The organism is Burkholderia latens, from assembly GCF_902499045.1.
Taxonomy (GTDB): Bacteria; Pseudomonadota; Gammaproteobacteria; order Burkholderiales; family Burkholderiaceae; genus Burkholderia; species Burkholderia latens.
On sequence record NZ_CABVPL010000006.1, the window covers coordinates 115,344 to 173,014 of the forward strand.

Below are 57,671 nucleotides of genomic sequence, written 5' to 3' on the forward strand. Positions count from 1 at the left end.
GGCTCGCGATGGCCCTCGACACCTGCGCGGTGGCGACGTCCGTCTGTTTCGCCACGGCGGTGAAGCTGCCGGCCTGCACGACGCGCACAAACGTCCGCATGTTCTCGAGCATGTCCATTTCGACCCATCGTCCATTGCGGCGGCGCCCGCGCAGCGCGGCGCCGGCGGCGACGCATTCAGTGGTCCCGATTGTCCGGCAATCCACGCCGCGGCTTCAGCCCCCCGAGCGGGGGGCTGAAGTGTCCGCACGTCATGTGGAATGCTTGGCGTTTGCGGCGATGGCGGCCCGCAGCGCCGGCTCCGCCGCCGGCGTCACCAGTACGATCTTGCCGATATGGCGACCGGAATCCATCAGCTCGTGCGCGGCCCGCGCATCGTGCAGCGCGAACAGCCGGTACACCTGCGGCTTGACGGTGCCTTGCCGGATCAGCGGCCACACGGCGTGCTCGAGCTCGCGAATGATCTGCGCCTTCTCCTCGTAGGTGCGCGAGCGCAGCGTCGAGCCGATGTGCGTGAGCCGCTTCGTCAGCATCGGGAACAGATCCAGTTCCTTCGCCGGGCCGTTGATCACGCCGATCTGCACGATGCGGCCGTTCAGCGCGGCTGCCTTGAAATTGCGCGCGACGTAGTCGCCTGCGATGATGTCGACGATCACGTCGACGCCCTTGCCGTCGGTAAAGCGCGCAACCGCCTCGACGAAATCCTCGTTGCGGTAGTCGATCGCGTGATCGGCGCCGAGGCGCACGCTCGCGTCACGCTGCGCGTCCGAACCGACGGTCGTGATGATCTTCGACGCGCCGAACGCCTTCGCCAGCATCGTCGCCGTCGTGCCGATGCCGGACGCGCCGCCGTGGATCAGCACGCTTTCGCCGGCCTTGAACCCGCCGCGCTGAAACAGGTTCAGCCAGACCGTCATGAAGGTTTCCGGCATCGCCGCCGCTTCCGCCATCCCGAGGCCCTCGGGAATCGCAAGCGTATTGCTTTCGTTCGCGACCGCGTATTCCGCGTAGCCGCCGCCCGGGATCAGCGCGCACACCCGATCGCCGATCGCGAAGCGCGTAACGTCGCGGCCGATCGCGACGACTTCACCCGCGACCTCGAGGCCGGGAATGTCCGACGCGCCGGGCGGCGGATCGTACAGCCCCTTGCGCTGGAACACGTCGGGGCCGTTGACGCCGGCCGCATGAATGCGGATCAGCACTTCGCCGGCAGCGGGCGACGGTACCGCACGGGTCGCCGGCACGAGCACTTCGGGGCCGCCGGGGCGCACGATCTCGATCGCGGTCATGTCGGCGGGGAGCGGTTTCACGTCATCAATCACGATATGATCCTCAACGTTCGTCGATGCCTGACCGATTCACGGGCCGTCCCGGAATCGCGGCATCGCAATGTGTGTGAACGGAGTCTAGGGGCGACGCTGCGCGCACACACGCAGCGAATTGCCGGTCGAGGAATGCAAAAATGCATCAGTCGGGACACGCGATGAACTGGGACGACGCGCGCGTCTTTCTCGCGATTCATCGCGAGCGCACGCTGCGCGGCGCGGCACGAACGCTCGGTATCGACCAGGCAACCGTCGGGCGGCGGCTCGCGACGCTCGAGCACATGCTCGGCGCGACGCTGTTCCTGCGCTCGTCGAACGGCTATCTGCCCACGCCGGTCGGCGAACTCGCGTTACGCGCCGCCGAGGCGATGGAGCAGCACGCGCACGAGCTGGTGCGGTTGACGCAAGGCGTCGACCGGCGGCTCGCCGGTGAGGTGAAGATCACGACGACCGACGCGCTCGCGCTCGAATTCGTGATGCCGGCGATCGCGCGGCTGCACGCGAAGCATCCGGACGTGTCGGTCGCGTTGAACACGTCGACGCAGATCCTGAATCTCGCGAAGCGCGAAGCCGATATCGCGATCCGCACGGTGCGGCCCGAGAATCCCGATCTCGTCGCGCGCCGCCTGGCACGCTGGGACATGGGCCTGTTCGCGTCGCACGACTACCTGCACCGGCACGGCGAGCCCGAGCGCGGCCATGCGTTCGCGGGGCACGACCTCGTCGTCTACCAGCCGTACATCGACGCGAGCCGCGCCCCGACGATCGCACGCGAGCCGATCGGCGGCGGCCGCATCGTCGCGCGCACGACTTCCAATCTGATGATGCGCGCGGCGCTGCGCTCGGGTCTCGGGATCGGCGAGATTCCGGTTCACATGGGGGAGCGCGACGGGCTTGCACGCGTGTGGCCGGAACGCGTTCGCGCGGCGCCGTACGAAGTGTGGCTCGTCACGCATCGCGACCTGCGCCACACCGCGCGGATTCGCGCGACGATCGACGAAATCTCGGCGTCGTTCGCCGTGCATCGTTGACGCCGGCCGCGTGCGGACGGCAAGCGCTCATTCGTCGCCGGGCCGCACGCGCGACGCATCGAGCGCGAGACCGCTGCTCACGGCCTGGATGCGCGACGTGACGTTGAGCTTTTCGAAGATGTTCTTCAGATGCCACTTGATCGTCTCGGGCGCGACGCGCAGTGCGCGGGCGATCTCCTTGTTCGACAGCCCGCGCGCGACGTAATCGAGGATTTCGGCTTCACGCGCACTCAGGCTGCCAGCCGCGCCGGGGCGGCCGGCCGGTGTCGCGCTCGCGGCACGCTGCGCGTCGAACGCGCGCAACAGTTCGCGCGGGTACCACGCGGCGAGCGCCGGAAAGCGGTCGATCTGCTTCTGCACGCGCGCAAGCAGGCGCTCCACCGCCGGACCTTCGTCGACGAAGGTGCGCACGAGCCCGTTGCCCTGGCCGTATTCGAGCGCCCGCGCGAGCATCGCGAGCGCCGTATCCTCGTCGCCCGCCTGATCGCAGGCGACCGCGCGCAGCACCGCGGCCTGCGCCGCGAGCCAGTCGAATCCGCGTGCGGCGAGCACGTCGTGTACCGTCGCCATGACCTGCACGGCTTCGTCCGCGCGCGCGTCGGCGAGCAGCAGCCGCGCATGCGCGGATCGCGCCATCTGCCACGTCTCGACGTGGCTCGACGTCTCGTCCGGCGGCGCCGCCGGCACCATCGACGCGAGCGCGCGCGCCACGCGATGCGCGTGCGTCGGCTTCCCCGAGATCAGGTGCAGCCGCACGCCGGTCGCCATGCAGCCGACGCGCAGCCGCAGCCATTGCCGCGTGCATGCGACGTGATCGGCGTCGTCGAGGAGTTCATGCGCGCGCGCGTCGTTCCCCGACTGGAACTGCAGCAGCGCGGCGGTCTGCACGAACCGCAGCAACGGCCCGAGCGAGCACGCCTGCATCGCGATATCGAAGCGGTCGGCCTGCGCGTCGCGCACTCTCTGCCAGTCGTTCCACTCGTAGTAGATCGCCGACAGGTAGCCGGCCGACAGCGCCGTGGCCGCCGACAGGCGCCCCGCCGCCCGCTCCGCGGCACGCAGCGCGGCTTCGAACGTCTTCGACGCGTCGTGCAGGCGGCCCGCGACGAATTCCGCGAGACCGGACATGTTCTGGCGGTACACGTTCGCGAACAGCGGCTCGTGGCCGGACGCCGCGCGCTCGGCGCGGGCGCGGAGATGCAGCGCATCGTCGAGGCGCCCCGCGTAGCCGAGCCCGAAACTGAGCGTCGTCTGCCCGATCTGCTCGATCCACGAGCCGGCCGGCGGCCCGGCCGCCAGCACGCGTTCGCCGAGGTGCAACGCGTCGGTGCTGTGGTCCGACAGCGCGGTAACGAGCGAGCGGACGGCCAGCAGTTCGGTCGACGTGACGGCATCCGTGTCGAGCCGCCCCGCGGCGACGTCGCTTTCCAGCGCCTCGAGCGCACGGCGCGCGTCGATCATCTGCATCGACAACGCGAGGGCCCATGCGTGCGCGATCCGCAGCCGCAGGCGGCCGGCCAGCGCCTGCGCGGGCAGGCGCGACACCCAGTCGAGCACGGTGCGCACGTCGCTCGCTGCGATGAGCTTCATCGCACATGCTTCGACCCAGCCGGCAGCCGCGTCGAAATCACCGGCCGCGAGCGCGTGCCGGACGGCATCCGGCCACTGCCGCTCGGCCGCATGCCATTCGCTCGCGCGGCGATGCAGCCCGGCGACCGCGCCGGGTTCCCGCAGCGCGAGTTCCTCGCGCAAATACTGCAAAAACAGCGCGTGATAGCGATAACGCCGGCGATCGCCGTCGATCGACCGGATGAAGAGATTGCGCGCGCTCAGCCATTCGAGGCAGTCGAGCGCATCGTCGCGGCCGGTGAGCGCATCGCACAGCGCCGGGGTCATCCGGTCCAGCACGGCCGTATGCAGCAGAAAATGCCGGATCGCGTCCGGCACCTGCGTCATCACGTTCTCGTTGAGGTAAGTCGCGATGCCCGCGCGTGCGTGGCTGACCTGTTCGGCCACGCGCGCCGCGTCGCTGTCGTCGTGCAGCGCCAGCGCCGCCAGCTGCAGCCCCGACACCCAGCCCTCGGTGGCCGCGCGCAGGCGTTCGACGTTTTCCGCGTTGAGCGGCTTGCCGGCGATCCGCTCGAAGAACGCGCGCGTCTCCGCATCGTCGAAGCGCAGGTCGTTTTCGTCGATGCGCACGAGCTGATCGCGCGATTCGAAGTAGCTGAGCGGCAGCGCCGGAATCGATCTGCACGCGAGCACGACGTGCAGGTTCGACGGGGCATAGCGCAGCAGCTCGAACATCGCGTCGTGGATGACCGGCGACGACAGCCGATCGAAATCGTCGAGCATCAGGAACAGTTCGACGCCCGAATTCTCCAGCTCGTTGAGCAGTTCGTCGAACACGGTCTTCAGCGGAATCAGCGCGCGGTCGCGCAGCAGCCGCTGCGCGCGCACGCCGACGCCGCCGGTCGCATCGACGATCGCCGCGACCACGTACGACGAGAAGATCGACGCGTTGTCGTCGTCCCGATCGAGGCTCACCCATGCGACCTTCGCGTCCGATGCGACGAGCGCGCTGCGCCATTCCGCGAGCAGCGTCGTCTTGCCGTAGCCGGCCGGCGCGCAGACGAGCGTCAGCCGCCGGTCGAGCGCGCGCTGGAGCCGCCCGAGCCGCGCGATGCGCGACACGATCCCGCGGGCCGACGCCGGCGCGAGCTTGGTGCGCACGAGCACTTCGATCGTGTCGGCATCCGCGTGCGCGGCCGGTTGACTGCTGTTCCTCGGCGTCATGCTGTTCCCGTTCTCCTCGCGCTGTGCGCATGTCCGTCGTCCCGGAAAGCGGCGCCCGCGGCGCGGCCGAATGCCCGGCCAACGTGTGCCGCGCCCCGAAACAGCATAGCGATTCGCCCCCGCCCGTCAAAAGTAGGTGATGTCCGGACCGCTGCGCGCTTGCGGCGCCGCGTCACGATCCACGGTAAAGGACCCGCATTGTTCTCGAACGAATGCCGGTGTTCAGCCCCCCATTCGGGGGGCTACCTCGCGCGGAGAAGTCGCTTCATCCTGACTGCACCGCCCCGCGGGCGGCCCGCGCCGCGCGCCGCCGCTGTCGCAGTCCTTTCTCTTCGGGAGTTGCCATGAACCGTCGCGACGTCGCCGCCGCGTTTTTCGACCGGTATCGCCGGCATGACATCGACGGCATGCTCGCGCTGTTCGCGCCGGATGCCACGCTCGACTACGTGCCGATCGCCGTGACCGGCCCGGCGGCCGTGCACGGCAAGGCCGTCTGGAGGGCGCTGCTGGACGCGTTTCCGGACCTGCGCAACGAGGTCGACGCGATCCATGCGGACGACGCCGGCCGTCATGCCACGGCCGAGGTCACGATCGGCGGCACGCAGGTGCGGGAATTCGCCGGCATCCAGAACCGCGGGCGCGCGTTCTCGCTCCGGCATGCGTTCGTGTTCGAGTTCGACGCCGACGGCCGCATCACGCGGCTCGCCGCCTACTGGGACAACGTGCGGCTGTTCGAGGATCTCGGCAAGACGACGCTCGGATGAGGTCCTTCGGATGGCGCCCGTCGGCATGGTGCGCGGCGGATGGCCCGACGGGGCCACCGGCACGGCCGCGCGCCCGGGTGCGGCCGGCCCGCGGCCGGCGCGCCGCCGCTCACTGCGGTTGGTAGCGCTCGCGCAGTGCGCGCTTGTTGATCTTGCCGACGCTGGTCTTCTCGATCGAGTCGACGATCAGCAGGCGTTCCGGCACCGCATAGCGCGAGATCAACCCGCGATCGGCCACCTGTTTCACATGCGCCTGCAGCTCCGCCGGTTCCACGCGGCCGACATGCTCGTCGGCCAGCACGACGAGCGCGAGCGGCCGCTCGCCCCAGCGCGCGTCCTTCACGCCGATCACCGCCGATTCCCGCACGGCCGGATGGCGCGACAGGATGTCCTCGAGCTCGAGCGACGACACCCATTCGCCGCCCGTCTTGATCACGTCCTTGATCCGGTCGGTGATCTGCAGCCGGCCGTCGGGATCGATGACGCCGATGTCGTTCGTATGCAGGTAGCCGCCCGCCCACAACGCTTCCGACGCCTGCGCGTCGCCGAGATAGCCTTGCGTCGCCCACGGCATCCGCACGACGACCTCGCCGGCCGATCGCCCGTCGTGCGGCACGTCGCGAAACTGCGCGTCGACGATGCGCAGGTCGACGAGCGGCAGCGGCAACCCGGCCTTCGTCCGGCGCGCGATATCGTCGCCCGGTGCGTCGGCGGCCGCGCGCGGCGGATCGATCTGCGCGATCGTCATCAGCGGGCACGTTTCCGACATGCCGTATCCGGTGTAGACCTCGATGCCGCGCGCGAGCGCCGCCCGTGCCAGTCCTTCCGGCAACGGCGAGCCGCCGACGATCACTTTCCACGAAGACAGGTCCGCGTCGGCGGACGCCGGGCTGTCGAGAATCATCGCGAGCAGCGTCGGCACGCAGTGCGAATACGTCACCGCTTCGCGCGCGATCAGCGCGAGCAAACCGTCCGGCGAGTAGCGCCCCGGATAGACCTGCTTGAGGCCGAGTGCGGTCGCGATATACGGCATGCCCCACGCATGCACGTGGAACATCGGCGTGATCGGCATGTAGACGTCGTCGCGATGCACGCGCCCGCGATCGCGCGCGCTCGACAACGCGGCCATGCCTGCCAGCGTGTGCAGCACGAGCTGGCGATGCGTGAACGCGACGGCCTTGGGCAGCCCGGTGGTGCCCGTCGTATAGAACGTCGTCGCACGGGTCTGCTCGTCGAAATCGGGAAACGCGAAATCGGGCGAGCCGGCCGCGACGAGCCGCTCGTATTCGTCGGCGAAGCCGTCGGGCAGGTCGACGTCGTCGCCGTCGGCGATCAGCACGAAGTGCGTCGCCGCGGTCAACCGGTCACGCATGCCGGCCAGCAGCGGCAGGAAATCGCGGTGCACCAGCACGACGCGCGCGCCCGAATGGTTCAGCGTGTACAGCAACTGATCGGGAGACAGCCGCACGTTGGCCGTCATCAGCACCGCGCCCATCATCGGAATCGCGTGGTAGCACTCGAGGTAGCGGTGGCTGTCCCAGTCCATCACGGCCACGACGTCGCCGGCGCCGACACCGAGCGCCGCGAGCCCGCTCGCGAGCTGGCCGATGCGGTGCCGGAACGTCCAGTAGTCGTGCCGTGCCCGGTCGGCGTACACGATCTCCTGCTCGGGCCGGGTCGCGAGCGGCGCATGCAGCAGTTGCTTGATCAGCAGCGGATACGCATGCGCGGCCGGGGCCGCCGCATCGTCCGCGCTCAGGTATGACGAATTCATGAATGCCTCCATAAGCGACCTGGCCGGTCGTCGCGATTGCGGCCACGATACCGGACGGGTCGCGTTTCGCGCCCCCCCTGTTCAGGGGGAGGGGCGCCGGCGGAACGGCCCGTCATTCGATCCTCCATACGAACATCGCAGCGGCCGCGACGCGCGCCCCACCTGTTCGGGGGGGCGATCGCCGCCACGCCGTGTTGTAGGATTCATCGCAGCGCGCATCCTCGTCGTCGGGCCCGCCTCCGCCCGACGACACATGAACAGAACGCCGGCGCGGCCGGTTCCATCATGCGCATCGAAACCGCCCACCGGCGAATCCATGCCGCCACCCCGAACCCGTCCCCGAACAAGGAGCAGCCATGACTTCCGACACGACGCAGATGGACCGAACGCCCACCCCCGATCCCGCCGAGAACAACGCGTTCTTTCCGTCGCCGTATTCGCTGTCGCAATACACGTCGTCGAAGACCGATTTCGACGGCGCGGACTACCCGAATCCCTACACCGGCGGCAAGTGGAAGGTCCTGATGATCGCGACCGACGAGCGCTACGTGCTGATGACGAACGGCAAGATGTTCTCGACCGGCAATCATCCGGTCGAGATGCTGCTGCCGATGCATCACATGGACAAGGCCGGTTTCGAAATCGATGTCGCGACGCTCTCCGGCAATCCGGCGAAGCTCGAGCTGTGGGCGATGCCGAAGGACGACGAAGCCGTACAAAGCACGTACCGGAAATACCTGCAGAAGCTCAAGACGCCGCTGAAGCTGTCCGACGTGCTCGACAACAACCTCGGCGCCGATTCGCCGTACATCGCCGTGTTCATTCCCGGCGGCCACGGCGTGCTCGCCGGCATTCCGCACAGCAAGGACGTCAAACGAACGCTCAAGTGGGCGCTCGACAACGATCGGCACATCGTCACGCTGTGCCACGGCCCCGCGTGTCTGTTGGCCGCGGCGATCGACGAAGCGCCGCAGGACTACCCGTTCAAGGACTACGAGATCTGCGTGTTTCCCGACGCGCTCGACACCGGTCCGAACCTCGACATCGGCTACATGCCGGGCCCGCTGCCGTGGCTCGTCGCCGATCGTCTGGAGAAGCTTGGCGCGAACGTGCTGAACAAGGACATGACCGGGCGCTGCCATCAGGACCGCAAGTTGATCACCGGGGACAGCCCGCTCGCGTCCAACGGTGTCGGCAAGCTCGCCGCCGCCGCGTTGCTGAAGGAAGTGGGGAACTGACGTCGCGCGCGCCGCGCGCCGGGGCGGCGTTCCGCCCGGGCGCGCGGGTTGCCGCATGACGGCACGCGCCGCTTACTCGCGCGTCCACCCGTTCTGGTAAAGCTCGCCGGCCAGCACGCCGAGTCGCGACGCGAGAATGTAGTTCTCGCCATCCTCGATCAGTGCCGAACGCACGTCGCGGAACAGCTTCTCGATCGGAAACTCGCGCGTGGTGCCGTTGCCGCCGAACAGCTGAAACGCCTCGTGCGTGACCTTCATCGCTTCCTCGGTCACGCTGACCTTGGCCTGCGCGGTCGCGTACGGATGGCTCTGCGGCGACATCCGCGAGAACGCGAGGCTGCGCCGCGCGATCGCGCGCGCCATCTCCAGCCGTCGCAGCATCTCGCCGATGCGCAGGTGCGTCATCTGGTGATCCATCAGCAGCGCGCCGCCCTGCTTGCGTTCGTGGCAATACGCGAGCGCGAGTTCGAACGCCGCGCGCGCGACACCGACGAATACCTGGCACATGTGCGTGCCCGCGTACGACCACGTCGACGCGAGATTGCCGAGATAGTCGTCCTTCAGCGCGATCGCGAAGCGCTTCGGCACCTTCACGTTGTCGAAATAGATCTCGCCCTGCGGCAGCGAGCGCTGGCCGATCTTGTCGAGCGGCTTGCCGCGCGACACGCCCGGCAGATCGAGCGGCAGGATCATCGCGATGCCGTTGGTGAACCGGCTGCGCTCGCCTTCGCCGTAGAACCCGTCGCCGTAGTCGGCCGCCATGTAGGCGAGCGCGACCTGCGCGACCGAACCGTTCGAGATCCACGCAGAGCTCTGGCCGTTGATCACGATCTCGTCGGCGCCCACCTTCGCGGTCACGTTGCCGACCGGCTGCCGGCCGTTCGCGCCGAGCTCCTGCCGATACAGGATCGCCGCATCGGAGCCGCGATCGGGCTGCGTGTTCATCCAGCAGCCGACCTTGCCCGCGCACATCTCGACCAGCTCCGGATTGCCGACCGAATGCGCCATCATCAGCGGCATCGTCGCGGCGCCGATCGACACGGCCAGCCCCGAGTCTCCCCAGCCGAGCTCCTCGCCGATCAGCGACTCGATGCGCACCGCGGTCTCCGGCGGAAACTGCGCGATGAGCTGCGGATCGAGCCCGAGTTTCGCGCTCTCGACGATCGCGGCCCAGTACGGCGAGCCGGGTGCGATCACGTCCTCCGCCGTCATCCGGTCGAGCTCGCGCCCGATCGGCCGCAGCACGTCGCGCGCAAAACGGTGAACCGTGTGCTGGATTGCGCGTTCTTCTTCGCTCAGCGGCGTCTCGAAGCCGGTCAGGCCGACGAGCGGCAGCGCCGCGGACTTGCTCAGACGAATCATTTCCGTTCTCCTCCTGGACTCCAGTCATGTCGACCGGGCTGCAGACGCGCCCGGCCATCCCATATCTAGTAATACATACCTAACATAGGTCATCATGACAAACACGGAAAGTAAAAAAAAGACAGGGTATTCCCCTGTCTCTGTCTGCATGGCCGCCGCGGGCGCGCGTGGTTACTTGCCGGCCGTTGCCGCGAGCGTGCCGTATGCGATCGCGCGCGACGTCGCGGCGAAATACGCATCGAGCGCCTGTGTGTGCCGCCCGATGGTGCCGTACTGCATCGCGAGGCCATCGGCCAGCGCGATCAGCATCGTGGCCGCATGCCGACTGTCGGCCGCGCTGAAGGCGGGCGTGATCGCGCGCACCAGCTGCGCGAGATCGCGCGTGAGCGCCGTATACCATTCTTCGCACAGCTTCATGCATTCGGCGTCGGTGGCCGCGAACGACAGGAAATGCCGGAACAATGCGTTGTACTTCGCATCCTTCGCATCGGCGATCGAGCGCACGATGATTTCTTCGAACACGTCGCGCGGCGATGCGTCGCTGCTCAGCGCGCGCTTCATGTCTTCCAGATACGTATCGATGACCGGCTCGATGACGGCCCGCAGCACGGCGATGCGCGTCGGGAAGTAGTACTGCAGATTGCTGACGCTGATTCCGGCGGCCGCGGCGACCGCACGCTGCGAGAATTCCAGCGGACCGCCTTCGAGCAGCAGCTTGCGCGCGACGCGAATGATCGTGTTGCGCGTGCGCAGGCCTTGCGCCCGCAAACCGTCGGGATTGCTCGCTGCTGCGGTGGCAGTCGAAGTGCGCCGCTTTCTCGTGCGGCGCTGCTCGTTGGACACTGTCATCGTGTTCGTCGTGAAGATGGCGTTTCGGCTTCGTCGAATTGATGCTCCGTACCTTACGGAGCGCAAACGACTATACCCGATGCGCGCGTCATTTTCCATCGAGCCGCCCGTTCGCCGGGCGGTCCGGCCGAATGCGCGTTACCGCGTCGCGACGAGCGTGCGCGGCTACATCGCGCGCACCTTGCGATTCACGCGTTCGTCGAGCACGTTCGCGATGCCGAGCATCGCGGTCATCGCGCACCATCGCAGCGGCTCGGGCGGCACCGAAGGCGTGTTGTGCGTCAACGCGTCGAGCAGCGGCGATTGTCCGTCGTGAATGCGCTCGGCCAGCACGCGCCCGATCAGCGACTGCGTGCCGACGCCGTGCCCCGAGCAGCCGGCCGTGTAGAACACGTTGCGGTGCGCGCCGGCCGCGCCGACCACCGGCAGCGCGTCGCCGGCGAACGAGATGTAGCCGCTCCAGCATGCGCGCACCGGCACGTTGCCCAGTTGCGGAAAGCGTGCATGCAGCGTTTTCGCGAGTGCGCGATACGCGTCGTCGTCCCGCACGTTCGGCGTTTGCGAGCCGTACACGTAGTGCAGCCGCTTGGTCGTCAGCAGCAGCGTGTTGCGCGCGGTGAGCCGATGGCTCTCCATCGTCAGGTGCGACGTCACGATGCCTTCGCGGTTCGGCCAGCCCAGCGCATCGAGCTGCGCATCGGACAGCGGCTCGGTTTCGAGCGCGGACACGCGCAACGGCATCACCTTGTCGCCGAGCAGGCCGAGTTGCGGCGTGTATGCATTGGTCGCGAGCACGGCCATCGGTGCGCTCGCGCTGCCGCGCGCGGTACGCACGCGTACGGTCGGGCCATCGTCGAAGCCGAGTACCGCGGTGTTCTCGTACAGCTTCACGCCGGCGGCCAGCGCCGCGCGCCGCAGCCCCGCGACGTACTTGCCGGGATCGAGTGTGCCTCCGCCCGGCACGTATGCGCCGAACAGGAACGCGGGCGGAATGCCGCGTGCGCGCATCGCCGCACCGTCGAGAAACTGCGCAGGCGAGCCGAGTTCGATGCCGGTTTCCATGCTTTCGCGCAGCCGCTTCTCCTGCGACGGATGCACGCCCGCGCGGATGATGCCGGACGCGCGGTAGTCGCAATCGATCGCGTGTTCGGCGAGCTTGCGCTCGACATAGGCGACGCCTTCGTCGTAAAAGCCGACGATCCGCTTCGCCTGCTCATGGCCGACGCGCTTGACGAACAGTTCGTATTCGAGCCCCTGGCCGCCGGCGAGATAGCCGGCGTTGCGTCCGCTCGCGCCGAACCCGGCGAACTCGCGTTCGAGCACGGCGACGCTCGCGCCGCGCGCGGCCAGCTCCAGCGCGGTCGACAGCCCGGCGAAGCCGGCGCCGACGACGATCACGTCCGCGTGCACGTCGCCTTCGAGCGACGGCTGCGCGTGCTCCGGCGCGTCGAGCCAGCCGCCGATCGCGCGATACTTCTGCAGCGCGGCGTCCGCGCGGACTTCGTCTCCCCATCGCGCGAACGGGCCCGCCGAATCCGTCCCGGGCGTGTGCATCGCCGCCGCCGCGCCGACACCGCCCGCCGCGCGCGCTGCCGCCTGTCGCTCCACCGGCGCAGTCTGCCCGGCCGTGATCGCGCCGTATGCGTCGCTCATGTCCGCCTCCGTCAGTCCTTGCTGAGAATGTGAATCGCCAGCGCCGCCTCCTCGATGCCCTGCAGGCCGCCGCCGTTTTCCTGAATCGCATGGCGCGCGCCGTGTACCTGGCGCGCCCCGGCCTCGCCGCGCAACTGCGTGACGAGTTCATAAAGCTGGCCGATGCCGGTCGCGCCGAGCGGATGGCCCTTCGATTCAAGCCCGCCCGACGTGTTGACCGGAATCCGCCCGCCGAGCGTGAACTCGCCGCGCTCGGCCGCCGGGCCGCCTTCACCGAACGGCACGAAGCCGAGGTTCTCGGCCTGGATGATCTCGCCCATCGCCGACGCGTCGTGCACTTCGGCAACGTCCATGTCCTCCGGACCGACGCCCGCCTGCTCGTATGCCTGCATCGCCGCGAGCCGGCCGATGTTCTTGTGCGGCTCGTCGATGCGCCGGCGCGTGAAGCTGCGGATCACGCTCGCGGCGATCCGGATGCAGCGGCTGCGATCGGCGCCGATGCGCGCGAGCCCTTCGTCGGTGCACAGAATCGCCGCGGCCGCGCCGTCCGACAGCGGCGCGCACATCGGCAGCGTGATCGGATACGTGATCGGCGGCGCCGCGAGCACGTCGTCGATGGTGAACGATTGGCGGAACTGCGAGTACGGGTTGTGCACCGAGTGCGCGTGGTTCTTCGCGGACACGGCCGCGATCTGCCGCTGCGTCGTGCCGTACGTGTGCATGTGATGCCGGCACAGCGCCGCGTAGATCTTCATGAAGCGGCTATACGGCCGCTCGGACTCCGATCCGGGCGGCGGCTCGATCCCTTCGCCGAGCCGCGCGAGCGTCGCGAAGTTCTCGGCGACGCGCGCGACGTCCCAGCCGGCCTCGAACAGCGCGAACGATTTCGCCTTGTCCGCGACGTTCATCTTCTCCGCGCCGAGCGCGAGCGCCACGTCGCACGCGCCGGCCTGCAGCTCGCGCACCGCGAGATGCACGGCCGTGCTGCCGGACGCACACGCGTTCTCGACGTTGAACATCGGAATGCCGTCGAGGCCGATCTTGCTGAACACGACCTGGCCGGGAATCGACAGCTGGCCCTGCAACGCGCCGTTGGTGATGCCGGAGTAGAACGCGGCGCGGATCGCGTCCGCATGGCAGCCGGCGTCGCGCAACGCGCGCTGCAGCGCCTCGCGTGCGAGGTCGTCGACGCTGCGGTCGAGGTGCTTGCCGAACACGGTCATCGCAATGCCGGCGATGTAGATGTTGCTCATCGTCTGGAATCCCTGTCGATGCGGATCAAATCCTGCGTTGCTGGCCCTGCCAGTACTGTTCGCGCAGGTCCTTCTTCAGCACCTTGCCGGCCGTGCTGCGCGGCAGGGCGGCGATGAAGTCCACGCTCTTCGGCGCCTTCACCGAACCGAGCTGCGCCTTGCACAGCGCGATGAGCTCGTCGGCACTCACGCGCTGACCCGCATTGAGCTCGACGACGGCCTTCACGGCCTCGCCCCATTTTTCGTCGGGCACGCCGATCACCGCGCAGTCCTGCACCGCCGGATGCGACCAGATCACCTGCTCGACTTCGCTCGGATAGACGTTGAAGCCGCCGCTGATGATCATGTCTTTCTTGCGGTCGGTGATGTGCAGATAGCCTTCCCGATCGAGATGGCCGATGTCGCCGGTGTGCAGCCAGCCGTCGACGATCGTCTCGGCCGTCTTGTCCGGCGCACGGTAGTAGCCCTTCATCACCAGATCGCCGCGCACGCAGATCTCGCCGGTCTCGCCCTGCTTCAGCACGTCGCCGCGCTCGCCGACGATTTCGACGCGCACGAGCGGATTCGGGCGGCCGACCGACGCGAGCCGTTCGTCCGGCGCCAGCTTTCCGTCGACGAAATGCTCGGCCGGCGTCAGATACGAGATCGACGCGGGCGCTTCGGTCTGGCCGTAGCCGCCCGTCATCACCGGACCGAATACGTCGATCGCACGCTTGAGCTTCTCGACCGACATCGGCGCGGCGCCGTACAGGAAGTAGCGCAGCGACGAGAAGTCGACCTTCTCGATGCCGGGGATGTCGAGGAGCCGGTAGATCACCGTCGGCGGCAGGAAGAACTCGGTCACGCGGTGCTTGACGATCGCGCCGAGCAGCAGCGCGGGATCGGGCTTCGGCAGCACGACCACCGTGCCGCCGCGCGCGGTGCACGGCAGCGACATCATGCCGGCGGTGTGCGTCATCGGCGCCGCGGCGAGGTTGACCGGGCGCTCGGCGCCGTACGACATCGCGATCATGAAGTTCGCGAAATACGTCTGGAACGAGCGGTGCGTGTTCATCACGCCCTTCGGCAGGCCGGTCGTGCCGCCGGTGGCCGACAGCGTGACGACGTCGTCCATCGCGTAGTCGACGGCCGGCCGCGTGGCCGGCTGCCCGGCGCTCCATGTCGCGAGCGAAGGCGCCCACGGCAGGTCGGCATCGATGCACACCCACAGCCGCACCTTCGGCAGGCTCGGGCGCAGCGCGTCGATAGCATCCGCGAACGCGTGATGAAAGAACAGCACCTCGCAGTCGAACGCATCGAGTACGTACCGGTTCTCGGCCACTGCGTTGCGGCCGTTCACCGGGATATACGCGAGCCCCGCACGCCACATGCCGAGCGCGCAGCTCCAGCCGGTCACGTCGTTGTCCGCCCACACCGCCGCCTTCGCCTCCTTCGAGAAGCCGGCGGCGAGCAGCCCGTTCGCGATGCGGCACGACAACTCGCCGATTTCCTGGAACGTGTAGCTGCGGTCGTCCTGGATGTACGCGATGCCGTCGGGATTGATGCGCCACCCGCGGTCGTAGAAATCGATAATGGCCATGTCACGTGTTCCGTTGAATAGGGTCCGGCACCGCGGCCGCCGTCACAGTTGCGTGACCGTCGCGCGCGCGAGCCCGCGCTGCTCGAGGAAGCCGAGCAGGTAACGATGGCCGAACGCCTTGGAGCCCGACGCGAAGCCCGTGCGCGCGACGTCGCCGTCGAGCAGCTTGAGCACGCCGGCCGTATGGATCGCCCCCGTCGAGATGTACGGCGTGATGCCGTGCACGGTCGCGCGCACCGACGCGAGCTGGCCGCGGCCGATCGCAAAGTCGACGCTGCGCTGGATCGTCGTGCGCTCGCGCGGCGGCATCGTCGGCGTGGTCGACGCGACCACCTGCTTCAGCACCTCGTCCTGCTGCTCGCGCGGCAGGTGCTTGTATTCGGCCTCCCACTTCTGGCCGAACTGATGCACCAGCTTCATCACGTTGTTGTCGTAGAAGCCCACGCACGAGATGCAGCTGCGCACGCGCGCGTCGCGCTCGAAGTAGACGGGCAGCGACGTGCCGCCCCACGGCAGGCAGAACACCGGCTGCATGAGCTCGGGCGTGGCGACGGTAAACGACGCGTCCGGCGCGTGCGGCACGAGCGCCTTCTCCCACAGGTAGCAGGACTCGTGGCGCGCGCCGTCGAAGATCGTCGCGGTCGAGCCGATGCTCACACCGGCCGCGCCGCGCGGGCCGCGCGTCAGCGTGGCCGTCTCCAGCGCGTCGACGCCCGGCGTCTCGAGCGCCAGTTCGGCGGCGATCTCGGCGAACGTGTACATGTACGCGTTCGACGACGACACGAGCAGGCCGGCCTGGCGATACAGCTCGCCGAACTCGTCGCGCACCTGGCGGATGTACGACTGTTCGCCCGTCGTATCGAGGTGATGGCAGCCGGCCTTCAGCGCGGCCTCCACACCGACGAGCCCGAAGCTCGAGAACGGCCCGACGGTGTTGCAGACCACCTTCGCGCCGCGGAACGCGTTCGCGAGCGCGTCGACGTCGTGCTCGGCCTCGATGATTTCGTATTGCGCGGATTCGAGGCGCACGACGCGCTGCGCCATCATCTCCTTCGCGCGGCCCGCGTTGCGGGCGACCGCGGTGAACGGGATGTTCTCGTCGATCAGCCAGTCCATGATCAACATGCCGGTGTAACCGCTTGCGCCATAAACGACGACGGGGTGCTTAGCCATGGTTGTCTCCTGAAACATGAGTTGTTGAAAACCGGTTCGGCCCGACGGCCGCTGCTGCCACTATTGCCGCTTCACATTCCGATCCGCATTCATAGAACACATTACCAATGTTAGGTCACTATGACAAAGTAAGGGACGAAGAAAAAGGCAGGGTATTCCCGGTCCCGACGTGCCGTCCGCATCATCGGGCCGCATGACTCGCAGTGCCCGCGGCACTCGCACCGCCGGCGCCGTCCGGCGACAGGCTCGCCAGGTAATGCGCGATGGCCCGCGTGTCGTCGCCGGACAGCGTCGCGGCCACGCCGTTCATCGCGCCGGTCGGATCGCGGCGCTGGCCCGACCGGAATGCGGCCAACTGCGCGTCGAGGTATTGCTGCCCCTGGCCCGCGACGCGCGGCATGCGATCCTTGCCCGTCAATGCCGCACCGTGGCACGCCTGGCAGCCTCGCGCGGCGACCAGCGCCATCCCGCGCTGCGCGAGCGCCTCGTCCGCCGGTACCGCCTCGTTGCGCTCGGGCGCCTGCCGCGCGAAATAGGCCGCCAGCGCGTCGATCTTCGCGTCGTCGAGTTCGCGCGCAAGCGGCCCCATGTATGCATTGCGGCGCGTGTCGCTCCCGAACGCACGCAACTGCGCGGCGATGTAGCCCGCGGGTTGTCCTGACAGCGACGGATACCACGCGTTGCGCGACTGCCCGTGCGCGCCGTGGCAGAACGCGCAGGTTTCCTGCGGCTGCGGCCACGCGCCGCCGTTGGCGTTGTCCGCGCCGCCGATCGCGGCCATCGCCTTCTGGTAGCGCATGCCGTCGATCAGGTCCGGGCCATACAGCGTGCCGGCCGTCGCGACGCCCGCGATCACGAGCGCGGTGCCGATCATCCAGGCTCGTTTCATTCACGCCTCCTTGCCGCGGGCGGCCAGCTTGCCGAGCGCCTGCAGGGCCGCGCGGTGCCCGGAGCGCACCGCACCATCCATCGCGCCCGGCCACAGGTCGGCCGTCTCGGTGCCCGACCAGATCAGCCGGCCGGCCTCCGGGCGCAGGAACTTGCCCCATTTCGTCCAGAAACCGGGCGGCAGCGGGTGGATGCACTGCAGCGTCCATGGATCGACGCGGCCCCAGTCGTAGTCGTGGAACTGGGTCGGATGCAGCGCCTTGTCGCCGAGTGCGCGCGCGAATACGGCCGACAGCGTCCGCTCGGCGGCCTTCGGCTCGGACGGCAGCGCACCCGGCGCGACGAATGCGGCGAGCACGCCGACCGAGCCGTCGGGCGGCGAGTTGTCGTACGCCATGAAGACCGGGCCACCGACCTCGAAGATCTGGCCGTTGTAGCCGTCGTCGCGCCAGAACGGCCGGTCGTACACGTGCACCGTCTTGCGCATCGGCGCGTTCGCGGGCCAGTTGCGCTGCAGCTGCGCGCGACCGGCCGGCAGCGGCGGATCGAACGCGATCTGCTCGCACAGCGCCGGATTCAGCGCAACGATCACGCGCCGCGCGCGGAACACGCCGCGATCGGTCTGCACGTCGACGACGTCGCGGTCCCAGCCGGAGATCCTGCGCACCGGGCACGACAGTCGAACCTTCGTGCCAAGCTCGTTCGCCATCCGCAGGCTCAATACCTGCGAACCGCCGACGAAGCGCGTTTCCTGCGCGCCGCCCTTGATCGACTCGAGCTTCGCGTAGTCGCAATCCGCGCTGTTGATAACCGACAGGTAGTGCAGCAGCCCGAGCTGCGCCGGTGCGCCGCCGAGCGACAGCTTCGCCGCCAAGCCGAGGAAGTAGCCGTCTTCGTACGTCACGCCCTGCCGCAGCAGCCAGTCGCCGTAGGTCAGCTTGTCGAGTTCGGCCGCGTGCTGCGCCGTCCACGGTTCGCGCGACGGCACGCCGAGCGCGAGCGCGCCGAGCTTCGCGCCGATCGCGCCGTCGCCGCCCGAGCCGCCGTGGAAATCCTGCGCGACGCGCGTATCGCCGGCGAGCACGACCGTCTTGCCTGCGTAGAACGTCGGGAACGTGTCGACGCCGAGTTCGCGCGCGAGATCGGCGATCGCCGTCTGGCCGGGGCCGATCCACTGTCCGCCTGCTTCGGACACGACACCATGCCCGAGATCGTGGTTGTACGTGCGCCCGCCGACGCGGTCGCGCGCCTCGACGACGACGAACGCGTCGCATCCGGCCCGCTTCAGGTCACGCGCGGCGGTGAGCCCCGCGAGCCCCGCGCCGATGATCACGACGTCGAGCACGCCGCTCGCGGCCGCGGCAGGTGTCGCACTTTCCGCGAACGTGACCTCGCCAGCCGCGAGCGATACGGCGCCTGCCGCGGCGGCACGCAGCATTCGGCGCCTGACTCGCGGATCGGGCCTGTGATTGCGATTCATGTCCAACACTCCATTCCTCGTTGCTGTTCCATTGGAAGATTCATGTCATCGCGCGGTCAGCACGCCGTCCTGCGAAAACAGGATCGGTGTGCCGCGTGCGTCGATCAGCGCGGCGGTGAGCGTCGCGCGATCCGCGCGCTGCGCGACGTCGATCGGGCCGCCGGCAACGCGCTGCGCGAAAGTCAGCCCGTCGAGCCCGACGCCGACCAGGCTGCCGCCGGTCGCGACGAGATCGGTGATCGAGCTGCGCGTGCCCGTGTTCAATGCGGCCCACGTCGCACCGCCGTCGCGGCTCTCGAACAGGCTGCCGAGCAGCCCGCCGACGACGAGCCGGCCATCGGGCATCGCGACACCCGACCACAACGTGCCCTTGCCGCCGGTCGGCAGATAGGACCAGTTCGCGCCGGCGTCGGTCGACTTGAGCACCATCCCCTGCTCCGACACGATGTAGAGCGCATGCGCGGCATCGGCGAACACGTGATACAGGTTGCGGTCGGCCTTGCCGCCACCGGGCGGCTTCGGCAGCGTCGTGCGTGTCCACGTGCGGCCGCCGTCATGGGTCTGCAGCATCAGCGACCACAGCCCGACGGCGATGCCGTCCCGCGCGCTCGTGAACAGCACGGAGAACAGCGCCTGGTCGACCGACGTATCGAGCCGTTGCGTGACCCACGTGTCGCCGCCGTCGTCGGTCGCGAGAATCGCGCCCCACTGGCCGACGGCCCAGCCATGCTTCGCGTCGGCGAACGACACGGCCGACAGCGTCGCCGACACCGGCACGCGCCGCGCCTGCCGCCACGTGTTGCCGTCGTCGTCGGACAGCAGCACGATGCCGTGTTCGCCGACCGCGACGATCCGCGAACCGGCGCGCGTCGCGTCGGTGAGCATCATGTGCGCCGGCGCGGCCCATGCATGGGCGGGCTTCGCGGCCCAGGCCGCGACCGTGCCGTCGTGCTGTTGCGTCGCGAAGGCCGCCGCGGCAGCGCAGAGGGCGGTGCAGGCAATGAGCGTCTTGATCATGGTGAGTCTCTGTCGTGGTGTGCGCGAGCGTCAGTGGTTGAACAGTTCCGACCAGCCCGCATTCGCCACGCCGAGCGCAACAATGGGGGGTTTGCCGGCGCCCTGGGCGGCCGCTGTCTGCGGCCCGGCGTTGGCGTCGTTCGACGATGGAGCGGCTCGCGGTTCGGCGACCGGTTCGGTGCCCGCGGCGTCACGCGCAGCGACGCGTTCGGCATCGGCCGCGAGCGCATGAGCCGGCACGGGCCGGCGCGCGGCCGGATCATGCAATCGCGCGAGCGCGACCGCCGCGATGCAAAGGGCGGCGCAGGCGGCGAGCGTCTTGACCATGGCTGAAATCTCCGTCGGAATGTTCGTGAGCGTCAGTGGCTGAACAGGCCCGGTGCGCGCGCGGGCTTGCGGCGCGGGAACCAGCGCTCCAGCAGCGACGCGAGCGCCGGCAGCGCGGTCATCGCCATCACGAGGTTCACGATGAACATGAACGCGAGCAGCTTGCCCATGTCGGCCTGGAACTTGAGCGCGGAGAAGCTCCACGTCGCGACGCCGATCGCCAGCGTGATCGCGGTGAAGATCGTAGCGACGCCCACTTCGAGCATCGCGTGCTGCACGGCCTTCACGATGTCCCGCCCGCCCGCGAGATGCACCTGCAGCCGGTTGTAGATGTAGAACGCGTAGTCGACGCCGATCCCGACGGCCAGCACCATGACCGGCAACGTTGCGACGGTCAGCCCGATCTGCAGCGCCTTCATGAACCAGTAGCCGATGAACGTCGCGACCGACAGCGGCACGCAGCACGCGAGCATCGCGCGCCAGTCGCGGTAGGCCAGGAACACGAGGATCAGGATCGCCGCGTACACGTAGAGCATCATCGGCAGTTCGCTCTTCTCGACTTCGTCGTTCGTCGCGGCCAGCACGCCCGCGTTACCGGCCGCGAGCCGCACCGTGATGCCCGGGAACGGATGCGACGCGCGGTATTGCTTCACGTCGTCGAGAATCCGGTTGATCGTCGTCGCCTTGTGGTCGGTCAGGAACAGGTGCACGGCCGTCATCCCGCAGTCGCGGCTCATGAAGCCCTTCACGCGCGACACGTCGACCGACACCGCGCCGTAGTTCTCCGCGGCGATCGGCACGACGTTCATCTTCGGGTAGTCCTCGTTGTAGCCCTGGTTGTACGTGCGCAGCATCGCCGAGTACGACTGCACCGACACCACGCCCGGCTCCGTGCGCATCGCGGCCGAGAAGTCGTCCTCGTACAGGCCGACCGCCGGGTTGTCGCACGCGTTGCCGGCCGATTCGATCGCGACCGTCAGCCAGTCGAGGCCCATGTCGTAGTGGCCGGCGATCGACGTCGCGTCGCGGTTGAAACGCGCGTCGGCCCGCAGCTCGGGCGCGCCCGGCTGCAATGTGCCGATCACGCGATCGCGGCTTTGCCATGCGGCGAGCGCGAAGATCGCGACCGTCAGCGCGACGGTCAGCCCCGCGTACCTGGGCTCGGCCACGCGCGCCAGCACGCGCAGCGGCTTCGCGCGCTGCTGTGCGCGCTTCAGCGAGTTGTCCGCATAGGTCTTCGTGAAATTGAAGCAGGAGGCCGCGACCGGCAACAGGATCAGGTTCGTGACGATCTTGTATGCGACGCCGAGCGACGCGGTGATCGCGAGTTCGCGCACCATCGGGATCGGAATCAGCAGCAGCGTGATGAACGACACGAACGCGGTGACGAGTGCGAGCACGCCCGGGATCAGCAACCCGTTGAAGCTGTGGCGCGCCGCGTCGAACGAATTTTGCCCATGCGCAATCTCGCGCACGATGAAGTTCACCTGCTGCACGCCGTGCGATACGCCGATCGCGAACACGAGGAACGGCACCAGCACCGCGAGCGGATCGAGGCCGAAGCCGAGCAGCTTCAGCGTGCCGAACTGCCACACGAGCGACGTCAGCGAGCAGGCGATCAGCAACACGGTGAAACGCACCGAATGGCAGTACCAGTACACCGCGAGCGTGGTCAGCAGCAGCGCGACTGCGCAGAAGCCGAGCACGGCCGTCGCGCCGTCGGCGATGTCGCCGATCTGCTTCGCGAAGCCGATGATCTCGATCTCGTAGCCGGCATCCTCGAACGGCTTGCGCACGTTCTGTTCGAGCAGATGGTTGAACGCGACGTAGTCGAGCATCTTGCCGGCGCTGTCGCGCTCGTTCAGTTCCGCCGTGATCATCGCGCTGTCTTCGTCGTGCGACACGAGCGTGCCGACGTAGCCGCCGAGCGTCGTCGCGCGGCGTACGCGGGCGACGATGTCGGGCGTCAGCTGGTCCGGCGTGATCGTGCCGGAAATGATCGGCTCCGCGCGAAAGCCTTCGTCGGTCACTTCGTTGACGAACGCGTTCGGCGTCCACAGCGAGCGCACGCCGATGCGGTCGACGTTCGGCAGATACGTGACGGCCTGCGTGACGTCGTACAGCCGCGTCAGCCCTTGCTTCGACCAGATCGACCCATGCCTGGCCCGCACGACCACAGTGATCCGGTTCGCGCCGAGCAGGTCGTTCCGATACTGCTGGAACGTGCGGATGTACTCGTGCCCGATCGGCATCTGCTTTTCGAAGCCGGCGTCCATGCGCAGCTGCACCGCGAACACGGCCATCGCGACGGTGAACGACGCGATCGCCGCGAGCACGATCGCGCGCTGACCGAAGAAGAGCCTTTCGAGGCGGCTGACCAGACGATTGAGCACGACATTACCCCTTGGTGATTGGCGGCGGCGCACGGCGCGCACCGCCCTTGAACGCATCGGCGTCAGAAATTGCGCGTGACGAACAGCCCGACGAAATTCCGGTCCGCGTACGGCTGGCCCACCGTGTTATGGCCGCCGAAGAACGCGGTGAAGTTGATGCCGGCCTGCCAGTTCGGCGGGTTCTGGTTGAACAGCACGTAGACGTTCACCGACTTCGCGCCCTGCATGGTGTTCGCGGTGAAGGTCGGCGTGTAGCCGTACAGGCCGTCCGAGAACGTCACGCCCGGCGTGACCTGCCAGCCCGGAATCAGCGTGCCGTCATAGGTCCAGTTGAAGTCGATCGTCGCGCCGACCGAGCTCGCGGTGCCCTGGCCCATCCCGATCGGATAACCGAGCGCCGAGCCGTTGTTCAGCCACGGCAGGTAGCCGGTTTGCGGCGCCTGCGTGACGGTCTGCCCGTTGATCGTGCGCGTGACGCCGCTCGGGCTCAGCCCCGGGTAGTAGATCCATGTGAGTTCCCACGTGAGTGCGGCCGAATCGGCGCCCAGCCATTTCAGGAACGGATACTCGCTGCGCGTGAGCGCGAGCAGCCCGTTGATGTCGTACTGGAATTTCTTCTTGTCGACCCATTGCGGACAGTCGATGCCCGCGACGCCGTTCGTGTTCAGGTCGAGCGGGCCGCCCGCGCCGTAGCAGGCCGACAGCGCGACCGCATCGCGCGGCCGGTACGACAGCTCGGTGCCGATCGCCCACGGCCCGACCCCGAAATTCGCGCTGACACCGAACAACTGACGCCGGCCGAGATACGACCATTGCTCGGTTCCGTTCGCGAGCGACGCGAGCACCGGCGATTTGTCGGTGTAATTCAGGTAGTAGAACGCGAAGTTCGCATCGAACGAGCGTGGCGAGTAGTTGAACTTGACGCCGAACTGCGGCCGGTATTTCGCCGGCAGGTTCGTGACGGACGGCAACCCGATGTCGTTGAACGGCGGCCCCGCATAGTCGCCGTTCACGAGTCCGTTCCTGATCGCGTTCAATGTGCCCTGGTTGCCCGCGGCGGCCCCGCCGCCGATCGCATTCGCGATCGAGCCGGCGCTCGGCCCGGTCACGTTCAGGTTGGTGGTGTTGAGCGTGAACGGCTCCGCGCCGCGGCCGAAACCGTTCGTCACCGACCAGTACGAGCCGACCGGCGGATAACGGTTGCCGTTCCACTGGAACTGGTAGTAGGCCTCGGTGCTGAATCCATGTGACAGGTCCGCGGCGAAGCTCACCATCGGTGCGGGCAGCAGCGCCTGCTTCAGCTGCGAGCCGGGAATCAGCAGCTTCTGCACGTCGAGCGAGTTCGTCGCGTTGATCCCGCTCTGCGCGAACATGCTCTCGCCCCAGTTGATGACCTGGTTGCCGAGCCGCACGTGTGCGTTGCGCCCGCCGATCGTGAAGTCCTTCTGTGCCCACAGGTCGAGCAGTTGCGCGTTGTAGACGACCTGCGCGGAAGCGGTGCTCGACAACGGCGTTCTCGCCGTATTGCCGGCGAGGAAATCGTACATGCCGGTGCCGCGCACCATGAACTTCAGCCCTTCGCTCGGCATCTTCAGCAACAGCTCGCTGGTCGCGCTGACGTAGGTGCTGAACGGCTGGCCCTTGCGGTAGTTCAGGTCGCCGTTGTCCGCATAGCCCCATTGATTCGTGTTCGCCGCCGCGCCGCAGCCGTATGCGTTCGGATCGCCGGTGAGCGAGCAGCTCGGGCTCTTGGTCCGGATGCCGGCGCCGGCCGTCAGGTTGGTCACCCACGAGCCCTGCAGGTCGTTGATGCCCGTCGTGAAGTCGTATGCGGATGCGTTCGACGCCGCGGCACCCGCGAGCACGACCGATACCGTAGTATTCCTGATCAACCTTGCCGATTCCATGATCCGTCTCCCGCCCCTTTGCGATGCCGGCGCGCGGTCGTTGCGCGCGCCGGTCCCTTCTGCTTCAGCCGATGGCGATCAGCGTTCGCTGACCGAGCGCAGCGATTCCGCCGTGTAGAAATCCTGCTTGAAACGCGGATCGTCGGCCTGTTCGAGCCAGCGAACGTCCTTGCCCTGCCCGATCGATGTCGCGTCGAGCACGTAGCGGCCGTTGTTCATGTCGTACTGCGCGAGCGGTTCGTTGTCGCACGTGCCGCCGAGTTCCCACACCGGGATCGGATAGCTTTCGCGCACCTTCCACAGCTTGCCCTGCGCGTCGTAGTCCTCGCCGACCAGCGCGAGCCAGCTGTCCTCGTCGAGGTAGAACACCTTCTTCGATGCGACGTGCCGTGCGCTCGGCTTCAGCGTCGCCTCGACGACCCACACGCGGTGCGTCTCGTAGCGCCGGCTCGCCGCCGCGACCCCGTCCGGCGTCGCGACGTCGTGCAGCTTGCTCTTGAACTTGTACATGCCGAACGCGTTGTACGGGACGATCATTTCCTTCTTGCCGACCAGCTTCCAGTTGAAGCGGTCGAGCGAGCCGTTGATCATGTTCCCCTCGTCGATCAGGTACTGGTTCTCGAAGCCGATCAGCGGCGCGTCGTGCGTATAGGCCGGCATGCGCCGCACGCGGCGCTGGCCGGGGAAGTAGTAGTACGTCTCCGACGGCTTGTCGAAGTACTGGCGCTGCACGAACGCCTGGCCGGCCAGCGCGGCCGGCGAGTTCATCTGGAAGTACACGGCCGCGCTGAGCTGGTCGACGTCCTGCGGCGAGCGCTTGCCGAGCTTGCCCGACGGAAAGTAGTAGGTTTGCGGGCCCACCGCGTCGATCCATTCGCTGCTGCCCGGGCGCGGCGACACGGTCGTCGCCATCTGCGCCCAGTCGACGCCTTCGCCGCGATAGCGCGTTTCGTAGTTGAGGATCGCCTCGATGCCGCTCTTCGGCTGCGGGAACGGCACGCCCGGCAACACGGCCGAGCCCAGCGTGTCGCCCGCCGAACCGAGCTTCGCCGCGCTCAGGTTGGCCTTCGAGTTCTGCTCGACCGCATCCGGCAGCTGGCATTCGCGATGCGACGGATAGACGTCCATCCGATAGCCCTTCTTCTGCTTGATCAGCGCGACCTGTCCGGGCGACAGCTTGTCCGCGTACTTGTCGACGTTCGCCGCATCGATCGAGTACAACGGCTTCTCGTTGCGATGCTTCCAGAAATCGGCGCGCACCTTGCCCCATTCCCAGCCCGCGTCGGGCGACTGCTTGCCGGCGTAAGCCGGCACCGAGCCGTCCTTGCTCGCCGACCGGTCGGCGCCGGCCGGCGTCAGGTCGTCCGCCGCGACGGCCGTGCCGATCGCGAGACATGCCGCCGCCGCGAGTGCGGACACGGCCCAGAATCGATGCTTGTTCATCATGGTTCTCCTTCCCACTGCGCGCGTTCGCTTGCCCGTCCCGGGCGCCGCGCACTGACTCCGCTCGCGATCGCCGGCCGGCGATCGCATCGCTCGCTGATCACGGCCGCATGTGATGACGGCCGCCCGTCTGCCCGCTTCAGATACCCTCGTCATCCATCAGGACTGCGATTCATTCGGAACGCACACCTGGAACGAATGACGCACTGCTGCCGGTCTCAGTCCTTGCCCGACCCGGCCACCGCGACCGCGCGCACTTCGACGCACAGCCCCGGCAGCGCCAGTTGCGACACGCCGACTGCCGTCCACGACGGGTAGCGGTCCGGGAAATATGTGTCCTTGACGGCCGCGAAGTCCTGCGTTTCCTGCTGCAGGTTCGTATGGAAGGTCGTCAGCTCGACGACGTCGGCAAGGCTCGCGCCGGCCGCTTCGAGGATCATCTTCAAACTCTCGAACGCGATCCGCGCCTGCGCCGCCACGCCGTCGGCCGGCTGCATCCGCGCGTCGAGTCCGACCTGGCCCGACACCCAGATCGTGTCGCCGACGCGCGTGGCCGGCGAGAAGTGGTACGCGTCGTACCACGGCTGGAACGGCGGCGGAACGATCGATTGGCGCTTCGGGTTAGCTGACATGATTGAAGACTCCTTGCTCAGACGAGTTGACGGAAACACGGTGCGCGGAACGGATCGCCGGCCTTCAGCCCGGCGAGCTCGTCGACGAACAGCACGCCGGCCGGCGTGAAGCCCGAGCGGCTTTGATCGGGCAGCGGGCTGAACGTCGCGTCGTCGCCGAAAAAGCGCAGCACGAGCGTATGACGGTCGGGGAATGCAGCATCGACCGCGCCGCCGCCGTGCAGCACGCCCGGATGGAGCAGCAGCACGTCGCCCGGCTTCGTTTCCCACGACACGATGTCGTATGCGTCGGGCGACGCGCGGCGCTCCGCTTCGATGTTCGGCAGCCGCGGCCACACGTCGCCACCGTGCAGCGGGTCGGTCGGATCGTCGGCGTTCTGGAACGTGGTGCCGTCGTGGCGCACGCCGCGATGCGAGCCGCGCACGATCTCCAGCGCGTTGCGCTTCGGCACGTGCTCGAAGCTGATCCACGCATTGCCGAAGTGCATGCCTTCCCACGGCAAATACGACGTGTCCTGGTGCCACGGCGAGCGCGCGCTCTTGCCGCCGGCCTTCATGAACAGTTCCTCCGCGAAGTACCACACGTGCTTCGAGCCCCACAGATCGGCGAACAGCCTGCCGAACGGCAGCGTGGCCACCAGTTCGTCGAGCCGCGCCTTCGCGTACGGGTTCGCGTTGTCGTTGTGCGACCGGTATTCGGTGCCGTCGAGCAGCGTCGTCGCCATCGGGCCCGGATTCTCCATCCCCCAGTCGAACACGGCGCGGCACTGCTCGAGCTGCGCCGCGTCGAGCACGCCTTCGACGAGAACCGCCCCGTCCTCGAAAAAAGCCTTGCGTGTAAGTGCATCCATCGTAGATCTCCCGATTCGTCCACCACTGCCGGCCGTGATCGCTCATTGCCGGCGCCTTCAGTAGAACATAGTGACAATGTTAGGTCATCATGACAAAAACAAGGAAAAGAAAAAGACGGGGTATTCCCTGTTTCGTCTACCTGTTCGACGCTGTGTCGCGGCGAATTGCCGCCTTACCATCACAATCCGCTTTCAGCCTTCATACATTCTGGAGACGAAACCCGGCCGCAGCTTCGCCGCCACATCATCCGCGCGTGCGGCCGAACACCGCGTGCGTCAGGAAGCCGGCCAGCACGGCCTCGGCCAGCGTGTCGACGGTGCCGCGCGCGTCGGCCGCGCGGCACGCGTGCACGCCGTCGCGCAGCGCCGCCAAACCGAGCGCCAGCACCGGAGCGGGCAATGCCGGCGACACGCCGGCGTGGGCCACGAACGCATCGATGCACGCGGTCGCGCGCGCCTGACGCTCGCGCAGCAATGCGCTGAATTGCGCGCGAAACTGCGGATCCCGCGCCGCCTGCAGTTGCGCTTCGAGCCACATCAGCCGCGACGCATCGCGCGCCGCATGCGACCGCCAGCACGCGAGCAGCGCGCGTTGCGCATCGTCGACCGAACCCGCCGGCGTGGCGGCGATCCGTTGCAGCGCCGTCGCCATGTCGTCGTGATCGCGCCGCAACAACTCGAACAGCATCTCCGTCTTGCCGCGAAAGTTCGAATAGAACGCGCCGCGCGAATAGCCGGCTGCCGCGGCGATATCCTCGATGCTCGCGGCCGCATAGCCCTTGTCGGCGAAAACCGCAAGCGCGGCGGCGAGCAGGCGTTCGCGTGTCGCATCGCGCCGCTGCGCGCGGGTCAGCCGGACCGGGTCCATCCGCGCGCTCCGCGATCGCCGCGGCCCGGTCCGCGCGTCGTCCGCCCCACCGCCAATTCATCAGTAACACTACTCATTTCGGATACGACAGGACGTTCGCGTTCACCTTGCTGCGCCCGGCGTCGCGCTCCAGTGCGCCATATGCGTAATAGAGCGTGACGGTGAGATACGACCAGGTCAGCAGCGCCAGCACGTAGAAATTGAACACCACGTTGGTTTCCTCGCCCGGGATCTTGTAGAAGTCGTAGATGCACGCGATCGCCTGCGCGGCGACGAGCGCGATCGTCGTCGTCAGCGCATGGAGCGCGTGGCCGGCACGTACGAGCCGCAACACGAAACCGGCGAGATAGACCGACATCAGCGCCCACATCGCCACGTAGAAGTACGGCAGCGCGTTCTGCAACAGGCCGGCCACGAGCGCGAACGTGCCGAGCGCCGCGAGCACGAACAGCGTCACGTCCTGACGCATCGATGGCCGGTAGCCGTGCGTGACGGCCATCAGCCCCGCGACCGCGATCACCGGCATCCCGAAGCCGCGCGAGAACGCGTCGAGGAAGTGCGAAATGGCGTACGACACCGGCGATTCGGTCGCGAAGAAGATCACCGCATTGGATGCGGAGATCGTCACGATCCACCATTCGAAGCCGAGCAGGAAATTGCGCTTGCGGACGAACTTGAAGCCGTACAGGCCGGTCGTCGCCGCCAGCGTCGCGCTGGAAAGACAAAGTGCAAGTGATCTGTGATCCATGGTTCCAACTCCCGAGGTCGATTGCTGCCGCTGATTCACTGCTTGACCGGGCCAAGGCTCGCGAGATAGGCCGCGACCGCCGCCCGATCGTCCGCCGACATCGCCCGCGCGATGCGCTGCATCGTGCCGGTCGCCTCGCTGCGCGCGCCGTTCGCGAACGCATCGAGCTGTGCGCGCAGGTAGTCGTACCCCTGCCCGGCGAGCCGCGGATACTGCGCCTGGCCCGTCAGCCGCGCGCCGTGGCAGGCGACGCACGCGCCGCCCGTCACGAGTTGCTCCCCCTTCGCGCGCAGCCGAGCGTCCGCGTTGAAATAGCGGTTCGCGAGCGGCGCCTGTTTCGCGTAGTAGTCGGCCACGCGCGCGATCTCGGCTTCGCTCATCGTCATCGCGAGCGGGCCCATCGTCGGGTTCGCGCGCCGGCCGGCGGCAAATGCGTGAAGCTGCGCGGCCACGTATTGCGGCGGCTGGCCGGCGAGGCTCGGATACGCATCGTTCAGCGAGTTGCCCTTCACGCCGTGGCAGCCCATACATACGTCGGCCGTGCGCGGCCACGGGCCGCCGTCGGCGTCGTCGGCCTGCGCCGTCTCGTCGACATGGCGCTGCAGCCGGTAGAAGCCGAGCAGCGTGGGGCCGTAGACGGCCAGCAGCGCGCCGGCGGCCACGAGCACGGCGAGCAGCACGATTCGTTTCTTCATGTCCGGTCTCCTACGCGCGGCGCAGTGTATTGAGCGCCTGAAGCGCGGCCTGGTGACCCGAGCGCACGGCGCCGTCCATGTAGCCGGCCCAGATGTTCGCGGTCTCGGTGCCCGACCAGATCAGGTTGCCGCACGGCGCGCGCAGTGCGTCCCCGTGCGCGGTCCAGAAGCCGGGCGGGATCGCGGACACGCACGTGATCGTCCAGGGGTCGGCGAGCCCCCAGTCGCGATCGTGGTACGACACGGGCGCGCGCGCGTCGTCGCCCCACGCCCGCGCATAGAGGTCGACGTGCATCTGCTTCGCGGCCTGCGGGTCGGACGGCATCAACGCATTGCGCACGAACGCGTTGATCACGCCGATCTCGCCGCCCGGCGGCGAGTTGTCGTAAGCCCAGAAGATCGGCCCGTCGGTCTGGAAGATGTGGCCGTTCAGCCCCTTGTCGCGCCAGAACGGGCGGCGATAGACCAGCGCCGTCTTGCGTGCCGGCGAATGCGCGGGCCACGCACGCTGCAGCGCGTCGCGCTTGTCCGGCAGCGGCGGATCGAACTGCACCTGATGGCAGAGTGCCGGATGCAGCGCCATCACGACCTTGCGCGCGCGCACCGTGCCGCGGTCCGTCTGCAGCGTGACGACGTCGCGATCCCAGCCGACGATCCGGCGCACCGGCGACGACAGCCGCACCTTGTCGCCGAGCTGTTGCGCGATCCGGATGCTGAGGACCTGCGAACCGCCGACGAAACGGGTCTCCTGCGCGCTGTGCCGGATGGAATCGAGCTGTTCGTAATCGCAGTCGGCGGAATTGATCATCGACAGGAAATGCAGCAGCCCCATCTTCGCCGGCGCGGTGCCGCCCGACAGGGAGATCGACGCATTCCAGCCCATCCGGTCCTCGGGTTTCACGCCCTGCTGCGCCAGCCAGTCGCCCACCGACAGCCGGTCGAGTTCGGCTGCCTTCGGCGACGTCCACGGCGCACCCGACGGCACGTCGCGCGACAGCCGGCTCAACTTCGCGGCAAGCGCCTCGTCGGTGCCGAACGTGCCGTTCAGGTCGATCTCGGCGCGGCCGTCGCCGCCGAGGATGACCGTCTTGCCCGTGTAGTAGCTCGGAAACGTGCCGATTTCGAGTTCGCGCGCGAGATCCGCGACGGCCGTCTGGCCCGGTCCGATCCATTGGCCGCCGACTTCCGTCACGTAGCCGCCGCCGACGTCGTAGTTGAGCGTGCGGCCGCCGACGCGGTCGCGTGCCTCGAGCACGACGAACGATTCGCAGCCCGCGTAACGGAGATCGCGCGCGGTCGTGAGGCCGGCGAGCCCGGCGCCGACGATCGCGACGTCGAGCACGCCGCCGTCATCGGCGCCGATCGGTGCCGTGTCGGCGCGGCTGCGCGCCGCGCCGAGCGCGAGGCCGCCGGCCGCGACGGATGCCCCGGCGAGCTTGAGCCACTGCCTGCGCTGCAGGTCGGCCGACCTTCGGGAGGATGCGTTGCTGGACATGATGGTTGGGTTCCTGCCTGCAAAATGGCGCGAGCGACAGCGTGCCCCACGGCAAGCCGCCGCGCTCGCGCGAGATCCGACGACCGAATACGGCCTCGCTCCGCTTCGCCGGCGCGCCGCACGGAGTGCGAACGTGCGTTGCGCACCGATCGGCAACCGGCGCGACGCGTGCCGGGTTTCCTGTCGATACCGAAGATCCGCCGCTTCCCTTATTTAGTACATGATGCAAAAGTTAGGTCATGATACATAAAATAGAAACGAGAAAAAAAGACAGGGTATTCCCCTGTCGCACGATCGCTCGCGCCGCCCCGAAAAGCATCGGAAAGGCGGCCGGCGCTACCGCTCCGTCTCCGTTCGATGGCGCGGGCGGTACGGTAGTATGGAAACCCCGATGCACGTGAACCCGCGGCCATGTCCGATATTTCCTCCTCTTCCGGCGCCGGCCAGGCGCTCGTCCTGATCGCCGAGGACGAACCCGAGATCGCCGAGATCCTCACCGCGTATTTCGCGCGCAGCGGCCTGCGCACCGTGCATGCGGCCGACGGCCGCCGCGCGCTCGAACTGCACCTGTCGCTGAAGCCCGACCTCGTGCTGCTCGACGTGCAGATGCCGCACGTCGACGGCTGGAAGGTCCTCGCCGAGATTCGCCATCGCGGCGACACACCGGTGATCATGTTGACCGCGCTCGACCAGGACATCGACAAGCTGACAGGCCTGCGCATCGGCGCCGACGACTACGTGGTCAAGCCGTTCAACCCCGCCGAAGTGGTCGCGCGTGCGCAGGCCGTGCTGCGCCGGTCGAGGGGCGGCTCGCGTCAGGAAGAACAGCGCGTGCTGCGCGCCGCGCCGTTCGAAATCGATCTCGACCATCACGAAGCGACGGTCGAGGTCGGCGGCACACGGCACGCGCTCGTGCTGACGCTCACCGAATTCAAGCTGCTCGCGCAGCTCGCCCGCGCGCCGCGGCGCGTGTTCAGCCGCGCCGAACTGATGGCCACCTGCCTGCCGGAAGGCGACGCGCTCGAGCGCACGGTGGACAGCCACGTCAGCAAGCTGCGCAAGAAGCTCGACGATCTCAGCGTCGGCGGCGTGCCTGTGAGCGTGCGCGGCGTCGGCTACAAGCTGTGGAGCGGCGAGTGAAGCTCGACGGGCTGAGCCGGCAAATCGCGCTGACGATGGGCGCGATGGCGTTCGCGGTGACGCTGCTGGTCGTGGTCACGGCTTACGGGTTCTACTACCTGCTGTACCTGTACCAGCCGACGTCGTTCAACCAGACGAGCTGGATCCCGACGGGCCCGGAATGGGCATGGCTGATCGCGACCACGGCGGTCGGGCTCGTGCTGTCGGTGGCCGTCGCGATCAATCTGTCGCGGCGCATCCTCGTGCCGCTGAACTCGGTGACCGACGGCATCCGCCGCGTCGCGCGCGGCGATCTGGATGCGCGTGCGGTGGCCGGCGATCGTTCGCTGCGCGAAGCGGCGCTGCTCGCCGACAACTTCAACGCGCTCGCGAGCGAGCTGCAGCGCGTCACCGAGGAACAGACGTTCTGGAACGCGGCGATCGCGCACGAGTTGCGCACGCCGGTCACCGTGTTGCGCGGCCGCCTGCAGGGGCTCGCCGAAGGCGTGTTCACGCCGAGCGAAGCGCAGTTCCGCAGCCTGCTCGCGCAAGTGGAAGGGTTGACGCGGCTGATCGAGGATCTGCGTGTGGTCAGTCTCGCCGATAGCGGCCACCTCAGCATCGAGATTCGCGAAACCGATCTCGCGGCGGACATCCGCGCGGTCGTCGACGTGTTCGCGCATGCGCTGCAGGCCGCCGGCCAGCATCCGGTGCTCGATCTGGATGCGCGACCGATGCGCTGCGATCCGGTGCGGATCCGTCAAGCGCTGCTCGCGCTGCTGGAGAATGCGCGCCGCCACGCGGTGCCCGGCGCGATCCGCATCGAGACGCGCATCGAAGGCGGCCGCTGCCGGCTGAGCATCGAGGACGACGGCCCCGGCATTGCTGCCGACTTCGCGCCGCACGTGTTCAAGGCATTCCGGCGCGTCGACGATACGCGGCCCGGCGGCAGCGGCCTCGGCCTCGCGGTCGTCGCGGCGATCGCGCATGCGCACCGCGGAGAAGCGGTGTGCAAGCCGGCGGCCGGCGGCGGCACGCGCTTCGAAGTCGCGTGGCCCGACGATCTCGAGCCCACGCCGGACGACCGGCGTTTTCCTGCGCAGTCGGCGGCACGCTCGGCCGCGCCGCCGGACGGGCCGTCTGCCGAGAGCGGCTGATTCGGCGAAGCGCCGGGTGTCGAGCGCCATCGCATCGCCCCGAACCGCCGACTGCCCCCACCACCACATTTTGTGCATCGCACGACGAATCCTGAGCAAAAAGTATCGGTCCGTCTTTTCTTTTGATGTGGTGAACACATCGCCCGCGTCCCACCATTGATTCTGCCGTCGCCCGACGGCGATCGAACAAGCAGAATCAAGGAGACACGGGTGAACAAGATGCGAATCGTCGCAGCCGGGCTGCTGCTCGGCGCCTGTCTGCCGGGCATCGCGGCCGCACAGGCCTGCAAGGTGCCGACGCTGCGCGTGCTCGCGCAGAAAAGCCTCGGTCTGTCGGTGATGGAGAAATCGCTTCCCGACTACGAGAAGAAGAACGGCACCAAGGTCGAGATCAGCTATTTCGGCGAGAACGACCGCCGCGCAAAATCGCGCCTCGACGCATCGGCCGGCGCGGGTTCCTACCAGATCTACTACGTCGACGAGGCGAACGTCGCCGAATTCGCGTCGGCCGGCTGGATCGTCCCGCTGCTCAAGTACTACCCGAAGGAGTACGACTACGACGACTTCCTGCCAGGCCGGCGCGCAGTCGCGAGCTACAACGGCGTCGCCTACTTCGCACCGCTGATCGGCGGCGGCGACTTCCTGTTCTATCGCCGCGACATTCTCGACGCCGCGCACATTCCGGTGCCGAAGACGGTCGACCAGTTGGTCGCGGCGATCAAGAAGCTCAATGCGCCGCCGAAGCTGTACGGCTGGGTCGCGCGCGGTCAGCGCGGGTCGGGGATGAACGTGTGGCGCTGGTCGCCGTTCATGCTCGGCATGGGCGGCACCTGGACCGACAAGAGCGGTCAACCTGCATTCGATTCGCCGGCCGCCGTGAAGGCCACGCAACTCTATACCGACCTGTTCAAGTACGCGCCGCCGGGCGCGGCGACCTACGACTGGAGCAACGCGCTCGAGGCGTTCCGCTCGGGCAAGGTCGCGTTCATGATCGAATCGACGCCGTTCGCGGACTGGATGGAGGACTCGAGCAAGTCCAGCGTGGCCGGCAAGGTCGGCTACACGCGTCCGCCCGCGCCGCTGCCGTCGGCCGCCTACGGGCACGGCTTCGCGATCTCGGCGGTCGGTGCGAAGGACGACTGCACGCGGATGGCCGCCGGCCGCTTCATCGCGTGGGCCACGAGCAAGGAGCAGGAACAGGCGCGGCTGCGCAACGGCGTGTTCAGCGACTACAACCGCGCGAGCACGATCGGCAGCGCGTACTTCAAACAACATGTCGCGCCGCAGATCCAGGCCGGGCTCAACGATACGAACCCGGTCACGCAGGTGACGATCTGGCGCACGCCGCAGTGGCCCGATATCGGCGACAACCTCGGCATCGCGCTCGAGCAGGTGTTCACCGGCACGCAGACCGACGTGCGCGGCACGCTCGACGATACCGTCCAGTACGCGAAGGACGCGCTCGAACATGGCGTTCGCAAATGACGGCGCCGGCGGGCGCGCGCTCGTCCGCCCGGCCCTTCCCGCCACCCGCGCCCGCCGCGACCGCACGAGCCTGCCGTGGGTATTCCTCGCGCCGACGCTCGCGCTGCTCGCGGTCCTGAGCCTGGTCCCGACGGTTGCCGCGATCAATCTCGCGCTGCGCAACCGCGTGCTGCGCTATCCGGACAGCGAATACGTCGGCCTGCGCAACTTCGTGCGGCTCGCGTCCGACCGGCGGTTCCTGAACGCGATCGAGGTGTCGGTGCTGTGGGAAGTCGTCACGGTGGCCGGCGCCGTGATCGTCGGGATCGCGCTCGCGGTGTTCCTGTTCGAGCGCGTGCACGGCCGCTGGCGCCGCGTCGCGTCGCTGGTGCTGATCATGCCGGTGCTGCTGCCGCGCGTGTCGGCCGCGTTCATCTGGAAGTTCATGTACGCGCCGCTCACCGGCATCGTCGGCTGGCTGCTCGGTACGCTCGGCATGCCGAACACCGCGTTCCTCGCCGATCCGCATCTCGCGCTGTACGCGGTCGCCCTCGTCGACGTATGGCAGTGGGGGCTGTTCTTCGCGGTGGTGATCCTGAAGCTGCTGGAGACGCTGCCGCCCGAGCCGCTCGAAGCCGCGCGGCTCGACTACGCGAGCACGTGGCAGGTGCATGCGTACATCGCGCTACCGATGCTGAAGGCGCCGCTCGTGAGCCTGGTGTTCATCAAGATGGTCGAGTCGCTGCGGTCATTCGACCTGATCTACGTGATGACGAAGGGCGGCCCCGGCATCGCGACGGAAACGCTCGACCTGTATGCGTACCAGCAGGGCATCGGCCTCGCCGGCAAGGTGTCGTATGCGTCGAGCATGGCCGTGCTGATGATGGTCGCGACCACGCTCGTCTTCACGCTCGTCTGGAAGAGGGTCAACAAATGGGACGACTGATGGTCCGGCGCGGCGCCGCCACCGTTTCCACCGTCGCGATCGCCGGCGCGATCCTGCTCGTCGCCGCGTTCCCGCTGTTCTGGGCCGTGCTCAATTCGCTCAAGCATCTGCTCGACATCGTCACGCCGGCGCCGCGCTTCTTCTTCACGCCGACGCTCGCGAACTACGAGCAGGTGCTGTCGAGCCCCGAGGTGCTGATCGGGCTCGGCAACAGCGTCGCGATCGTCGGCGCCGCGGTGCTGCTGGGCGCGCTGCTCGGCGTGCCGGCCGCGTATGCGATCGCGCGCTACCCGCTGCGCGGCAAGCGCGACATCCAGTTCTTCCTGCTGTCGCTGCGCTTTCTGCCGCCCGTCGCCGTCGCGTTGCCGCTGATCGCGATCTGGGTCGATCTCGGGCTGTACGACACGAAGCTGTCGATGATCGTCACGTACCTGCTCGTCACGCTGTCGACGATCACGTGGCTGTCGATTCCCGTGTTCCGCCGGCTGCCGCGCGAGATCGAGGAAGCCGCCGCGCTCGACGGCTACGGTCCGTACGCGGTGTTCTGGCACGTCGCGCTGCCGGTGTGCGCGAGCACGCTGCTCGGCGGCATCGTGTTCAGCTTCGTGCTGGTGTGGAACGAACTGATGATCGCGCTCGCGCTGACGTCGTCGCGCAGCGCGACGCTTCCGGTGGTCGCATCCGCGTTCACGTCGCTCGGCCAGGAAGTGCCGTGGGGCGTGATCAATGCGTCGACGGTGCTGCTCGCGCTGCCGCCGCTCGTGTTCGTCGGGATGCTGAGCCGGCTGCTCAATTCGATGGTCAACGGCAAATAAGGAGAACACGTTGAAAGCACTCGTACTCGAACACACGCGCGAGCTCGCGCTGCGCGACATCGACCTGCCGCAGGCGGTCGGCCCCGGCGACGTCCGGATCAAGGTGCATACGGTCGGCGTCTGCGGCAGCGACGTGCATTACTACGTTCACGGCGGCATCGGTCCGTTCCGCGTCGATGCGCCGATGGTGCTCGGTCACGAGGCGTCCGGCACCGTCGTCGAGACCGGAGCCGACGTCACCCACCTGCGCGTCGGCGACCGCGTCTGCATGGAGCCCGGCGTGCCGCGTCTCGATTCGCCCGCGACGCTGCGCGGCCTCTACAACCTCGATCCCGACGTGCGCTTCTGGGCGACGCCGCCCATCCACGGCTGCCTGACGCCGTTCGTCGTGCATCCGGCGGCGTTCACGTACCGGCTGCCCGACAACGTGTCGTTCGCCGAAGGCGCGATCGTCGAGCCGCTGTCGATCGGTCTGCAGGCCGCGAAGAAGGCCGCCATGAAGCCCGGCGACATCGCGGTCGTGATCGGCGCCGGCACGATCGGCGCGATGACGGCGCTCGCCGCGCTCGCCGGCGGCGCCGCGCGCGTGATCCTCGCCGACGTCGTGCCCGAGAAGCTCGCGCTGTTCGCCGGCAACCCGGCCGTCACGGCCGTCGACGTGCGCGCGCGGCCGCTCGCGGACGCGGTGGCCGAAGCCACTGGCGGCTGGGGTGCCGACGTCGTGTTCGAGGCGAGCGGCAGCGCGAACGCATATGCGGGCCTCGCCGATCTGATGTGCCCCGGCGGCTGCGCGGTGCTGATCGGGATGCCGGTCGCGCCGGTGCCGCTCGACGTGGTCGCGCTGCAGGCGAAGGAAGGCCGCATCGAGTCGGTGTTCCGCTACGCGAACATCTTCCCGCGCGCGCTCGCGCTGATCGCGTCCGGCGCGATCGACGTGAAGCCGTTCATTTCGCGCACGTTCCCGTTTTCCGAAGGCGTGCGTGCGTTCGAGGAAGCGGCGAGCGGCCAGCCGCGCGACGTCAAGATTCAGATCGAAATGGATTGAGCCATGGCCCGAATCGTCTGCCACGCGCTGTCGAAGCATTACGACGGCGGCCCCGCCGTGCTGCACCCGCTCGACCTCGAGATCGCCGACGGCGAATTCATCGTGCTGCTCGGCCCGTCCGGCTGCGGCAAGTCGACGATGCTGCGGATGATCGCCGGTCTCGAGGCGATCACCGGCGGCGAGCTCGTGATCGGCGACACCGTCGTCAACGACCTGCCGCCGCGGGAGCGCAACGTCGCGATGGTGTTCCAGAACTATGCGCTGTATCCGCACATGACCGTGTACGACAACATCGCGTTCGGCCTGCGGCGGCTGAAGGTGCCGGCCGACGAGATCGACCGCCGCGTGCGCGACGTCGCGCGCATCCTCAGCCTCGACGCACTGCTCGACCGGCGCCCGCGTGCGATGTCCGGCGGCCAGCAGCAGCGCGCGGCGATCGCACGCGCGATGATCAAGACGCCCGCCGTGTTCCTGTTCGACGAGCCGCTGTCGAACCTCGATGCGAAACTGCGCACGCAGTTGCGCGGCGACATCAAGCGGCTGCACCGGCGGCTGAAGACGACGACGCTGTACGTGACGCACGACCAGCTCGAGGCGATGACGCTCGCCGACCGCGTCGTGCTGATGCGCGGCGGCCGCATCGAGCAGATCGGCACGCCGGCCGAGCTGTACGGCCAGCCGCACACCGTGTTCGCAGCCGGATTCGTCGGCACGCCCGCGATCAACTTCGCGGACGGCACGATCGAGCGCGTCGGCGGGAACGTGCTGCTCGACTGCAACGGCACGCGCTGGCCGCTGGAATCGGCGCGCTTCGCGCGGCTGCAGCACGGCCAGCGCGTGAAGGCGGCGATCCGGCCGAACCATCTGCGCGTCGTCGCCGACGGCGATCCGGCCCCTTGTGCGCTCGCGCTGACCGGCACGGTCGAGCTCGTCGAGCTGCTCGGCGCCGAGGCGCTCGTCACGCTGGACTGGCGCGGCGAGCCGTGCGCGGCCCTCGTGCCGGCCCCGATGGCCCCGGCGCCGGGCACCGTGGTAGCGTTGCGCTTCGACGAAAATGCGCTGCATCTGTTCGACGCCGGCACCGAGCGCAACGTCGCGCTGCCGGACGCGAGCGCGAGCGCACCCGCGACACCACCGGCGGCCGTGGCGCGCGCGACGCCGCCCGCGGCGACGGGCTGGTCGATGTCCCGTTCGTAGCGCGCCGGCACGCCCGCAGACGGAGCCTCACGATGAACCCGGATCTCGAGATCGTTCCTACCCACCGCGACGAATCGTTTCGCGCGTGGGTCCACGACTACCCGCATTCGGTCGCGAAGTGGCACTTTCATCCGGAGTACGAGATTCATCTGATCCAGGCGTCGCACGGCAAGATGTTCGTCGGCGATCACATCGGCGATTTCGGGCCGGGCAACCTGATCGTCACCGGGCCGAACCTGCCGCACAACTGGGTCAGCGAACTCGCGGACGGCGAGCGCGTGCCGTCGCGCGACGTCGTGCTGCAGTTCTCGCGCGACGCGATCGACCGGATGGTCGGCGCGTTCAGCGAGCTGCAGCCGGTGATCGAGCTGATCGACGACGCCGCGCGCGGCGTGCAGTTCCCGGATCGGGTCGGCATCGAGGTCGCGCCGCTGATGCTCGAACTCGCGAACGCGCACGGCTGCCGGCGTGTCGAGATCCTGATGTCGCTGTTCGACCGGCTGTCGTCATGCCGCGAACGGCGCGTGCTCGCCGGCCCCGGCTACCGCAGCGACGCGCAGCACTATATGTCGTCGACCATCAACCAGGTGCTGTCGTATCTGCAACAGAACCTGCCGGGCATGCTGCGCGAAGCCGACGTGGCGGCGTTCGCCGGCATGAGCGTCAGCACGTTCACGCGTTTTTTCCGGCGCCACACCGGTTCGTCGTTCGTGCGCTATCTGAACCGGCTGCGCATCAACGAAGCGTGCGAACTGCTGATGTTTTCCGACCTGACGGTGACCGACATCTGCTACCGGGTGGGCTTCAACAACCTGTCGAACTTCAACCGTCAGTTTCTTGCGATGAAGCAGGTGCCGCCGTCGAAATTCCGCGCGTTGCACCGGCTCAACGAACCGCATGGCCGTGACGATGCGCCGCCTGCTCGGCGCGCGCCGTCGCGCGCCCCAGACAGGACGCTTCATACGTGACTTTTCTCGGCATCGATCTCGGTACTTCCGAGGTCAAGGTTCTTCTCACCGATTCCCGATCGGTCCCGCTCGCGACCGGTTCGGCCACGCTGTCGATCAGCCGGCCGCATCCGCACTGGTCGGAACAGAGCCCGCAGGCGTGGTGGCACGCGATGCTCGATGCGATCGCGTCGGTGCGCGCCGCGCATCCGGCCGCCTTCGCGGCGCTGCGCGGAATCGCGCTGTCCGGGCAGATGCACGGCGCGACGCTGATCGATCGCGCGGATCAGGTGCTGCGCCCCGCGATCCTGTGGAACGACACGCGCGCCGGCACCGAGTGCGTCGAGCTCGAAGCGCTCGTGCCGGAATCGCGCGCGATCACCGGCAACATGGCGATGCCGGGCTTCACCGCGCCGAAGCTGCTGTGGCTCGCGAAATACGAACCGGCGGTGTTCCGCGCGGTGCACAAGGTGCTGCTGCCGAAGGACTACCTGATCTGGCGCCTGTCCGGCGAATTCGTGTCCGACATGTCTGACGCGTCGGGCACGCTGTGGCTCGACTGCGCGCGGCGCGACTGGTCCGACCGGATGCTCGCCGCGACCGAGCTGTCGCGCGCGCAGATGCCGCGCGTCGTCGAAGGCAACACCGCGGCCGCGCAACTGCGCGACGCGCTTCGGCGCGAATGGGGCATCGCCGGGCCGGTCGCCATCGCGGGCGGCGCGGGAGACAACGCCGCATCGGCAATCGGCATGGGCGTGATCGGAGCCGGCAGCGGCTTCCTGTCGCTCGGCACGTCCGGCGTGCTGTTCGCCGGCAACGATCGCTTCGCGCCGAACCCGGACGCCGCCGTGCATGCGTTCTGCCATTGCGTCGAAGGCCGCTGGCACCAGATGAGCGTGATCCTGTCCGCGGCCGCGAGCCTCGACTGGCTCGCGCGTGCGCACGGCACGACGGCCGCCGAGCTGGCCGCGCGCGCAGAGCGCGCGGATCCGGCCCGTGCGCCTTTGTTCCTGCCGTACCTGGGCGGCGAGCGCACACCGCACAACGACGCGCATGCACGCGGCGTGTTCTTCGGGCTGGCGAACGAACACGGCGCGGACGATCTCGCGTATGCGGTGATGGAAGGCGTCGCGTTCGCAATGGCCGATGGTTACGACGCACTCCGTGCGGCCGGTACGACGCTCGATGCCGTGTCGTTCATCGGCGGCGGATCGAAGAGCGCGTTCTGGGCGCGGCTGTGCGCGAATGCGACGGGACTGGCGATGCATCGCCATGCGGACGGCGCGGTCGGTGCGGCGCTCGGCGCCGCGCGGCTTGCGCGTCTCGCCGCGACTGACGACACGCTCGACGAAGTCTGCGTCGCGCCGCCCGTCATCGATACGATCGCACCTGATTGCGTCACCGCGGATCTGCTCGCGACCCGGCTCGCGCGCTATCGGCGTTTGTATCGCGCGCTGCGCGGCGAGTTCGCGGGCGGCGGGTGAGCGTGGGCGAGACGCTCCGTCGCCTTCCGGGCGCTTTGTCGGACAGACGCACTTGACCCGGCCCTTGGGGCCGCGTTTATGCTGTTGCGCAACGAATCGAAAGGCAAACAGAGGTGACGAATGAGTACGTCCACGCATCGCCTGAGCGCTTCCGCGGCGGCCGCGCGACTCGGCGTGTCGGTCAAGGCGCTGCGGCTCTACGAGCAGCACGGCCTCGTCGCGCCGGCGCGCACGCCTGCCGGTTACCGCGTCTACGGCGCGGACGAGCTTGCACGCGCGGCCGACATCGTCGCGCTGCGGACACTCGGCCTTAGCCTTGCACAGGTCGCGGGCGTGCTTGATGGCGACGCGCACAGCCTTGATCACGCGCTGGCCTCCCACGAAGCGGCACTCGATCACGGAATTCAGGATCTCGTCCACAAGCTCGACAGGGTGCGCGCGCTCCGCGTCGGCCTTGCGCGCGGCCGGATGCCGACCAACGGCGAACTGACGCGGCTTCTCGACAACGACGACACGGGTGTCGCGTTCAATCTGCCGTGGCCGTGGGGCGGTGAGCGGTTCGAGTTTCGCGACATTCGCCCGTTGAACTACATCATCGGCTCGCTGGGCAGCGGCAAGACGCGGCTGGCGATGCGGCTGGTCGACGCGCTGCCCGGCGCGGTATTCGTGGGACTGGATCGACTGGAGAACGGTGCCTCTACGGCATCGCGTGCGCCGCGTGCCGATCCGGCGTTGAACGCACGAGTCGAACACGCGCTGGCATCGCTCGCCGATGCGGGTGCGACCCGATCGCCGGCACTGATTGCACTGCTTGCCTTTCTCGAAGCGGAAGGCCCGAGCGCACTGGTAGTCGATCTGATCGAACAGGACCTCGACGAGGCCACACAACGGGCGTTGATCGCATGGCTGCGTGAACGGCCGGAGACAGAAGCACGGCCGCTGTTCCTGATGACGCGTTCGACGGCCATCCTCGATCTGTCGTCGGTCGGGCCCGATGAAGCGATCATCCTGTGTCCGGCGAATCACAGCCCGCCTTCCCGTGTTGCACCATTTCGCGGCGCGCCCGGCTACGAGGCCGTGGAAACGTGTCTGGCGTCGCCGGCCGTTCGCAAACGGATCGCCTGTCGGCCGGGAAGCGCATAGGCCGGATAGGGACAATCACGGGTATCCGGCTGACTGCCGAAGAACCGGAAAGGTATACGAACGTACTGCGTTTCGCGGCGCAACCTCCATTCAACGCATCGACAGGCGTGACCAACAACAGTGGAAATCGACGAATCTGGACAAGTGAACGCCTTGATCCTCGACGAACATCGAAAGATGGCTTTCTCGATCGTGTCGCGCAGAGGCACGAACGACATATGGCGCCTGTACGACGGTGCCGCCACGGTTCATGTCGCGATCGCCGATGCGAATTTCCTGGCACGCGTCGACAGCGATCGGATCAGGTTCAACCCGCACGCCGTACTCGTCTCCAACGTGCACGTGCGGCAGTCGCAAACCATCGATGGCGTGAAGACCGAATACGAGATCATGGAGGTCCTCGCGCATCGTGCATCCATGCGACAGATCCGGTTGCCCGGTCTTTGACGACCATCCCGCCTTCGTGAATCAGGCTTCCAACCGTGGAGCCCGCCCAAGAACGATCCCCACCATGTCCCCCGCCCTCCACCTGCGCCCCGCGTCCCCCGCCGACCTGCCCTTCCTGCTGAGGCTCCGCCAAATCACGATGACGGAGCATCTGCAGCGCGCCGGCATCCCCACCGACGATGAATCGCATCAGCGCCGCGTCGCCGCGAACTTCGAAGACGCGATGATCGTGTGCGACGGCACGGACGCGAACGCGGAGCCGATCGGCATGCTGAAAGTCACACGCGCTGCCGACGAATGGCACGTTCACCAGATCCAGATCCTGCCGTCGCGACAAGGCCAACGCATCGGCGAAGCGATACTGCGCGACCTGATGACCGAAGCCGCACGCGCGCATGTGCCCGTCACGCTCGGCGTACTGCACGGCAATCCCGCACGGCGGCTCTACGAGCGCCTCGGCTTCACCGTCGTATCGGAAACGGAAACGAGCGCAAGCCTGATCTGGCGCCCGTGAAGCCGCGCTGCGTTTCGATGCCGCGCTGTTGCATGCGCCGACTCACTCGCGCCGTCATGGCGTCCACCGATAAACGGTGATGCTGTTTCCCTTCACGTTATTCTTCGTCACCACGTATTCGCCATTCGCACGCCGATACGCGCGCACGCTGTACATCGCATCGATCGCACTGCTCGTATCGACCGTCGCTGGGCTCGTGTTGACGAGCGTCGTGTCGAGATTCCCCGTGTCGAGATTGAACGCATCGATGTTCGGCCAGAGCGGCCCGCTGCTGCTGAACCAGTAGCCGACGAACAGATGGTTGCCGGCCGCGTCGATCGCTTTCGCGCCGCTGTGCGGCAGCGTGATCACCGGATTCGGCTTCGTCGTGTTGCCCGCGAGCCAGCCGTGATACACCTCGATGCGCGTGCCGATCGACGTCCAGTCGGTACCGCCGACGACGCCCTGCGCGAGCACCATCGTGTCGCTGTCCGCGAGATAGACGATCCGCGTGAGCGGCTGGATGCTCGCCGGGATCGGCGTGGGCACGCCCGGGCCCCACGACGGCTTGCCGCTCGCATCGAAGCCGGTCAGCGGATAGTGATAAATGGCGCCCGTCTTGTCGAGGCCGGCCCATACGCCGCCGTGGCTATCGAGACTGAAGCCGGCCGACACGCGCCGCGTCGTGTCGAACGCGGCGCCCGGGATCGATCCATCCGGAATCGCGACGTAGCCGTTGGCCGCGTTGAAGTGGAAGAAGTAGTAGACCGGCGGATTCTGGCCGGCGGCGACGAGAATCCGGTTCGAGCCAATCGACGTCAGCAGCCCGAAGTGCTCGTCGCGCTGCGTATCATTCATGTCGATGCGCGGATCCGACGGATATGCGAACGGATCGACGGTGTTCGCGACGAACGTGCCGCCCGCGCTGCCGCCGTACACGTGCGTGCCGCTGTAGAACAGCGCGCCGTCGGTGACCGGATCCGGCGCGGCGATCCCTTCGAAATTGAGCGACTGCAGCGTCCAGCGCAGGTCTCCGTTACTGCCGTACGCATGAATATCCGTCGCGCCGTTGCGCCCGAGATCCCAGCTGCCGCCCCACGGGTTGTTGAGCACGTACAGGTTGCCGCCGCTGTCCTTGCCAATGCCGGCGATGCGGGTGAAGCGCTTCGCGCCCACCTGCCCCTTGATGCCCGTCGTCGTGTCGAGATAGCCGCCACGCACGCCGAACGTGCCGGCAAGCGCGGGCCGCCCCGCCACACTATAGCGCTTGATGTTCATGTCGGGGCCTTCGTCGCCGATCAACAGCTGCGCCGCCGCCGCGTCGTAGAAGAGCGCCGACGGCCGCGCGCCGGCGGCCAGCCGGATCGTGTTCAGCAGCGCGCCGGACGGGCTGAATTCGACGATCGAACCGGCGCTCTTCTGCGCGACCCACACGTTACCGGCGCCGTCGACGGCCAGCGCGCCCGGCGACGACACGCCGATGTCCCGCTGCCACACGCCGTCGGTCGTGAACACCCGCACGCGATTGCCGTAGAAGTCGCTCGCATAGAGCAGCGAGCCGGCCGTCGCGAGGCCGGTGACGACGTCGATGCGCGGCTGGTTGGTCGCCGCTGTGACCTGGATCAGCTTGTCGCGGTAGCGGGCCGCGCGGTTGTAGCGCCCGACCGCGCCGCTGCCGTATCCGCTGCCGGGCTGCAGCGCGACGAACAGCGACGTCGCGTTGCCGGTGATCGCGCTGCCCTGGAATTCGGAATGCGTGCCGATCGAGCCGGCACTCTTGCCGTTCTGGTAGATCGCGACGCCGCCCTCATACTCGTCCCACATCGACGCGGTATAGATCACGCCTTCGGGCGCGACCCACATCGAACGCGCGACGTTGCCGACGTGCGCGTCGAGCGTGCCGTAGGTGTTCGCGATCCAGTCGGTCGTATTGCCCGCGTATCCGACCGGCGCGAGCGCGGCAAGCGCGGCGGCAACGAGCACGGCCTGAATCGGTTTTCTGGCGATCATGGCTCAGGCTCTCCTGAATGGCTTTTTCATTCACATGAGGGGGCGCCGGAAGATTTGAAAAATCGGCAATGTGTCAATTCGTCCCCTGAATCACCCGGCGCAGTCCGAACGACATCGGGCGTGCTTTCGGTAATCGGCACGGCCGAGCATAACTTCATATAAATCGAAAAAAATTGAGGGTGGCTCGCGCAGCGGGCGCTCGCCATCGCGCGACAGTGAATGTTCACTCACGCACGTGAGTGGATATCGGGAAGACCTGCTTTCGCGCGGGGCATAACGCCGCGAGTGCAAATACGGCGTGGCGAAAATGGCGGGGAGTATTTCGGCGAATCGGGAAACTCGCCGGAAAGGGGGTAGGAAAACGACGGCTGGCGGACATCGCGCCGGCCCGAATCGATATCGAATCCAGACCGGCGCACATCATTTACAACCGGGAAATCACGCGGACGTCGCCGTCTCGCGCACCTTCACCTGCTTGATCTCGCCACCGCCCGCATCCGCGTCGTCGCCCGGCTCGCCGAGCTGGCCTTCCCACTTCGCGACCACGGCCGCCGCGATCGAGTTGCCGACCGCGTTGGTCGCCGAGCGTCCCATGTCGAGGAACATGTCGACACCCATGATCAGCAGCAGGCCGGCCTCCGGCAGATGGAACTGGTTGAGCGTCGCCGCGATCACGACGAGCGACGCGCGCGGCACGCCGGCCATCCCCTTCGACGTGACCATCAGCATCAGCAGCATCGTGATTTGCGTGCCGAGCGGCAGGTCGATCCCGTACACCTGCGAGATGAACAGCACCGCGAACGTGCAGTACATCATCGAGCCGTCGAGGTTGAACGAATAGCCGATCGGCAGCACGAAGCTCGAGATCTTGCGATTCACGCCGAAACGGTCGAGTGCGTCGAGCAGCTTCGGATATGCGGCCTCGGAACTCGCCGTCGCAAACGACAGCAGGAACGGCTCGCGAATCAGGCGAATCAGCGTGAACGTGCGCTTGCCGAGGAACGTCACGCCGGCGAGCGTCAGCACGCCCCACAGCAGCGCGAGCGCGAGATAGAAGCTCGCCATGAATTTCGCGAACGTAAGCAGGATGCCGAGCCCTTCGGTCGTGACGGTCGACGCCAGCGCCGCGAACACCGCGACCGGCGCGAAGCCCATCACCGCGCCCGTCACCTTCAGCATGACCTGCGCGAGATCGTCGATCACGGCGGTCAGGCGCTTGCCGGCTTCGCCGAGCGCGGACAACGCGGTGCCGAAGAAGATCGAGAACACGACGATCTGCAGGATCTCGTTGTTCGCCATCGCCTCGGCGATCGACTTCGGCACCAGGTGGACGACGAAGTCCTTCAGCGTGAACGCGCTCGTCTTCAGGTTCAGCGCGGCATCGGCGGCCGGCAGCGGCAGGCTCAGGTGGCTGCCCGGCTGCAGGACCGTCGCGGTCACGAGCCCGAGCACCAGCGACGTGGCCGACGCGATGAAGAACCAGCCGAACGCCTTCACGCCCACGCGGCCGACCGACCCGCTATCGCCCATCTGCGCGATGCCGACCGTCAGCGTCGCGAACACCAGCGGTGCGATGATCATCTTGATCAGGCGCAGGAATACGTCGGACAACAGCGACACGTAGCCGGCGACTTCCTTGGCCATTTTCGGGTCGGGAAACGCGCTATGACAGGCGTAGCCCACGGCGATACCCAGCGCCATCGCGATGACGATGTACCGGGTGATGTTGTGCTTCTTCTTCATTAGCTATCCAAATTGCAGAACGTGTGTTTCCAACGGCAGATCAATCGCCGGCGTTGAATGGGTGGAATTCCGCGAGCGCGGGCAGGTGCCGTTTCAGGTGCCGGAGCCCGTCCGTGGGCAGCGCCACGGCGAACAGGGGGGGCATTCTATCGCAAACGCCGCACAATCTTTCAAATCTGAAAGCCGGCGGCGACGCGTCACGCCGGCGACGAGCCCGGCCGCGGGATGAACCGGCACAGGCCGAGCGGCACCACGACCAGCACGGCGCCGGCGACGAACGTGGTCGAGGCGCCGTAACGCGCCCATAGCGCGCCGGCGATGCTGCTCGCAAGCAGCATGCAGATGCCGCTCACCAGGTTGAACACGCCGAATGCGGTGCCGCGCAATGCGGCCGGCGACGTCTCCGACACCATCGCGGCGAGGATTCCCTGCGTAAAGCCCATGTGCAGACCCCACACGGCGACGCCGACGAACATCGACAGCGTCGACGTGCCGATGCCGAGCAGCAGGTCGGCCGCGATCAGCAGCACCATGCCGGCCGCCAGCAGCACGCGGCGATCGAGCCGGTCCGACAGCATGCCGACCGGCCACGCGGACAGCGAGTACGCGACGCTCATCGCGACCATCACGGCCGGGATCCATGCGGCATCGAGCCCCGTCTGCTGCGCACGCAGCACCAGGAATGCCTCGCTGAAGCGCGCGAGCGTAAAGGTCGCGCCGGCCGCGACGACGAACCAGTAGCTGCGCGGAATCTCGCTCAACGCACGCCAGCGCAGCGGCGAGCGAAACCCGCGCCGCCGCGTGTCGTGCGCCGGCTGCGGCTCGCGCACGCCGAAGACGATCAGCGCGATCGCGATGAACGCCGGCGCCACGGCGAACCACAGCACGGTGCGGATGCGGTCGCCGAACCACAGCATCAGCCCGATCGCGAGCAGCGGGCCAAGAAACGCGCCGACGGTATCCATCGACTGCCGCAGCCCGAAGCACGCACCGCGAATCTCGGGCGGCGCGACGTCGGCCACCAGCGCGTCGCGCGGCGCGCCGCGGATTCCCTTGCCGACGCGATCGAGCAGGCGAGCCGTCACGACGACGGCCGGCGTGGATGCCATCGGAAACAACGGCTTCGTCAACGCCGCGAGCCCGTAGCCGAGCAGCAGCAGCCCCTTGCGGCGCCCGAGCCAGTCGCTGATCGCGCCGGAGAACACCTTGACGATCATCGCGGTCGCTTCGGCCGCACCTTCGAGCATGCCGAGCGCGGCGACGCTCATGCCCATCGTCGTCACCAGATAGATCGGCAACAGCGCATGAATCAGCTCGGACGACAGATCCATGAACAGGCTCACGAGCCCCAGCGCCCATACGGTCCGTGGAATCGCAGGCTTGCCGGCAATCGGCGATGGCGTGCTCATGATGGCGTCAGTCCGTCGTGTCGCGCGCGAGCTTCGCATGCCGCCGCGCGCGGTCGTTCACGATCTGATGACGCTTGTGGTCGGTCATCTTCTTCCAGCCGCGCGCTTCTTCGCGCGTTCGCAGGCACGCGACGCAGTAGCCGGTGCGGCCGTCGAACGAGCAGACGTCGACGCAAGGTGACTTGACCGCCATGCTCATTGCCCCCGCGCGGCCGGCACGACTTCGACGGTGACGTGCGACAGGTTGCTGAACCGCTGCAGCACGCCGTGATAAAAGCGCGCATCCCGCTTCGGATCGTTCGTCGTCACCGACACGACCGCGCTCATGTGTCCGGGCCCGAGCCGCCACACATGCAGGTCGCCGACGCGGTCGCCGTGGCCTTCGATCGCGCCGCGCACGTTGTCGGCCAGACGCCGGTCCGGGTTCATGTCGAGCAGGATGCGGCCCGTGTCGCGCATCAGCCCGTACGACCAGTTCGCGATCACGAGCGCGCCGATGATGCCGGCGAGCGGATCCATCCACAGCCAGCCGAACGCACGCGCGAGCAGCAGCCCGACGATCGTCAGCACGGACACGGCCGCATCGGCGATCACGTGAACGTACGCCGAGCGGATGTTGTGATCGCGCGCCGCCGCGGCGGTCGCGCCGTGGCCATGGTCGTGTTCGTCGAACACCAACTCGTGCTCGCGGCCGTTCATGCGGACGATCGCCTTGAATTCATGCGGTTCCGGAATGGTGTCGGCCGATTCCAGGTAATCGCCGCGCTCCCGCATCGCGAACGTCTGCCGCGTGCCGTCCGCGCGGATCGTCGTCACCGACACCGCGCCTGCATCGGCCGGCTTCGTGTCGTGCGTCGCGGGCGCCACGCGGAATACGGGCGGCACGCCATCCTCGAACACCGACACGACGAATACGCCCATCTGATCGGCGATCCGGTGCGCTTGCGCTTCGTGGTCGTGATCATGGTCGTGTTGATCGTCATGCGCATGCCCGTGGTGATGACCGTGGCCGTGGCCATGGCCATGATGATCGCCGCTCAGCAGCCACACGCTCGCGACGTTCACGAGCAGCCCGGCCACCGCGATCGGAATCGCCTCGCCGAAATGGATCGGCACCGGCGCGAGCAGGCGCGCGACGGCCTCGTAGCCGATCAGCAACGCGATCATCGCGAGCACGATCGCGCTCGTGAAGCCCGCCAGATCGCCGAGCTTGCCGGTGCCGAACACGAAGCGCGGGTCGTTCGCGTGCTTGCGTGCATACGTATAGGCGAGCGCGGCGATCAGCATCGCGCCGGCATGGGTCGACATGTGCAAGCCGTCGGCGATCAACGCCAGCGAGCCGAAAATCGACCCGCCGACGATCTCGGCCACCATCATCGCCGCGCACAGCGCGATCACCATCCACGTCCTGCGCTCGTTCTGCTCGTGCGCGGCGCCGAGAAAGATGTGGTCGTGCCCTGCGCCAAAGGCGTCGTCGCTGAAATTGCTCATTGCGCCCTCGATCACTTGAAGTAGCTGTGAACGACTTCGATCAGCTGCTCGGTCGCGCTGCCTTCGTCTTCGTGCGATTCGGCGTCCACCAGGTGGCTGCGAATGTGATCCTCCAGCACGACCGCGAGCAGCCCGTTCATCGCGCCGCGGCCGCTCGTGATCAGACGGAGGATTTCGTTGCAGCCGCGCTCGTCTTCCAGTGCGCGTTCGATCGCCTCGACCTGTCCCTTGATGCGGCGGACACGGTTCAGCAGCTTTTGCTTGTCCTTGATGGTGTGGCTCATGGTGATCCTTTCATATACCGGGGGGGACTATATCGCAATTCGCGCTTCTCCATAGCCGGACGGGATATCGGATCGACCCGAGGCCCGCGTCGGTCGCAACGCCATCGCAGCCGCCGCCCAACTTTTCTTGTAGAGTTCGTAACGATTGAGTAGGATTTGCTACATGACTACGCTGACGACCTGGTCGCTCCTCGTGTTGACCCTGCCGACCCAGAACGCCACGGCGCGCATGCGGTTCTGGCGTGCGCTGAAAGCGAAGGGCTGCGCCGTGTTGCGCGATGGCGTCTATCTGCTGCCCCGCACGGCAACGCACGACGAGACGCTGCGCGAGCTGGCGGCCGCGATCGCCGACAGCGGCGGCACTGCACATCTGCTGCACGCGCCGAGCGTCGACGCATCGCAGGAGCTGGAATTCCGCGCGCTGTTCGATCGCGGCGACGACTACACCGTTTTCACGCAGACGCTGGCGGAGGCCCGCAAGGCGCTCGCCGGGCAGTCCGCGACGGAACTCGCCCGCCTGCTGCGCCGCGTGCGCAAGGATTTCGACACGATCCGCGCCATCGACTACTTCCCTGACGATGCGGCGGCCCGCGCCGAAGTCGCGTTGCAGGACTTCGTCGCTTTGGTCGACACCGTGCTGTCGCCGGGCGAGCCGCATGCCGCCGAGCGCGCGATCCGTCCGCTCGCGATCGACGAGTACCGGGGCCGCACCTGGGCGACGCGCCGCCGCATGTGGGTCGATCGCGTCGCGAGCGCGTGGCTGATTCGCCGCTTCATCGACCCGGATGCGCGCTTCGTCTGGCTCGCATCGCCGGCCGATTGCCCGGCCGACGCGCTGGGCTTCGATTTCGACGGCGCCGCGTTCACCCACGTCGGCGAGCGCGTGACGTTCGAGGTTTTGGTCGCCAGTTTCGGGCTCGACCGCGATCCGGCGCTGCTGCGGCTCGGGGAGCTCGTGCATTCGCTCGACGTGGGCGGCCCGGCCGTGCCCGAAGCGAGCGGCTTCGAAGCCGTGATGGCCGGCACGCGTCAACGCACGGACAACGACGATCAGCTGCTCGACCGGATGAGCGCGGTGCTCGACGCGCTTCATGCGCACTTCGCATCCCACGCAACGAGCGAAACCGGGAGACAGTCATGACCACGACGGTGACGGCAAACGCGCCCGGTTACTCGCTGGGCCAGCTGGTCAGGTACATGTTGCGGCTCGGCGCGCTGGGCTTCGGCGGCCCCGTCGCGCTCGCCGGCTACATGCGCCGCGATCTCGTCGAGCAGCGCGGATGGATCACCGAGGCGGACTACAAGGAAGGGATCACGCTCGCGCAGCTCGCGCCCGGGCCGATGGCCGCCCAGCTCGCGATCTATCTCGGATTCGTCCATTACCGGCTGCTGGGCGCGACGCTCGTCGGCGTCGCGTTCGTGCTGCCGTCGTTCCTGATGGTGCTCGCGCTCGGGTTCGCGTACGCGCACTTCGGCGGGCTGTCGTGGATGCAGGCCGTCTTCTACGGTGTCGGCGCGGCGGTGGTCGGCATCATCGCGATGAGCGCGTACAAGCTCACGACGAAAACCGTCGGCAACGACAAGCTGCTGTGGGCGCTCTTCGTCGCGCTGGCGATCGTCACCTTCGTGACCGAATCCGAGATCGCGTGGCTCTTCATCGCCGCCGGCCTGATCGGGTGGCTGTGGCGCGCGCCGCCGAAATGGCTGAACAAGGGTGGCTGGAATGCGCTCGCCGGTGCGAATCTGCCGGCGGCCAGCGGGCTGCTGAGCGGCATCGACGTGCCGCAGCTCGTGCAGATCGGCGCGTTCTTCATGAAGGCGGGCGCGTTCGTGTTCGGCTCGGGGCTCGCGATCGTCCCGTTCCTGTACGGCGGCGTCGTGACCGAGCATCACTGGCTCAACGACAAGCAGTTCGTCGATGCCGTCGCGGTCGCGATGATCACGCCGGGGCCGGTCGTGATCACCGTCGGCTTCATCGGCTATCTCGTCGCGGGGCTGCCCGGCGCGATCGTCGCTGCGCTCGGCACGTTCCTGCCGTGCTACCTGTTCACCGTGATTCCCGCGCCGTACGTGAAGAAATACGGGCATCTGCCGGGCGTGAAGGCGTTCGTCGACGGCATCACGGCCGCGGCGGTCGGCGCGATCGCGGGCTCCGTGCTGGTCATCGCGAAACGCTCGATCGTCGACGTTCCGACCGCTGTCGTGGCCATTGCAACCGTGTTGCTGCTGTGGCGCTTCAAGAAGCTGCAGGAGCCGGTCATCGTCTCCGCGGCGGCGCTGTTCGGGCTAGTCGCGTATCCATTGCTGCACCACTGATTCGCGTCGACCGCGATGACCGCCGGCGCCGGGGGCCGGACCGCGTTCGGTCGGCGGTGAGCGCGAACGGCGGCTACCGGCCGCGCACGGTATCGCCGGACAACGCGTCGTCCACAGCGCGCGGTGACGAATCGCGACGACGCGACACACCACCCGCCCCGCGAACGGATCTTGCTCCGTCACCGCCACCGGCGCTCCGGCGCGCGATACCGCCCGCCGCCTGCGTCCGGGACGATTGCGCCCTCGGCGCGAAAGGGGGCAATTTGAAACCACTGCGCCATCTTGCAAAGGTCAGGCCGGCACTTCCCGTCGTCCTCGTTCATTTCCGCGAGGACGATGTGGATCATGTCGGCCACGTCGCCGACACGCTGCGGCAACTCGGCGCGCAAATAGCCGAACTGAAGGGCACGCGGCTTGCGGGCGAGTTTCGTCCGACGCAACGTTATCCTGCGCATCGATACATGATCCCGGACGATACGCTCACGCTGTCCCAAGCGCACAAGCTCGGCATTCGATCGGTACGCGACCTGTTCGGGGGCGTCGTCCCGTTTCCGTTTGTCGCGACCAAGGTGATCGCCCATCGTCTCGTCGAAGGCGCGCAAGCCAGGCCGCCCGGCTGGTCGGCCGCGTTCGCCGAAAGCACCGCTCCGCTGACGCTGCCGGGCTACTCGGCGTTTTCGCACGAGGACGCGCGCACCGCCGCGCAGCTGCTGCTGAAGGACGGCCACGTGCGAATCAAGCGGCCCGATGGAATCGGCGGAACGGGCCAGACGCTCGTGGCCGACATAGCCGAAGCGGAACGGGAGCTTGCCGCGCTCGACGACGATGCGTTGCGCGCGGGCGGCATCGTCGTGGAGCGCAATCTCGATGCGATCGAGACGCTGAGCGTCGGGCAGGTCACGCTGGACGATCTGGTGGCCAGCTACTGGGGCGTGCAGCATCTGACCGTCAACAACCATGGGCATCACGTGTATGGCGGCACCGACCTCGTCGTCGTGCGCGGCGGCTTCGACGTGCTGGCGCAGCTCGACGTGACGCCCGACGTTCGTGACGCGATCGCAAAGGCATGCGCGTTCGACGCCGCGGTGCACCGCGATTACGCGGGCTTCTTCGCGTCGCGGCGCAACTACGATGTCGCGTTCGGCACGGATGCACAGGGCGTGCGCCACTGCGGCGTGCTCGAGCAGTCGTGGCGGATCGGCGGCGCAACCGGCGCGGAAATCGGCGCGTTGCGCATGTTCAGGGCCGACCCGCAGGCGGACGCGGTCGCGGCCTCGACGCACGAAATCTACGGCGACGACCCGGCAATACCGGCTGGCGCGCACATCGTCTACCGAGGCGTGGATCCCCAGGCCGGCGCCATCACCAAGTACTACACGGTTGATCGCCATCCCTTGAGAAGGAGCAGCGAGACATGACAGCGGAGCATTATCGTGTGCAGATCAAGGTCGAGAACGGCTACCTCGACGGTACCGTGCTCACCCCGAAGACCACCGTCGCCGGCGTTCTGTTCGTGCACGGCTGGGGCGGCAGCCAGGCGCAGTATCTGGAGCGCGCGCGGCAGGCGGCGGCGCTCGGTTGCATCTGTCTGACGTTCGATCTGACCGGACACGGGCGTACGCTCGAGCAACAGCAAAACGTGACGCGCGAGACCCATCTTCGCGATCTGCTCGCCGCTTACGACATGCTGGTCGACCATCCGCTGGTGGACCGCGACGCCATCGCCGTGGTCGGCAGCAGCTACGGCGGCTACCTCGCGACCATCCTGACGGAGCTGCGCGCCGTACGCTGGCTCGGCCTGCGCGTACCGGCGCTCTATCTCGACGACGGCTGGAATACGCCGAAGCGGGCGCTGCACGTGGAACACGATCTCGTCGCGTATCGCAAACGCATCGTGCCGGCGACGGACAATCGCGCGCTGCGTGCGTTGGCCCGATTCGGCGGCGATGTCCTGCTCGTCGAATCGGAGCACGACCAGATCGTGCCGCACACGGCGATCGCCAGCTATCTGCAGGCGAGCCTGTCCGCACGCTCGATGACGTACCGGATCATCGAAGGCGCGGATCACGGGCTGTCGGATATCGCGAGCCAGCAAGCGTATACCGTGCTCGTCGAGAAGTGGCTGGCGGAGATGATCGGCGGGCGCCGCGCGGGGGTTCGTGGTGCGGCCCAGGCCGGGCCGCCGGACTTGTAGTGGGCTTCCATCGGCTCGACGAACGTGTTTGTCCGCGCCGTTTGAAATTCGGATACGACACCCATGGAATTCCCGGCCTGTCGGCGTGCGCAAAATGCAGATCCTCGAAGTACCGTGTCAGCGCTTCCGGCCATCTCGAATCGTTACGCTCGATTCGGTGCCCAATTCCAGTGTGTCTTGCCCCATGCGCTGCCTTCAATCACCGGCATGATCTCGCCAGCCTCATGCGAAGGTGGCCTACTGAAACGAGAGCATTGCTCTTTTGCAAAACATCAATACCCGCCACGCCTCCATTCGCGCACCATCCCGTACCGGCAATCGTCAATCAAACTGTACCGGTACTGTACATAAACCCGTCGCTACACTGACTCCATCCCAGTCACGAACACGAATGGAGCATCCGCGATGGAATTCCTCACCCTCAGCGCATTGCCAGCCGGCATGCTGTTCGCGCTCGTCACGTCGATCACGCCCGGCCCCAACAACACGATGCTGCTCGCGTCTGGCGTCAATTTCGGTTTCCGCCGCACGATGCCACACCTGTTCGGCATCAGCATCGGCGTCGCGATCCTGATGCTGTGCGTCGGCTTCGGTCTCGGCGAAGCGTTCCGCCGCGTGCCGGTGCTGTACACGATCCTCGAAGTCGCGAGCGTCGCGTACCTGCTCTACCTGGCCTGGCGCATCGGCACGTCGGGCGAAGTCAAGGCGCACGGCGCCAAGCCGCGGCCGATGACGTTCCTCGAAGCCGCCGCGTTCCAGTGGGTCAATCCGAAGGCATGGATGATGGTGCTGACCGCCGCGACGACGATCCGGCTGTCCGCCGACTACGGAATGAACGCCGCATGGATGGCCGTCGTGTTCATCCTGATCGGCTTCCCGTGCATCAGCCTGTGGGCCGCGTTCGGCCAAGGCCTGCGCCGCTTCCTGTCGAACCGCCGCGCGCTGCGCATCTTCAACGTGACGATGGCCGTGCTGCTGATCCTGTCGCTGTATCCTCTCGTCGCGCACCTGCTGCCGCAGTAAGCACTCACAAGCGCACCCGTTGAGCTTCACATCATGCAGGCGTACCCTTTTGATACGGGCGCGTGCAATCGCTTCGGCGCTTGCGCCGCTGCTCTGCACGGAGACTGCCGATGAAGCCAATGCTGAAAGCCGGCGAACGCATCGAGGGCATGCACTGGGTCGCCGAGTACTGTCCGGTCACGCACGACATTCGCGTGCTCCGCGAAAACGTCGAAGTGGGCACGTACTGCGCGCCGCCCACGCTGTTCGGCGACGAGGAGGAAATGGGCGCCGCGAACCACGACGCTCATCGCGCCCAGGAGGCCGCGCTGCGCGCGTATCTGCGCAGCTTCGTCAAGGAACACGACGCGGAGGAATAGCGGCGCGGCGACCGCAATGGCAACGGGCCGCCGAAGCGGCCCGCACTGTCGTTGCGCAATGAGCCGGGTTGCACGGGTGGCAGCCCGTCGCGACAGGCACCGCACATGCAGGGCCGGTGCATTGCCCGGCCCTGCTTTCGCTCAATGCCCGAGCGATTCGATCTTGCCGGCCGGCTGCGCGACGCCGTGCGGCCGCGCCATCTGCTTGATCAGCAACGCGGCGCACGCGAGGAGGCCCGCCACCGCGATCGTCGCGAACACGCCCGCGAACGAGAAGTGCCGGCGCGTCAGTTCGGCGACGAGGAACGATCCGGCGATCCCGCCGAAGCGGCCGACCCCCAGCATCCACGCGACGCCGGTGCCGCGCCCTTCGGTCGGATAGAACGCGGCGGCGAGCGCCGGCATCGACGATTGCGCGGTGTTCATCAGCACGCCCGCGATGAACACGACCAGCACCAGCAACCCCACGTTCCCGGCCGCCTGCCCGATCGCGTACACGCTGATCGCGGTCAGCGCATAGCACAGGGCGATCACGCGGTTCGCGTTGAAGCGATCCATCAGCACGCCGCACAGCACCGCACCCACGCCGCCGAGCGGGAAGAGCGCGGAGATCAGCGTCGCGCTCTTCGGCGTGAGGCCGGCATCCTTCAGCAGAATCGGCATCCAGTTGATCGACGCGTAGAAGATCACGAGGCCCATGAAGTACGCGAGCCACAGCATCACCGAGCCGACGATGTACGAACGCGACAGCACGACGCCGAGCCCCTTGCCGCCGGTCTGCGGCGCGGCTTCGGTCATCGCGAACGAGCCGGCGTTCAGCGCATCGCGCGAGATCCGGGCGAGCGTCGCGCGGATCCGGTCGGCGTTCTGACCGTGCGCGACCATGAAGCGCACCGATTCGGGCATCTTCAGCAGCAACAGCACGCCGAGCAGCAGCGGCGTCACACCGCCGAGCACCAGCACGCTGCGCCAGCCGAAATGCGGAATCATCCACGCGGCGAGAAAACCGCCGAACGCGGCACCGAGCGGGAAACCGCAGAACATCAGG

At 67.7% G+C, this 57,671-nt stretch carries 51 protein-coding genes (2 of these 51 cut by a window edge); 21 read left to right on the plus strand and 30 right to left on the minus strand.

What is annotated here, in order from left to right:
* Nucleotides 1-118: the beginning of a LysR family transcriptional regulator gene (locus tag BSE24067_RS06635; protein ID WP_151066153.1), read on the minus strand. The gene continues 872 nt to the left of window position 1, outside the view; the window shows 118 of its 990 coding nt (coding positions 1-118); the start codon lies at nucleotides 116-118; its stop codon lies beyond the left edge, outside the window.
* Between the two features lie 132 nt (nucleotides 119-250).
* Nucleotides 251-1,288: an NAD(P)H-quinone oxidoreductase gene (locus tag BSE24067_RS06640; protein WP_151066181.1), complete on the minus strand. Its 1,038-nt coding sequence runs from the start codon at nucleotides 1,286-1,288 to the stop codon at nucleotides 251-253.
* Nucleotides 1,289-1,461: 173 nt separating this feature from the next.
* On the opposite strand from BSE24067_RS06640, the gene BSE24067_RS06645 reads away from it, so the two are divergent.
* Nucleotides 1,462-2,355 (plus strand): LysR family transcriptional regulator, encoded by an 894-nt coding sequence (locus BSE24067_RS06645; protein ID WP_244130508.1) that lies wholly within the window; start codon nucleotides 1,462-1,464, stop codon nucleotides 2,353-2,355.
* 27 nt (nucleotides 2,356-2,382) lie between these two features.
* On the opposite strand, the gene BSE24067_RS06650 is transcribed toward BSE24067_RS06645, so the two are convergent.
* On the minus strand, nucleotides 2,383-5,148 hold the full coding sequence (locus tag BSE24067_RS06650; RefSeq protein WP_151066152.1) for a winged helix-turn-helix domain-containing protein: 2,766 nt from the start codon (nucleotides 5,146-5,148) through the stop codon (nucleotides 2,383-2,385).
* A gap of 344 nt (nucleotides 5,149-5,492) precedes the next feature.
* On the opposite strand from BSE24067_RS06650, the gene BSE24067_RS06655 reads away from it, so the two are divergent.
* Nucleotides 5,493-5,912: a nuclear transport factor 2 family protein gene (locus BSE24067_RS06655; protein ID WP_151066151.1), complete on the plus strand. Its 420-nt coding sequence runs from the start codon at nucleotides 5,493-5,495 to the stop codon at nucleotides 5,910-5,912.
* A gap of 109 nt (nucleotides 5,913-6,021) precedes the next feature.
* Here BSE24067_RS06655 and BSE24067_RS06660 read toward each other — a convergent pair whose 3' ends face one another.
* Entirely contained in the window at nucleotides 6,022-7,686 is a 1,665-nt protein-coding gene (locus BSE24067_RS06660) for a fatty acid--CoA ligase (protein ID WP_174904716.1), read from the minus strand.
* Nucleotides 7,687-8,042: 356 nt separating this feature from the next.
* Between BSE24067_RS06660 and hchA the strand changes: the two genes are divergently transcribed.
* Nucleotides 8,043-8,924, plus strand: coding sequence for a glyoxalase III HchA (hchA, locus tag BSE24067_RS06665; protein ID WP_151063733.1), 882 nt, complete (start codon nucleotides 8,043-8,045; stop codon nucleotides 8,922-8,924).
* Between the two features lie 72 nt (nucleotides 8,925-8,996).
* Here hchA and BSE24067_RS06670 read toward each other — a convergent pair whose 3' ends face one another.
* The 19 genes from BSE24067_RS06670 to BSE24067_RS06760 all read right to left on the minus strand — a co-directional run bounded on the left by BSE24067_RS06670 (nucleotide 8,997) and on the right by BSE24067_RS06760 (nucleotide 31,537).
* Nucleotides 8,997-10,286 carry an acyl-CoA dehydrogenase family protein gene (locus BSE24067_RS06670; protein WP_151063734.1) on the minus strand — a complete coding sequence of 430 codons (1,290 nt, stop codon included), beginning with the start codon at nucleotides 10,284-10,286 and terminating at the stop codon, nucleotides 8,997-8,999.
* Between the two features lie 171 nt (nucleotides 10,287-10,457).
* Complete coding sequence (locus BSE24067_RS06675) at nucleotides 10,458-11,135, minus strand: TetR/AcrR family transcriptional regulator (RefSeq protein ID WP_174904717.1); 678 nt, start codon at nucleotides 11,133-11,135, stop codon at nucleotides 10,458-10,460.
* A 165-nt stretch (nucleotides 11,136-11,300) separates the two neighbouring features.
* A complete protein-coding gene (locus BSE24067_RS06680; RefSeq protein ID WP_151063736.1) occupies nucleotides 11,301-12,788 on the minus strand; it encodes an NAD(P)/FAD-dependent oxidoreductase in 1,488 nt (495 codons plus the stop codon).
* An 11-nt stretch (nucleotides 12,789-12,799) separates the two neighbouring features.
* The gene (locus BSE24067_RS06685; protein WP_151063737.1) at nucleotides 12,800-14,041 is read right to left on the minus strand and encodes a thiolase family protein; all 1,242 of its coding nucleotides are present in this window, start codon (nucleotides 14,039-14,041) and stop codon (nucleotides 12,800-12,802) included.
* Nucleotides 14,042-14,066: 25 nt separating this feature from the next.
* On the minus strand, nucleotides 14,067-15,620 hold the full coding sequence (locus BSE24067_RS06690) for an AMP-binding protein (RefSeq protein ID WP_151063738.1): 1,554 nt from the start codon (nucleotides 15,618-15,620) through the stop codon (nucleotides 14,067-14,069).
* 42 nt (nucleotides 15,621-15,662) lie between these two features.
* Nucleotides 15,663-16,793 (minus strand): saccharopine dehydrogenase family protein, encoded by a 1,131-nt coding sequence (locus tag BSE24067_RS06695; protein ID WP_151063739.1) that lies wholly within the window; start codon nucleotides 16,791-16,793, stop codon nucleotides 15,663-15,665.
* A gap of 181 nt (nucleotides 16,794-16,974) precedes the next feature.
* Nucleotides 16,975-17,682, minus strand: coding sequence for a c-type cytochrome (locus BSE24067_RS06700; protein WP_151063740.1), 708 nt, complete (start codon nucleotides 17,680-17,682; stop codon nucleotides 16,975-16,977).
* Nucleotides 17,683-19,161 (minus strand): flavin monoamine oxidase family protein, encoded by a 1,479-nt coding sequence (locus BSE24067_RS06705; RefSeq protein ID WP_151063741.1) that lies wholly within the window; start codon nucleotides 19,159-19,161, stop codon nucleotides 17,683-17,685. It abuts the gene before it with no gap.
* A 45-nt stretch (nucleotides 19,162-19,206) separates the two neighbouring features.
* Nucleotides 19,207-20,178, minus strand: a complete 972-nt coding sequence (locus BSE24067_RS06710; RefSeq protein WP_151063742.1) for a WD40/YVTN/BNR-like repeat-containing protein — start codon at nucleotides 20,176-20,178, stop codon at nucleotides 19,207-19,209.
* A 30-nt stretch (nucleotides 20,179-20,208) separates the two neighbouring features.
* On the minus strand, nucleotides 20,209-20,505 hold the full coding sequence (locus tag BSE24067_RS06715) for a hypothetical protein (RefSeq protein ID WP_151063743.1): 297 nt from the start codon (nucleotides 20,503-20,505) through the stop codon (nucleotides 20,209-20,211).
* Nucleotides 20,506-20,537: 32 nt separating this feature from the next.
* A complete protein-coding gene (locus BSE24067_RS06720; RefSeq protein WP_151063744.1) occupies nucleotides 20,538-22,898 on the minus strand; it encodes an efflux RND transporter permease subunit in 2,361 nt (786 codons plus the stop codon).
* 62 nt (nucleotides 22,899-22,960) lie between these two features.
* On the minus strand, nucleotides 22,961-24,805 hold the full coding sequence (locus BSE24067_RS06725; protein ID WP_151063745.1) for a DUF1302 domain-containing protein: 1,845 nt from the start codon (nucleotides 24,803-24,805) through the stop codon (nucleotides 22,961-22,963).
* Between the two features lie 78 nt (nucleotides 24,806-24,883).
* Nucleotides 24,884-26,251 carry a DUF1329 domain-containing protein gene (locus tag BSE24067_RS06730; RefSeq protein WP_151063746.1) on the minus strand — a complete coding sequence of 456 codons (1,368 nt, stop codon included), beginning with the start codon at nucleotides 26,249-26,251 and terminating at the stop codon, nucleotides 24,884-24,886.
* 215 nt (nucleotides 26,252-26,466) lie between these two features.
* Nucleotides 26,467-26,880: a RidA family protein gene (locus BSE24067_RS06735; RefSeq protein ID WP_151063747.1), complete on the minus strand. Its 414-nt coding sequence runs from the start codon at nucleotides 26,878-26,880 to the stop codon at nucleotides 26,467-26,469.
* 17 nt (nucleotides 26,881-26,897) lie between these two features.
* Entirely contained in the window at nucleotides 26,898-27,731 is an 834-nt protein-coding gene (locus BSE24067_RS06740) for a phytanoyl-CoA dioxygenase family protein (protein ID WP_151063748.1), read from the minus strand.
* Nucleotides 27,732-27,975: 244 nt separating this feature from the next.
* A complete protein-coding gene (locus BSE24067_RS06745; RefSeq protein WP_151063749.1) occupies nucleotides 27,976-28,599 on the minus strand; it encodes a TetR/AcrR family transcriptional regulator in 624 nt (207 codons plus the stop codon).
* Between the two features lie 73 nt (nucleotides 28,600-28,672).
* Entirely contained in the window at nucleotides 28,673-29,347 is a 675-nt protein-coding gene (locus BSE24067_RS06750) for a hypothetical protein (RefSeq protein WP_151063750.1), read from the minus strand.
* Nucleotides 29,348-29,382: 35 nt separating this feature from the next.
* Nucleotides 29,383-30,042, minus strand: coding sequence for a c-type cytochrome (locus tag BSE24067_RS06755; protein WP_151063751.1), 660 nt, complete (start codon nucleotides 30,040-30,042; stop codon nucleotides 29,383-29,385).
* A gap of 10 nt (nucleotides 30,043-30,052) precedes the next feature.
* Entirely contained in the window at nucleotides 30,053-31,537 is a 1,485-nt protein-coding gene (locus BSE24067_RS06760; protein WP_151063752.1) for a flavin monoamine oxidase family protein, read from the minus strand.
* Between the two features lie 411 nt (nucleotides 31,538-31,948).
* Here BSE24067_RS06760 and BSE24067_RS06765 point away from each other — a divergent pair, with 411 nt between their 5' ends.
* The 12 genes from BSE24067_RS06765 (at nucleotide 31,949) to BSE24067_RS06820 (ending at nucleotide 43,815) form a co-directional block, all read left to right on the plus strand.
* Nucleotides 31,949-32,677 (plus strand): response regulator, encoded by a 729-nt coding sequence (locus tag BSE24067_RS06765; RefSeq protein ID WP_151063753.1) that lies wholly within the window; start codon nucleotides 31,949-31,951, stop codon nucleotides 32,675-32,677.
* Nucleotides 32,674-33,813, plus strand: a complete 1,140-nt coding sequence (locus tag BSE24067_RS06770; protein WP_151063754.1) for an ATP-binding protein — start codon at nucleotides 32,674-32,676, stop codon at nucleotides 33,811-33,813. Before BSE24067_RS06765 ends, BSE24067_RS06770 begins: the two co-directional genes overlap by 4 nt.
* 219 nt (nucleotides 33,814-34,032) lie before the next feature.
* Entirely contained in the window at nucleotides 34,033-35,298 is a 1,266-nt protein-coding gene (locus BSE24067_RS06775) for an ABC transporter substrate-binding protein (RefSeq protein ID WP_420883497.1), read from the plus strand.
* Nucleotides 35,282-36,223, plus strand: coding sequence for a carbohydrate ABC transporter permease (locus BSE24067_RS06780; protein WP_244130507.1), 942 nt, complete (start codon nucleotides 35,282-35,284; stop codon nucleotides 36,221-36,223). The genes BSE24067_RS06775 and BSE24067_RS06780 overlap by 17 nt, the downstream gene beginning before the upstream one ends.
* A complete protein-coding gene (locus tag BSE24067_RS06785) occupies nucleotides 36,211-37,038 on the plus strand; it encodes a carbohydrate ABC transporter permease (RefSeq protein ID WP_151063756.1) in 828 nt (275 codons plus the stop codon). Before BSE24067_RS06780 ends, BSE24067_RS06785 begins: the two co-directional genes overlap by 13 nt.
* Nucleotides 37,039-37,048: 10 nt before the next feature.
* Complete coding sequence (locus tag BSE24067_RS06790; RefSeq protein ID WP_151063757.1) at nucleotides 37,049-38,083, plus strand: NAD(P)-dependent alcohol dehydrogenase; 1,035 nt, start codon at nucleotides 37,049-37,051, stop codon at nucleotides 38,081-38,083.
* A gap of 3 nt (nucleotides 38,084-38,086) precedes the next feature.
* Entirely contained in the window at nucleotides 38,087-39,280 is a 1,194-nt protein-coding gene (locus BSE24067_RS06795) for an ABC transporter ATP-binding protein (protein ID WP_151063758.1), read from the plus strand.
* A gap of 32 nt (nucleotides 39,281-39,312) precedes the next feature.
* Complete coding sequence (locus BSE24067_RS06800) at nucleotides 39,313-40,248, plus strand: AraC family transcriptional regulator (protein ID WP_151063759.1); 936 nt, start codon at nucleotides 39,313-39,315, stop codon at nucleotides 40,246-40,248.
* Nucleotides 40,245-41,711: a xylulokinase gene (xylB, locus tag BSE24067_RS06805; RefSeq protein ID WP_151063760.1), complete on the plus strand. Its 1,467-nt coding sequence runs from the start codon at nucleotides 40,245-40,247 to the stop codon at nucleotides 41,709-41,711. The genes BSE24067_RS06800 and xylB overlap by 4 nt, the downstream gene beginning before the upstream one ends.
* A 120-nt stretch (nucleotides 41,712-41,831) precedes the next feature.
* The gene (locus tag BSE24067_RS06810; protein ID WP_151063761.1) at nucleotides 41,832-42,854 is read left to right on the plus strand and encodes a MerR family transcriptional regulator; all 1,023 of its coding nucleotides are present in this window, start codon (nucleotides 41,832-41,834) and stop codon (nucleotides 42,852-42,854) included.
* 144 nt (nucleotides 42,855-42,998) lie between these two features.
* On the plus strand, nucleotides 42,999-43,301 hold the full coding sequence (locus BSE24067_RS06815) for a hypothetical protein (RefSeq protein WP_151063762.1): 303 nt from the start codon (nucleotides 42,999-43,001) through the stop codon (nucleotides 43,299-43,301).
* A gap of 64 nt (nucleotides 43,302-43,365) precedes the next feature.
* Complete coding sequence (locus BSE24067_RS06820) at nucleotides 43,366-43,815, plus strand: GNAT family N-acetyltransferase (protein WP_151063802.1); 450 nt, start codon at nucleotides 43,366-43,368, stop codon at nucleotides 43,813-43,815.
* A gap of 54 nt (nucleotides 43,816-43,869) precedes the next feature.
* Here BSE24067_RS06820 and BSE24067_RS06825 read toward each other — a convergent pair whose 3' ends face one another.
* The 6 genes from BSE24067_RS06825 to BSE24067_RS06850 all read right to left on the minus strand — a co-directional run bounded on the left by BSE24067_RS06825 (nucleotide 43,870) and on the right by BSE24067_RS06850 (nucleotide 50,731).
* The gene (locus BSE24067_RS06825) at nucleotides 43,870-45,804 is read right to left on the minus strand and encodes an NHL repeat-containing protein (RefSeq protein ID WP_151063763.1); all 1,935 of its coding nucleotides are present in this window, start codon (nucleotides 45,802-45,804) and stop codon (nucleotides 43,870-43,872) included.
* Nucleotides 45,805-46,242: 438 nt separating this feature from the next.
* Nucleotides 46,243-47,547: a dicarboxylate/amino acid:cation symporter gene (locus BSE24067_RS06830; RefSeq protein ID WP_151063764.1), complete on the minus strand. Its 1,305-nt coding sequence runs from the start codon at nucleotides 47,545-47,547 to the stop codon at nucleotides 46,243-46,245.
* 197 nt (nucleotides 47,548-47,744) lie between these two features.
* Complete coding sequence (locus BSE24067_RS06835) at nucleotides 47,745-48,956, minus strand: MFS transporter (protein WP_151063765.1); 1,212 nt, start codon at nucleotides 48,954-48,956, stop codon at nucleotides 47,745-47,747.
* Between the two features lie 7 nt (nucleotides 48,957-48,963).
* Nucleotides 48,964-49,149 carry a DUF1289 domain-containing protein gene (locus tag BSE24067_RS06840; RefSeq protein WP_174554691.1) on the minus strand — a complete coding sequence of 62 codons (186 nt, stop codon included), beginning with the start codon at nucleotides 49,147-49,149 and terminating at the stop codon, nucleotides 48,964-48,966.
* A gap of 2 nt (nucleotides 49,150-49,151) precedes the next feature.
* Nucleotides 49,152-50,447: a CDF family Co(II)/Ni(II) efflux transporter DmeF gene (gene dmeF, locus BSE24067_RS06845; protein WP_151063766.1), complete on the minus strand. Its 1,296-nt coding sequence runs from the start codon at nucleotides 50,445-50,447 to the stop codon at nucleotides 49,152-49,154.
* A gap of 11 nt (nucleotides 50,448-50,458) precedes the next feature.
* Nucleotides 50,459-50,731 carry a metal/formaldehyde-sensitive transcriptional repressor gene (locus BSE24067_RS06850; protein WP_151063767.1) on the minus strand — a complete coding sequence of 91 codons (273 nt, stop codon included), beginning with the start codon at nucleotides 50,729-50,731 and terminating at the stop codon, nucleotides 50,459-50,461.
* A gap of 163 nt (nucleotides 50,732-50,894) precedes the next feature.
* On the opposite strand from BSE24067_RS06850, the gene BSE24067_RS06855 reads away from it, so the two are divergent.
* From BSE24067_RS06855 to BSE24067_RS06880, 6 genes are all read left to right on the plus strand, one after another.
* Nucleotides 50,895-51,872, plus strand: a complete 978-nt coding sequence (locus BSE24067_RS06855) for a chromate resistance protein ChrB domain-containing protein (RefSeq protein ID WP_170297444.1) — start codon at nucleotides 50,895-50,897, stop codon at nucleotides 51,870-51,872.
* A complete protein-coding gene (locus BSE24067_RS06860; RefSeq protein WP_151063769.1) occupies nucleotides 51,869-53,047 on the plus strand; it encodes a chromate transporter in 1,179 nt (392 codons plus the stop codon). Before BSE24067_RS06855 ends, BSE24067_RS06860 begins: the two co-directional genes overlap by 4 nt.
* A 263-nt stretch (nucleotides 53,048-53,310) precedes the next feature.
* Nucleotides 53,311-54,465 carry a DUF3182 family protein gene (locus BSE24067_RS06865; protein WP_151063770.1) on the plus strand — a complete coding sequence of 385 codons (1,155 nt, stop codon included), beginning with the start codon at nucleotides 53,311-53,313 and terminating at the stop codon, nucleotides 54,463-54,465.
* Complete coding sequence (locus BSE24067_RS06870) at nucleotides 54,462-55,241, plus strand: alpha/beta hydrolase family protein (protein WP_151063771.1); 780 nt, start codon at nucleotides 54,462-54,464, stop codon at nucleotides 55,239-55,241. Before BSE24067_RS06865 ends, BSE24067_RS06870 begins: the two co-directional genes overlap by 4 nt.
* Nucleotides 55,242-55,646: 405 nt before the next feature.
* The gene (locus tag BSE24067_RS06875; RefSeq protein ID WP_151063772.1) at nucleotides 55,647-56,264 is read left to right on the plus strand and encodes a LysE family translocator; all 618 of its coding nucleotides are present in this window, start codon (nucleotides 55,647-55,649) and stop codon (nucleotides 56,262-56,264) included.
* A 110-nt stretch (nucleotides 56,265-56,374) separates the two neighbouring features.
* Nucleotides 56,375-56,623, plus strand: coding sequence for a hypothetical protein (locus BSE24067_RS06880; RefSeq protein WP_151063773.1), 249 nt, complete (start codon nucleotides 56,375-56,377; stop codon nucleotides 56,621-56,623).
* 141 nt (nucleotides 56,624-56,764) lie between these two features.
* Here the strand turns inward: BSE24067_RS06880 and BSE24067_RS06885 are convergent, their stop codons facing one another.
* Nucleotides 56,765-57,671: the 3' portion of an MFS transporter gene (locus BSE24067_RS06885; protein WP_151063774.1), read on the minus strand. The gene runs 452 nt beyond the window's last position; only the last 907 of its 1,359 coding nucleotides appear in the window; its start codon lies beyond the right edge, outside the window — the gene reads right to left on this strand; it ends in the stop codon at nucleotides 56,765-56,767.

Coding starts and splice junctions, on each gene's coding strand:
- BSE24067_RS06640 (WP_151066181.1), bottom strand. CDS start 1,288: ATGACCGCGATCGAGATCGTGCGCCCCGGCGGCCCCGAAGTGCTCGTG.
- BSE24067_RS06645 (WP_244130508.1), top strand. CDS start 1,462: ATGCATCAGTCGGGACACGCGATGAACTGGGACGACGCGCGCGTCTTT.
- BSE24067_RS06650 (WP_151066152.1), bottom strand. CDS start 5,148: ATGACGCCGAGGAACAGCAGTCAACCGGCCGCGCACGCGGATGCCGAC.
- BSE24067_RS06655 (WP_151066151.1), top strand. CDS start 5,493: ATGAACCGTCGCGACGTCGCCGCCGCGTTTTTCGACCGGTATCGCCGG.
- BSE24067_RS06660 (WP_174904716.1), bottom strand. CDS start 7,686: ATGAATTCGTCATACCTGAGCGCGGACGATGCGGCGGCCCCGGCCGCG.
- hchA (WP_151063733.1), top strand. CDS start 8,043: ATGACTTCCGACACGACGCAGATGGACCGAACGCCCACCCCCGATCCC.
- BSE24067_RS06670 (WP_151063734.1), bottom strand. CDS start 10,286: ATGATTCGTCTGAGCAAGTCCGCGGCGCTGCCGCTCGTCGGCCTGACC.
- BSE24067_RS06675 (WP_174904717.1), bottom strand. CDS start 11,135: ATGACAGTGTCCAACGAGCAGCGCCGCACGAGAAAGCGGCGCACTTCG.
- BSE24067_RS06680 (WP_151063736.1), bottom strand. CDS start 12,788: ATGAGCGACGCATACGGCGCGATCACGGCCGGGCAGACTGCGCCGGTG.
- BSE24067_RS06685 (WP_151063737.1), bottom strand. CDS start 14,041: ATGAGCAACATCTACATCGCCGGCATTGCGATGACCGTGTTCGGCAAG.
- BSE24067_RS06690 (WP_151063738.1), bottom strand. CDS start 15,620: ATGGCCATTATCGATTTCTACGACCGCGGGTGGCGCATCAATCCCGAC.
- BSE24067_RS06695 (WP_151063739.1), bottom strand. CDS start 16,793: ATGGCTAAGCACCCCGTCGTCGTTTATGGCGCAAGCGGTTACACCGGC.
- BSE24067_RS06700 (WP_151063740.1), bottom strand. CDS start 17,682: ATGAAACGAGCCTGGATGATCGGCACCGCGCTCGTGATCGCGGGCGTC.
- BSE24067_RS06705 (WP_151063741.1), bottom strand. CDS start 19,161: ATGAATCGCAATCACAGGCCCGATCCGCGAGTCAGGCGCCGAATGCTG.
- BSE24067_RS06710 (WP_151063742.1), bottom strand. CDS start 20,178: ATGATCAAGACGCTCATTGCCTGCACCGCCCTCTGCGCTGCCGCGGCG.
- BSE24067_RS06715 (WP_151063743.1), bottom strand. CDS start 20,505: ATGGTCAAGACGCTCGCCGCCTGCGCCGCCCTTTGCATCGCGGCGGTC.
- BSE24067_RS06725 (WP_151063745.1), bottom strand. CDS start 24,805: ATGGAATCGGCAAGGTTGATCAGGAATACTACGGTATCGGTCGTGCTC.
- BSE24067_RS06730 (WP_151063746.1), bottom strand. CDS start 26,251: ATGATGAACAAGCATCGATTCTGGGCCGTGTCCGCACTCGCGGCGGCG.
- BSE24067_RS06735 (WP_151063747.1), bottom strand. CDS start 26,880: ATGTCAGCTAACCCGAAGCGCCAATCGATCGTTCCGCCGCCGTTCCAG.
- BSE24067_RS06740 (WP_151063748.1), bottom strand. CDS start 27,731: ATGGATGCACTTACACGCAAGGCTTTTTTCGAGGACGGGGCGGTTCTC.
- BSE24067_RS06745 (WP_151063749.1), bottom strand. CDS start 28,599: ATGGACCCGGTCCGGCTGACCCGCGCGCAGCGGCGCGATGCGACACGC.
- BSE24067_RS06750 (WP_151063750.1), bottom strand. CDS start 29,347: ATGGATCACAGATCACTTGCACTTTGTCTTTCCAGCGCGACGCTGGCG.
- BSE24067_RS06755 (WP_151063751.1), bottom strand. CDS start 30,042: ATGAAGAAACGAATCGTGCTGCTCGCCGTGCTCGTGGCCGCCGGCGCG.
- BSE24067_RS06760 (WP_151063752.1), bottom strand. CDS start 31,537: ATGTCCAGCAACGCATCCTCCCGAAGGTCGGCCGACCTGCAGCGCAGG.
- BSE24067_RS06765 (WP_151063753.1), top strand. CDS start 31,949: ATGTCCGATATTTCCTCCTCTTCCGGCGCCGGCCAGGCGCTCGTCCTG.
- BSE24067_RS06775 (WP_420883497.1), top strand. CDS start 34,033: ATGCGAATCGTCGCAGCCGGGCTGCTGCTCGGCGCCTGTCTGCCGGGC.
- BSE24067_RS06780 (WP_244130507.1), top strand. CDS start 35,282: ATGGCGTTCGCAAATGACGGCGCCGGCGGGCGCGCGCTCGTCCGCCCG.
- BSE24067_RS06785 (WP_151063756.1), top strand. CDS start 36,211: ATGGGACGACTGATGGTCCGGCGCGGCGCCGCCACCGTTTCCACCGTC.
- BSE24067_RS06795 (WP_151063758.1), top strand. CDS start 38,087: ATGGCCCGAATCGTCTGCCACGCGCTGTCGAAGCATTACGACGGCGGC.
- BSE24067_RS06800 (WP_151063759.1), top strand. CDS start 39,313: ATGAACCCGGATCTCGAGATCGTTCCTACCCACCGCGACGAATCGTTT.
- BSE24067_RS06810 (WP_151063761.1), top strand. CDS start 41,832: ATGAGTACGTCCACGCATCGCCTGAGCGCTTCCGCGGCGGCCGCGCGA.
- BSE24067_RS06820 (WP_151063802.1), top strand. CDS start 43,366: ATGTCCCCCGCCCTCCACCTGCGCCCCGCGTCCCCCGCCGACCTGCCC.
- BSE24067_RS06825 (WP_151063763.1), bottom strand. CDS start 45,804: ATGATCGCCAGAAAACCGATTCAGGCCGTGCTCGTTGCCGCCGCGCTT.
- BSE24067_RS06830 (WP_151063764.1), bottom strand. CDS start 47,547: ATGAAGAAGAAGCACAACATCACCCGGTACATCGTCATCGCGATGGCG.
- BSE24067_RS06835 (WP_151063765.1), bottom strand. CDS start 48,956: ATGAGCACGCCATCGCCGATTGCCGGCAAGCCTGCGATTCCACGGACC.
- BSE24067_RS06840 (WP_174554691.1), bottom strand. CDS start 49,149: ATGGCGGTCAAGTCACCTTGCGTCGACGTCTGCTCGTTCGACGGCCGC.
- dmeF (WP_151063766.1), bottom strand. CDS start 50,447: ATGAGCAATTTCAGCGACGACGCCTTTGGCGCAGGGCACGACCACATC.
- BSE24067_RS06850 (WP_151063767.1), bottom strand. CDS start 50,731: ATGAGCCACACCATCAAGGACAAGCAAAAGCTGCTGAACCGTGTCCGC.
- BSE24067_RS06855 (WP_170297444.1), top strand. CDS start 50,895: ATGACTACGCTGACGACCTGGTCGCTCCTCGTGTTGACCCTGCCGACC.
- BSE24067_RS06860 (WP_151063769.1), top strand. CDS start 51,869: ATGACCACGACGGTGACGGCAAACGCGCCCGGTTACTCGCTGGGCCAG.
- BSE24067_RS06870 (WP_151063771.1), top strand. CDS start 54,462: ATGACAGCGGAGCATTATCGTGTGCAGATCAAGGTCGAGAACGGCTAC.
- BSE24067_RS06875 (WP_151063772.1), top strand. CDS start 55,647: ATGGAATTCCTCACCCTCAGCGCATTGCCAGCCGGCATGCTGTTCGCG.
- BSE24067_RS06880 (WP_151063773.1), top strand. CDS start 56,375: ATGAAGCCAATGCTGAAAGCCGGCGAACGCATCGAGGGCATGCACTGG.